Source organism: Paenarthrobacter sp. NEAU-H11, assembly GCF_050573415.1.
Taxonomy (GTDB): domain Bacteria; phylum Actinomycetota; class Actinomycetes; order Actinomycetales; family Micrococcaceae; genus Arthrobacter.
Genome location: NZ_JBNZGA010000018.1, coordinates 1 through 57,671, shown reverse-complemented (window position 1 = coordinate 57,671; position 57,671 = coordinate 1). Strand labels below are relative to the sequence as shown.

Below are 57,671 nucleotides of genomic sequence, written 5' to 3'. Positions count from 1 at the left end.
CCTGCCCGCTAAGGGTTTTGTTTTTATCCCCAGCTGTTGGGAAAGTTATCCACAATGGGGATAAACGGCCGCATTGCCGACGCATGTACGTGCGTGGCCGCCTTTCACACGGCGGCCACGGCCGATCCCCACTGCACATGCGTTTATTAACAGTGTGGAATACCTGTGGATAATCCCAAGGACAAGGCGGTGCCCTACCGCTTACGCCGGACCGGGTGGTGGCTGGTGATGGAAACCCGGTTGAAGGCGTTCATCGTGATGGCCAGCCAGCTCACCACGGAGAACTCTTCCTCGGTGAGGTGCTCCCGGGCGTAAGACTCCTCGTGCTCCTGTGGACCGTGACCAGGCAATTCCGTGATGCTCTCGGTCAACGCCAGTGCAGCACGTTCCTTCTCCGTGAAAAGTGCTGTGTCGCGCCATGCAGGAAGTACCGCCAGCCTCTGCGGGGTCTCGCCCGCCTCGACAGCTTCTCTGACGTGGAGGTCCAGGCAGAAGGCGCAGCCGTTCAGCTGCGAAATGCGTACATTAAGCAGCTCCATGGTCCGGACCTCGATGCCGGCTTCCTGGGCCGCCTCCTTGACCTTGAGCCCCAATCCGTTCAGGGCCCGCCACAATGCAGGATGCTGCTTGTCCAGGAAAACGTGCTGGGCAGTGGCGGTCATAAATTCTCCTGTCGGGAAGGGGCTCAGGCGCAAAGGTAGGCACCTGAAGCTTATCCACTTACCAACATCGGGATACCCACAAGTTATCCACAGGTGTGGAAACAGGCCGGGACTCATGGGAAGGTCAGTGGCCCGCACATTGCGATGCAGCGGCGCAAACAGCCAAAAACTACACCGCTGTTCTTTATTAACAATGTGCATAACCCTGTTGATGGGACGTCCCTGACCCGGGGAGAACCAGTGGTGCCAGGGGGTTTTCACCGCGTTATCCACAGAACGGCTTTTTACGGGCTGTTTGTCCACTTAAGCACACCCCTATCCCCAACAGTTATCCACAGATGTGGAGAAGAATGGAACCTGCACCGCAAAATCCCTGCTACTCCGCGGTAGCTGAAGGGCCGAACGGAGAACTACAGGGATGTAAGTTACCAACAATGTGGATAACTGCTGTGGATAAGCAGAAACCCTGGCGTCCTTTCGGAGGCCAGGGTTTTTCTGCTCGGGCCGGCTTGGCAGCCGTGGCGGGGACTAGACGGAAATCCTCACCCAGCTGACGGCTATCAGCAGGGCCAGCACGGCCATCAGTCCGGCGGCCTGGAGGAAGCCCTGCCGGGGCCCGCGGGGAGTGTAGGCAAGGACTGCTGCGCACAGCGCGCCCGTAATGAGCCCGCCCAAATGGGCTTGCCAGGCAATCTGGGGAATCAGGAAACCTATGACTCCATTAATAGCTATGAGGACCCACAGCTGCCGGGTGTCCCCGCCACGCTGGCGCTGGACCAACAGCATGGCGCCGAACAGGCCGAAGATCGCGCCGGATGCGCCCACTACTCCCACCAGCCCCTGGCCGGGCACGAGGACAGGGTTCAGGAGCAGGTAGCCGACGCTACCCCCCACGGCCGACAACAGGTAGAGGGCCAGGAAACGCACGCGGCCAAGGAGCGGTTCCAGGACCTGGCCGAAGATCCACAGCGTGTACATGTTCAGCAGGATGTGCAGCAGTGAATCGGGTGAGTGCAGGAAAGCCGCCGTCAACATGCGCCACGGCTCGAACGCCCCGTACTGGGGGGTGGCAAAGACATTGTTGTAGGCAAACTGTTCGTACACAGCCTGGCCCGGGATGAGCCACTGCAGCGCGTACACCACAGCACATACGGCGATTATTCCGAACGTCACCAAAGGCTTGCCAGCAGCGGCGACGCCGCCATAGACCGTCCGGACCTCCGGCGTCGAACGTTTTGTTTCGTTGACGCAGTCAATGCATTGGAATCCGACGGCGGCCGCCCGCTGGCAGTCAGGGCATGCGGGGCGACCGCAACGCTGGCAGCGCACATAGGAGGGCCGGTCCGGGTGCCGCGGGCATACCGGAACCTGCGCGGACGGCTCAGCCGACGGAATTCCGTAACTCATGGTTCGGTGTTACAGCTGTTCGATGTCGATGCTGTTGATGGTGACGTCCTCTACGGGACGGTCACCCATGCCGGTACGGACGCCTTCGATTGCGTCAACAACCTTCTTGGATTCTTCGTCAGCCACTTCACCGAAGATCGTGTGCTTCCCCTGGAGCCAGTCCGTGGGGATGGTGGTGATGAAGAACTGCGAACCGTTGGTTCCCTTGCCCATGCGGATGCCTGCGTTGGCCATGGCCAGCTTGTAAGGCTGGTTGAAGCTCAGTTCGGGGTGGATCTCGTCATCGAACTGGTAGCCCGGGCCGCCCACACCACGGCCCAGCGGATCGCCGGCCTGGATCATGAAGTCCTTGATGATGCGGTGGAAGATGGTCCCGTTGTAGAGCGGGGTGCCGGTCTTGTCCTCACCCGTCTCCGGGTGGGTCCACGCCTGCTCGCCGGTGGCAAGGCCGACGAAGTTCTTGACGGTCTTGGGAGCGTGGTTGCCGAAGAGGTTCACGGCGATGTCGCCGAGGCTCGTGTGGATGGTTGCTTTTGCGGTTGCGATGGCAGTCATAGCCTCCATTCTTCCATGGCCCATCCGGGCCGTTGCGGCTGCGGCGGCAGTTCCGCGCTGGGTGAAATCCGCCTAAAATCCGCAGTGGGAATAGCCGGTGAACACCAAGCAACGTAGGCTAACCACAGAACCGTCACCTAACCGGGAGGTAGTTGTGAAGAAGTCGGACCGTATTGCCCGTGACCTTGAGCTGCAAGTCGCCAGCGCCGTAGAGAACGCCAAGGATTGGGCAGCCCCCCGTGTGGAAGCAGCTGTTGACCGTCTCCAGCACGGCCTGGACACTGCGTCGCCAAAGATCCAGGAAGGCTTGAAATCCGCTGCCCACAACCTGGCGGACGGCGTGGCCACCGTGACCCCACGCATCCAGGACGGCCTGGCGCAGCTCGCGCCCAAGATCAACGAAGCTGTGGAAGGCGCCTCTCCCCGTCTTCATGAGGCCCTGGACAAGGCCACCCCGGTGATCCTCAACGCCCGTGACCGGGTTGTCGTTGAATACCTGCCGCGCCTGTCAGACCAGATCGGCCACGCCTCGGAGGCCGTGCACCGCACCCTGGAGAACACTCCCGCGCACGTTGACGCCGTTGCGCAGAAACTTGGGGATGTGGGAATCATCCACGCCATCCAGGAGCAGGCCCAGGCCACCGGCACACAGCTCAAGGCAGCAGCAACGGAGGCGGGCCGGACCGTAGGGATCCAGCTTGCCGAGCCGGAGAAGCCGAAGAAGCGCGGCTGGCTCGTTTTCGGCGTCATTGCGGCGGCGGTTGCGGCTGCAGTAGCTGCCTGGAAGGCATCCAAGCCGGTTGAGGATCCGTGGAAGACCCCTTCCCCGGTGACACCCACGCCCGCACCGGTTCCGGCCACCACAGTGAACGAGGTCAAGGAAAAGGCAGCCGACGCCGCTGAACCTGCGGCAGCGCCGGTTTCCCCTTCGACCGACGCCGCCACGGCGGACAAGGCCGAGGACGCCGGGGAAAAGGCAAAGCACGTGGCTGAAGACGCCTCGGAAAGCGCGGCTCCAGCTACCGATGCCAAGACTGCCACCAAGAACATCGCGGCCAACATCAGCAACGGGAACAAGGGCACTACCCAGTCCTGATCAGCTGTCAGCTGTGTCGTCCGGCCAAGGCCGGAGAGCTTAGCCGGAAAGGGCTCCGCCGCAGGCGGGGCCCTTTTCCTGTCTCCCATGGTTTCCGCCATCCGGGAGCGGCTGCGGTTGGATGCTAGATTTGAACTGATGCCAGCCCAACAACCCTCTGGGGATGCCTTGAACGACGCAGCAAACCTGCCCCGCGTATCCATTGTCATCCCGGCCTACAACGAGGAGGGCGTTATCAGGCAGTGCCTGATAGCTGCCATCTACCAGTCGGTCCCGGCCCACGAGATCGTGGTGGTGGACAACCTTTCCAAGGACCGGACCGCTGACATCGTGCGCCAAATGCAGCTCGAATACCCGGAAAGCCCGCTGGTGCTGTTGAGCCAGGATCAGCAGCAGGGCCTTATTCCCACCCGGAACTTCGGGCTGGACAACGCCACGGGAGATGTCCTGGGCCGGATCGACGCCGATTCGGTAGTGGAGCCCGACTGGGTGGAGCAGGTGCAGAGGGCGTTCGTGGACCATTCAGTCCAGGCGGCCACGGGTCCGGTGGTCTATTACGACATGCCCATGCGCCGGTTCGGGCTCAAAGCCGATGACAAAATGCGCCAGCTGATGCTGAAGCTGGCTAAACACCAGTACCATTTCCTGTTCGGCTCCAACATGGCCCTCCGCTCCTCCGCCTGGGACGCCATCCGGGCAGAGACCTGCCTTGATGAAAAGGACGAGATGCATGAGGACATCGATCTGTCCCTGCACCTCGCCGAACACGACCTGAAAATCCAGTACTGCCCGCAGATGGTCTCCGGCATGTCCGCCCGGCGGCTGGAGGACTCACCGCGGGACTACCGCTATTACGTCACGCGGTTCGACCGCACCTACAAGGCCCACAACGTAAAGAAGATGGCGCTAAAGGCTCCCATGGTGGTGTTCTTTTCGGTGTACTTCCCCGCAAAGCTCCTCCGGGCCATCCACACGGTCAACACGGCCCAGCCTGTGCGCCGCGGCGGCCAGTAGGCCGCCGGACAGGGCGCCCTCAGTCCGTTCCCAGCTCTGCAAGCGGGCGGTCCGACGGCGGTTCCTCCTGCCCGTTCCGCGCTGGCCTTCCCCGGCGCCCGGACCTGCCCGACCTTTGGCCCGTCACGACGACGGCGAGTCCGGCCAGAATCAGGCCCAGCCCGGCATAGGTTCCGGCCGGGAGCGTCTCCTTGAGGAAGACCGCGGCGAGCAGCGCAGCCCCCGGAATTTCCAGAAGGATGATCATGGACACCAGCAGCGGGCTCATAGTGGCCAGCAGGTGATTGAACGCTGTGTGGCCCACAAGCTGCGCGCAGACTGTGATCGCCAGGATCCCCAGCCAGCCCGCCGCTTCGAAGCCCGCCAGCGGTTGCCCGGCCAGAAGAGCCATGACGGCCACGACTGCTGCACACATCCCGTAGCAGAGGGTGGTGTAGGTGCCCGTCGTCATGCTTTGCCGGGCCTTCCCGCCTGCCAGCGTGTAAAGGCCGGCCAGCGCGCCGCCGGCCACGGCCAGGAGGTCACCCAGCAGGGCCTGCGGGGAGGACCCCATGTCAAACCCGGTGATGGCTACAACACCGCCGAAAGCAATGCCCAGCCCGGCCAGCACCTGCCAACGGTGGCGGGTCCCGCGGAAGAGTTGAAACACCGCAATCCACGCCGACTGCAGGCACACCAGCGCAGTAGCTGCCGCGACAGAGGTGAGCTGCAGCGAGGTGATGAAGCAGGCAAAGTGGAATGCCAGGGCAATGGCGGCCAGCAGGCACCAGCGAAACTCGCGTTTGGTGATCCTGCCGAATTGCCGGGGCTCCCGGACGAGAGTGGGGGAGGCCATCACGGCCGCGCCGATCGCATTGCGCCAAAAGGCAATGGCGAGTGCACTCACAGTGGTGGCGCCCAGGGTGGCAGCAATCAGCGGACCGGATGACGCGACGCCCAGGACGCCGAGGGCTGCAAGAAAGAAGTTCACTGACCAACCCTAATGCGCAGTTCGACTGCTGTTTGAGCTCATGCCGCGGACAAAGCAAAAGTCCCGGCCGGCGTTTCCGCTGACCGGGACTTTCTTATGGTGGAGGCACGGGGACTCGAACCCCGAACCCCCTGCTTGCAAAGCAGGTGCGCTACCAATTGCGCCATGCCCCCATAAGAAGCAACCCGTCAATCATACCCTAGAACCTGGAGGCCTTTGACCAGCTCCAGTCCGGGTCCCGGCGCTAGTCCACCGAGTCGGTTGACTTGCTCCAGGCATCTTTCCGGGCTTCGGATTCCTGTGCTTTCCGGTAGAGCAGGACGCCTGCGATCGCCGCTGCCAGTACAAGCAACTTCTTCACATGCTCCCCGTTCCGGTCCGGCTGCGGGTTACGCGAACCAGACCTGCTTGAACCTGCACAGGTTCCGTGGGCGTACCAGGACTTGAACCTGGGACCTCTTCGTTATCAGCGAAGCGCTCTAACCACCTGAGCTATACGCCCCGATGCCTCATCGGGCCGAGACATGACTTTACAGCACATCCCGGCCCGATCTCAAATCGGGCGTTTTCGCCGGTATCTGGCCGGCGAAAACAGGGAACTAGTCGTCCGTGAGGGTGACGCCAATACCGCCCACAAGGGTGGCAGAGATGTTGTAGAGCACGGCGGAAAGCATGGAGAGAGCGGTCAGCAGGACCACGTTCACCACCGCGATGATGGTGGCGAAGGATGCCACCTGGCCCAGGGAAGCCACCTTCTTCAGCTCAAAGCCGCCGCCTTCGGAGCCGGCCAGGGTACCCAACAGGCTGTCCACCTGATCGAAGATTCCGGTGAGGTCAAGAACAGTCCACAGCACAATGGCGGCCACCACGGTGACAATTCCCAGTGCCACGGACAGCAGGAAAGCCATCTTGAGGACGGACCACGGGTCCACCTTGCTGATCAGCAGCCGTGCACGCCGGACCTTCGCTTTCGGAGCAGGCTTGACGAGGCCCGGGGTGCCTTGCCCTGTACCGGCCGACGGCGGACGCTGGCCGGGTGCCGGGCGCTGGCCGGGCTGTCCCACGGGACGCTGGGCCGGCGGTCCCGCCGGCCGGTCGCCCTGGGCCGGACGCTGGCCGGGGACTGCCGGGCGCTGCCCCTGGGCGGCGGCAGGGGCGGCAGGGCGCTGTTGCGGACGAACGGGGGCGTTTACCCGTGGAGCGGCTGAGGGCCGGCTGCCGTCGGGAACGGTACTGTTCGACTTGGGAAATGAGTCGGGATTACTCACTCGTTACCTCCGTGTAGTCTTCGTTCTGCTCAGCGTTGCCCGAGGCGTCCTCTGACTCAACGGCCGGTGGTTCTTCTGCCAATGCTGGGCTGGCTGATTCCTCGAGGGATCCGCCGTCTTCAGCCAACGTTACGTCATCCTCCGGTGATTCCTCGCCCTCGAGGCCGCGTTCGCTGTTGCGTGCCACCTCGATAATCCGGTCGTTTTTGTCCGGCTTGGCAAAGATCACGCCCATGGTGTCACGACCCTTGGCGGGGACACCGGCAACGGAGGACCGGACCACTTTGCCGCCCTCCATGACCACCAGCACCTCATCCTCTTCCTGGACGATCAGCGCGCCCACGAGGTCGCCGCGTTCTTCGGCAAGCTTGGCTACCTTGATGCCCAGCCCGCCGCGTCCCTGGAGCCGGTATTCCTCCACCGCTGTCCGTTTGGCGTACCCGCCCTCGGTCACGATGAAGACGTAGGAGCCGTCAGTCACCACATTGGCGGCCAGCAGCTCATCCTCCTCGCGGAACTTCATTCCGGTGACTCCGGAGGTTGCCCGGCCCATGGGCCGGAGGGCATCCTCGGTGGCGGTGAAACGGATGGACTGGCCCTTGCGGGACACCAGCAGGAGGTCGTCGGTTTCCGAAACCAGCTGCGCGGACACCAGCTCGTCGCCGTCGCGCAGGTTGATGGCAATCACGCCGGCGGAACGGTTGGTGTCGTAATCCTCGAGCCGGGTCTTCTTGACCAGCCCTCGCTTGGTGGCCAGGACCAGGTACGGCGCCTGCTGGTAGTCCTTCAGGTCCAGGACCTGGGCGATGTGTTCGTCCGGCTGGAACGCCATGAGGTTGGCCACGTGCTGGCCCTTGGCATCGCGGCCCGCCTCCATCAGCTCATAGGCCTTGGCGCGGTAGACGCGGCCCAGGTTGGTGAAGAAGAGCAGCCAGTGGTGGGTGGTGGTGACGAAGAAGTGCTCCACCACGTCGTCGCCGCGGAGCTGGGCACCCTTGATGCCCTTGCCGCCGCGCTGCTGCGAACGGTAGTTGTCGCTGCGGGTGCGCTTGACGTAGCCGCCGCGCGTAATGGTGACCACCATCTCCTCTTCGGGAATGAGGTCCTCCATGGACATGTCGCCGTCGAATCCCATGAGGATCCGGGTACGGCGATCGTCCCCGTGCTTGTCCACGATCTCGCCGAGCTCGGTGCTGATGATCTCGCGCTGGCGCTGCTCCGAGCCAAGGATTTCGTTGTACTCGGCGATCAACGCTTCAAGCTCGGCGTGCCGGTCCTGGATCTTTTGCCGTTCCAGGGCGGCGAGGCGGCGCAGCTGCATGTCAAGGATGGCGCGGGCCTGGAGCTCGTCGATGTCGAGCAGTTCCATCAGTCCGTCGCGTGCCGCTTCGGTGGTGTTGGACGCGCGGATGAGGGCGATCACCTCGTCCAGCATGTCCAGTGCCTTCAGGAGCGCCCGCAGGATGTGGGCCTCTTCCTCGGCCTTGCGCAGCCGGTACCGCGTGCGGCGGGCAATGACATCCATCTGGTGGGTCACCCAGTGCCGGATGAAGGCGTCCAGGCTCAGGGTGCGGGGGACGCCGTCAACAATGGCCAGCATGTTGGCGGAGAAGTTGCTTTGCAGTTCGGTGTGCTTGTAAAGGTTGTTCAGCACCACCTTGGCCACGGCATCGCGCTTGAGCACGATGACCAGGCGCTGGCCCGTGCGTCCGGAGGTCTCGTCGCGGAGGTCCGCAATGCCCTGGATCTTGCCGTCCTTGACCAGTTCGGCGATCTTGATGGCCAGGTTGTCCGGGTTTGCCTGGTACGGCAGCTCGGTGACCACCAGGCAGGTGCGTCCCTGCAGCTCTTCGACATTTACCACCGCGCGCATGGTGACGGAGCCGCGGCCGGTCCGGTAGGCATCCTCGATGCCCTTGTGGCCCAGGATGGTGGCGCCGGTGGGGAAATCGGGACCCTTGATCCGCAGCAGGAGTTCTTCCAGCAGTTCTTCGCGGCTGGCGCCGGGGTTCGCCAGATACCACTGCACGCCGTCCGCCACTTCGCGCAGGTTGTGCGGCGGAATGTTGGTGGCCATGCCGACGGCGATGCCGGAAGACCCGTTCACCAGCAGGTTGGGGAACCTGGCAGGCAGGATGGTGGGTTCCTGGTTCTTGCCGTCGTAGTTGTCCTGGAAATCGACGGTTTCCTCGTCGATGTCCCTGACCATTTCCATGGCAAGCGGAGCCATCTTCGTTTCGGTGTACCGGGGTGCCGCAGCGCCATCATTGCCCGGGGAGCCGAAGTTGCCCTGGCCGAGGGCCAGGGGGTAGCGCATGGTCCAGTCCTGGATGAGGCGGACCAAAGCGTCGTAGATCGCCGTATCGCCGTGCGGGTGGTACTGGCCCATGACCTCGCCCACCACACGGGCACACTTGTTGAAGGAACGGTCAGGCCGGTAGCCGCCGTCGAACATCGCGTAAAGGACCCGGCGGTGGACCGGCTTCAGGCCGTCCCGGACGTCCGGGAGGGCACGGCCAACAATGACAGCCATGGCGTAGTCCAGGTAGGACCGCTGCATTTCTGTCTGGAGGTCCACCTGCTCCACGCGGTCGATCAGCACGTCGCCTTCAAGAACGGTGTCCGGAGTGCCGGCGTCGGAGGCCGGGTTCTCGGGTGTTTCGTCGCTCATTAATTAATTTCCGTTTCAGGTATATGTGAGATTCCGAATATTAGGACAGCGTGCTTCCTAGATATCGAGGAACCTGACGTCCTTGGCGTTCTGCTGAATGAAGTTGCGGCGTGATTCAACGTCCTCGCCCATCAGGACCGAGAAGATCTGGTCCGCCGCGAGGGCGTCGTCCATCGTCACCTGCAGCAGGGTGCGGTGGTCCGGATCCATGGTGGTGTCCCACAGTTCGGTGTAGTCCATTTCGCCGAGGCCCTTGTAGCGCTGGATTCCGTTGTCCTTGGGGATCCGGCGTCCGGCCGCCTGGCCGGCCACGAGTTTCGCGTCGCGTTCGCGGTCGCTGTAGACGTAATCATGGGCTGCGTTGGACCACTTGATGCGGTACAGCGGCGGCTGGGCAAGGTAGACATAGCCGTTCTCAATGAGGGGGCGCATGTAGCGGAACAGCAGCGTCATCAGCAGGGTGGTGATGTGCTGTCCGTCCACGTCGGCATCCGCCATCAGGACGATCTTGTGGTAGCGGAGCTTGGAGAGGTCGAAATCCTCTCCAATACCGGTTCCGAAGGCGGTGATCATGGACTGGACTTCGGCATTGCCCAACGCTTTGTCCAGGCGTGCGCGCTCCACGTTCAGGATCTTTCCGCGCAAGGGCAGGATGGCCTGGGTCTCCGGATTGCGGCCGCGTTTTGCGGAGCCGCCGGCGGAGTCACCCTCGACGATGTAGACCTCGCACTTTTCCGGGTTCTTCGAGGAGCAGTCAGAGAGCTTGCCCGGCATGCCGAAGGATTCCAGCGGGCTCTTCCGGCGGGCGTTGTCCCGTGCCTTGCGTGCGGCCATTCGGGCCTGCGCTGCGGATATCGCCTTCCGGATGACGTCCCGGGCGGGCCCGGGGTTGCGTTCCAGCCAGTCACCCAGTCCGTCAGTTACCACGCGCTGGACGAAGCCCTTGACCTCGGAGTTGCCGAGTTTGGTCTTGGTCTGGCCTTCGAACTGGGGTTCGGCAAGCTTGACGGAAATGACGGCGGTAAGGCCTTCGCGGATGTCGTCACCGGTGAGGTTGTCGTCTTTTTCCTTGATGATTCCCTTCTCACGCGCGTAGCGGTTGATCAGGGACGTCATGGCAGCGCGGAAGCCTTCTTCGTGGGTTCCGCCTTCATGGGTGTTGATGGTGTTGGCGTACGTGTGCACGCTCTCCGAGTAGGCGTTGGTCCACTGCATCGCCATTTCGAGGGCTATCTTGCGTTCTTTGTCCTCGGTTTCGAAGGCGATGACGTCTTCGTGGACCACATCCACCTTTTTGCCGGAGTTCAGGTGCTTGACGTAGTCCAGCAGGCCTTCGTCGTACTGGTACACCACGGTGCGGTGCTCTGCGCTGACTTCGCCCTCGGTAATGACGGCGTCCAGGTCCAGGTCGGCGTCGGCATCCGCCTCAGCAGCGGTGCGCTCGTCCGTCAGCGTGATGCGAAGGCCCTTGTTGAGGAAGGCCATCTGCTGGAAGCGGGCGCGCAGTGTCTCAAAGTCGAATTCGGTGCTTTCGAAGATCGCGGGATCCGGGTAGAAGGTCTGGGTGGTACCGGTGAGGTCCGTTTCCTCGCCCTTGACCAGGCTGCCCTGCGGCTTGCCGCCGTCCGCGAAGGACATCCGCCAGACATGGCCCTGGCGCCGCACTTCAGTATCCACGCGGCTGGAGAGGGCATTGACCACGGAGATGCCGACGCCGTGGAGGCCGCCGGACACGGCATAACCGCCGCCGCCGAACTTTCCGCCGGCGTGCAGGATGGTCATGACCACTTCAACCGTGGGCTTGTGCTCCGTAGGGTGCATGTCCACGGGAATGCCGCGGCCGTCGTCCACCACTTTCACGCCGCCGTCGGCCTGCAGGACAACCTCGATGTGGGTGCAGTAGCCTGCAAGGGCCTCATCCACCGAGTTATCAACAACTTCGTAGACGAGGTGGTGGAGTCCGCGCGGTCCTGTAGAACCGATGTACATGCCCGGGCGCTTCCGTACCGCCTCCAGGCCTTCAAGGACAGTGATGTCGCTGGCACCGTATTCACGCGGCGTCGCCGATGCGGCCGGGGTGTCAGGCGTACGGGCATCCTCGACTGCGGGTTCAGCTGCCAGAATATCTGTATTGTCGTTAGCCACAGGCGCTGTCGACTCCTCTGTTCTCGATGATGGCCGGCCGAGTCCCCTCCTGGATCAGGAAAGTCATCCGCCAACAGGCACAAACTTATAGCGCCGGTGGCCTGCTGACGGTGGGGATCCGCACTCCGCGTGCTGTGAGCGCGCGAAAACGGACTCAGTCAACGTTTCACCCGCGCCCAGTTATCTACACCGATTCTACCGCGCGACAGCCCATTTCCCCGCATTCCAGGGCCGTCGGCGGACAGTGGTGTGCCCATGCGAGGGCATTGGCCGCGCCTAGGGCGCGCTGGAAGTACGGCCTCCGGGTGCCTATACGCCCGGCGTCCCTTACAGCGCTCTACACGCCGTTGGGCGGATTTTCAAGAGTCCGGTGCCGGCACTACCCGTAAGTGTCCCGGGGGCCCCGGCCGTTTACCGAGCGGCCGCCCTTGCGCCAGCTCGGTGCCGCAGGGCCGAGCACCTTGATGCTGGTTACCACTCCGTCGCCCAGCTCCACCCGGAACTTCTCCAGGAGGCTGGTGCTTAGCAGGCGCAGCTGGGTGGCCCAGGCGGTTGAGTCGCACCGGACGTGCAGGGTGGTGTCGGTGAAACTTTCCGGGACGCAGTGGGCCGAGATTTCAGGACCAACCAGGGTTGCCCATTCAGCCATCACGGACCCCACCGCCACCGGGGAGGTCCAGCCGCGTTCCGCCACCAGGCGTCCCACCACCTTGCCCAGGCCAAGGGGGTCGCGGCCCGTGGCGTGGAACTGGCTGAAGCCTCGGGTGTCGCGGGTGCCCTTTTTCGCCTTTGAGGTGCCCGGGCGGTGCGCTGCCCTGCGGATTTCGCCGCGCGCTGCGGCTGCTTCCCGCATCCGGTTCAGGGCAACCTGCGGGGCATCGATGTTGTCGGGATCGCGGCCGGGCTGGAGCCCGCCGCCCTTTTCATTGTCCCTGCTCATCAATACCTCCCGGGATGACCTTCACCCGCCGTCCGGACAGCTCTTCCGGGATGTCGGCGTCGACGGCGGCGGTCACCAGGACCTGCTCCGCGCCGGAGACTATTGCGGCCAGTTTACGCCGCCGCTGGACGTCCAGCTCGGCAAAAACGTCGTCGAGGATCAGGATGGGAGCAGACCCTCCGGTACGGGCGTCGTCCAGCATCACATAGTAGGAGGCGAGCCGCAGCGAGAGGCACATGGACCATGTTTCGCCATGCGAGGCATAACCCTTGGCCGGCGCCTGGCCCAGGATGAGTTCCAGCTCGTCGCGGTGCGGTCCCACGAGCGAAATGCCCCGTTCGATTTCCTTCCGGCGGGATTCGGCGAAGGCGCGGACGTACCGCTCCGCCAACTCGTCCACAGAGAACCGGCGCAGGTCTTCCACGTCCGGCGAAGTACCTCCGGCCGCGGTGCCCGCGGCGGGAGGGAGCGCTGCGCCGTCGTCGTCCATCTGGCTCTGGAGGGTGGAGCGGTAGACGGCGTCTGCCGGTTTTGACGCGTCGGTGAGGTCCGCATATGCCCGCGCCAGATGCGGGCGCAGCCGCTCCACCAGTTCAAGCCTGGCGTGGAGCAGTTCGGCGCCGGCCTTCGCCATGTGCTGGTCCCACACGTCGAGGGTTGCCTCATGGGCAGGAGTGAATTTGCCCGCCCGGGCAGACTTCAGCAGCGCATTGCGCTGCTTCAACACGCGGTCGTAGTCGCTGCGGGTCGCGGCATGATGCGGAATAAGGCTCGCGAGCAGCTCGTCCAGGAAGCGGCGCCGGTTCGAGGGATCCCCCTTGACCAAGGCCAGGTCCTCCGGAGCGAAGAGGACCGTTTGGCATATGCCGAGCAGGTCACGGGCGCGCACCGGATTACTGCGGTTGATCCGGCCGCGGTTTGCCCGCCCTGCGTTGATTTCAAGTTCCAGGACCGTAGTCTGCCCGCCCCGGACCAGGCGGGCCCGCACCAACGCCCGGTCCGTTCCAAACCGCAGGAGGGGTGCATCCGAGCTGACGCGGTGGGAGCTGAGGGTGGCCAGGTAGCCGATGGCCTCCATCAGGTTGGTCTTGCCGATGCCGTTGTATCCCACCAGGACTGTGACTCCCGGAGCCAGGGCAAGGTCAACCTGGGCGTAGCTGCGGAAGTCGGTCAGGGAGAGGTGTTCGAGGTACACGCGGTTTTCGGCAATTCTGGGAACCTCGCGGGTTCCCGGCTGGATGCTACTTGGCGGGGCGGGTGGCGTGGCCGCCGAACTGGTGGCGCAGTGCGGATACCATCTTCATGGCCGGTGAGCTGTCCTCACGCGATTCGAAGCGGGCGAACAGTGCCGCAGTGATGGCCGGGGCGGGAATTGCGTTGGCAATGGCCTCTTCCACCGTCCACCTGCCCTCGCCCGAATCCTCGACGTAGTCGTCGATGTTCTGCAATCCCGGGTCTTCATCCAGCGCCTTGACCAACAGGTCCAGCAGCCAGGACCGGACCACCGTGCCTTTTTGCCAGGCGCGGAAGGTTCCGGGAAGGTCGTTGATGATGTCTTTGGAAGCCAGCAGCTGGTATCCCTCGGCGTATGCCTGCATCAGGCCGTATTCGATCCCGTTGTGGACCATCTTGGCGTAATGCCCTGCGCCGATCCCGCCCACGTGCACAAAGCTGTCCTCACGTTCGCCCTCCGGGCGCAGGGCATCAAACACCGGAAGGGCGCGTTCGATATCCGCAGCATCTCCGCCCGCCATCAGGCCGTAACCGTTCTGCAGGCCCCAGACTCCGCCGGAGACGCCACAGTCCGCAAAGCGGATGCCCTTGGCGGCGAGGAGTTCGCCGTGTTTCTGGTCCTCCGTGAACCGCGAGTTTCCGCCGTCGATCACCAGGTCGCCCTCGGCGAGTTTGTCGCCAAGTTCCTTGATGACGGCGTCCGTGATCTCACCGGCGGGAACCATGACCCAGATCAACCGCGGCACCGGGACTGCGGCAAGGAGTTCATCAAGGGTGGCGACGTCGGTGATGTCCGGGTTCCGGTCGAAACCGGTGACCTCCACGCCGCCCTTGCGCAGGCGTTCGCGCATGTTGAATCCCATTTTGCCAAGGCCGATCAGTCCAATGTGCATTCTGGAACTCGTTTTCTGCGCTAGAGGTGTGGCTGCGGGACCGTGTTCCCAACTAGGTAGCGCTAAGTGTCGTTTTGAACCTCCAAAACGACACTTGGCGCTACCTAGTTGGAGGGGGGCTAGTTGGGCAGGCGGACCGGCATCACCAGGTAGCGGTAGTCATCCTGGTCCTCGCCGTCGGCGTCCGCCTGCGCTGTGATCATGGCCGGCTTGGGCGCAGTGGTGAACGAGAACCGGACGAACTTGGTCTCGATCACGCTGAGGCCTTCCACCAGGTAGTGGGGGTTGAAGGCCACGGTGATGTCGTCACCGGAAAGCTGGGCCTCAAGTTCCTCGGAAGCCTGGGCGTCCTCGCCGGTACCGGCGTCCAGGTTCAGGAGCCCCTGGGTGAAGGCGAGCCGAACGGGGGTGTTGCGTTCAGCTACCAGTGAGACACGGCGCACCGCTTCAACAAGCTCCTGGGTCTGAACCGTGGCATGGATGGGAGTCGAGTCCGGGAACAGCGAGCGGATCTTGGGGTAGTCCCCGTCCACCAGCAATGAGGTGGTGGTTCGTCCGCCGCTTTCGAAACCGATCAGCCTGCTGTCGTCGTCGGCGAGGGCAAGGTTGATGTCACCGCTGTTGCCGAGGGTCTTGGCAACTTCGTTCAGGGTTTTTGCCTTGACCAGGGCGCTGGTGGAGATGCCCGGGGTGACCGGCTTCCACGGCACTTCACGCATGGCAAGGCGGTACCGGTCAGTGGCGAGCAGCGTGATGAGGTCGTCCTCGATTTCCATCCGCACGCCGGTGAGGATGGGCAGCGTGTCATCCTTGCTGGCGGCAATGATGACCTGTGAAACCGCCTGGGCGAAGGAATCACCGGGGACAGTTCCGCTGATGGGCGGGAGTGCGGGAAGCGGCGGGTACTCGGCCTCGGGCATCGTGGCGAGATGGAAGCTGCTTCGGCGGCAGGTCAGCGTGACTTTGTTGCCGTCCGTTTCGACGTCGACCGGTGCCGAGGGGAGGCTGCGGCAGATATCGGCCAGGAGCCGGCCGGATACCAGGATGGTGCCTTCGTCCCGGATGTCCGCTGTGATTTCCAGCCGGGCGGAGGTCTCGTAGTCAAAGCTGGAGAGGCTCACGGTGCCCGCTTCGGCCTTCAACAGCAGGCCGGACAGGACGGGCACCGGCGGCCGCGGAGACAACGACCGGGCTGTCCAGGTGACGGCTTCTGCCAGGACGTCCCGATCGACTCTGAACTTCACGGAAGGGTGCCGCCTTTCATTGCTGCTGCCATAAGACCTGGAACTTCCCGCAGGCAGTTCCAAAAAAGTGGGGTGCCCCACCACCTGAACCTGCATGGTCCGTGCTGCAGGAACCACACGAAAACCCAAGGATGGGAGCGCTGCTGACAGCTTAGCCGGAAGATCGGGGATTAACCCATCCCCGGTGGTCCCGACTGCCCGGAGGGCCGCCCGGCCCGGTGTGGTCTGGACGAGCGCACAGGTCTTGTTGTTTGAGGGATTTCAATTTTTTGGGATTAGTAGTGTTAATAACTGCTGTGGAAACTGTGGATAACCTTCCCCTGCCGCGGGTTCCAGCGGTTAAGCCCTGTTCATCCACTGTGGGCGGCGCAGGTTTTAAACAGGGTGTGGATGGGGACAAGATTTTTTGCGATTTTGCGAATCCACAGGCGCCTTAAGGGTTTTAAGCCCATTAACCGCGGTTGTCCCCTTAAGTATCCACAGGCTTATCCACATGCACCTGTTAATAAGGTATAGGTGCGGCCGGCTAGGAGTCGCGCTGCTGCTGCTTGATCCGGTTGGTCAGCTCAGTTACCTGGTTGTAGATCACACGCCGCTCGGCCATCAGTTCGCGGATCTTCCTGTCAGCGTGGATCACAGTGGTGTGGTCGCGGCCGCCAAGTTCCTGGCCGATCTTCGGCAGCGACATGTCCGTGAGCTCGCGGCAGAGGTACATGGCAATCTGGCGCGCCGTCACCAGGGTCCTGGTCCGCGACTTGCTGCACAGCTCTTCCATGCTCAGCTTGAAGTACTCGGCCGTCTGCTGGAGGATCTGGCCGGACGTGATCTCCTGGGCGCCGTCGTCGGTAATGAGGTCCTTGAGGACCATCTCCGCAAGTGCCACATCCACGGGCTGCCGGTTGAGGCTTGCAAAGGCAGTGACGCGGATCAGTGCACCTTCAAGTTCACGGATGTTGCTGGAAATCTTGGATGCGATGTATTCCAGTGCGTCATCGGGAGCAGAGAGACCTTCGCTCAGGGCCTTCTTGCGGAGGATGGCGATGCGGGTTTCGAGTTCCGGCGGCTGGATGTCCGTGAGGAGGCCCCACTCGAAGCGGGACTTCATGCGGTCCTCGAATCCTGCCAGCAGCTTGGGCGGCTGGTCCGAAGTGATGACCACCTGCTTGTTGTTGTTGTGCAGGGAATTGAAAGTGTGGAAGAACTCCTCCAACGTCCGGTCCTTGCCCGCGAGGAACTGGATGTCATCGATGAGCAGTACATCCACGTTGCGGTAGGTGGTCTTGAAGCTGGCGCCCTCATCGTCACGGATGGAGTTGATGAAGTCGTTGGTGAACTCTTCCGAGTTGACGTAGCGGACGCGAATGCCGCTGTAGAGCCGGCGGGCATAGTGGCCGATGGCGTGCAGCAGGTGCGTCTTGCCCAGCCCCGAATCACCGTAAATGAACAGCGGGTTGTAGGCCTTTGCCGGCGCTTCAGCGACGGCGACGGCCGCAGCGTGGGCGAAGCGGTTGGAGGAACCAATGACGAAGGTGTCGAAGACGTACTTCGGGTTCAGGCGGCCGAACTCGTGCGAAGTGCTGGGCAGCATGGGCTGCGGCTTCTGTTCGATGAGCTGGTCCGGGGAGAAGGACGGCTCGACGACGACGGGCTCGGGTTCTTTGTGGATGGGAACCAGGTCCGTGTCCACGTCGATGGCGCACCGGATGTCCTCGGAGAAAACGTTGTGCAGTGCGTCATCCAGGGCGTCCTTGACCTGCGTCTGGAGCACTTCGCGGGTGAGTTCGTTGGGAACTGCCACCAGGAGCGTGGACCCGATCAGGCCCTGCGCCTGGGCAAGGATGACAAAGCCACGCTGCCGCGGTGAGACACGGTGGTCCTGTTCCAGCAGGCTGACAACGCGCCGCCAGGAACTTCCGACAGTATTGGCGTGGTTGGCTTCGTCTACTGTCATCAATCGGTTCCCTCAAAACTTGCTTTGCCTGCATTGCCTGCAGCCGCGAGTCTTGAACCAGGATGGGTTCAGCTTCATCCACAGGGTTATGCACAGCACGTGGATAATCGGCTACTGGGCCACTCTAGGGGATGAAAAGCCTAGAAGATAGCTGGCAAGGAGCTTGTGGATAATTACATGGATGTGGTTTCCAAAACGGCCCTGTGAGCCACTTCATCCACAGCCTCGGAGGGCAGGTTAAGCACAGTTGGGGATAGCCCGCACGTGGAGCCTCAGTTTGACTCAGGGGTTCAGGTTGCCCTAACGTTGTGAAGTCCTTTGTGTCCGCTTTTTGGCCCCATCTGAATCTCTTAGGCGCAGTGCGCTTGAGCAGCCGGGGGAAGCGTGCATATACAAAACTTAGCGTCGGCCAGTTCTTCCCCATACGGTGGGCGCACCTTTGATCCACTGGAGTAACTAACGTGAGCAAGCGGACTTTTCAGCCGAATAACCGCCGTCGAGCCAAGAAGCACGGCTTCCGCCTTCGTATGCGTACCCGTGCCGGCCGCGCCATCCTGGCGGCCCGTCGTGGCAAGGGCCGTACCGAGCTGTCGGCGTAAATAACTGACTTGTCGGTAGACATTTCTTTGCGAGTTTAAGGTGCTGGCCACCCGTAACCGTTTGAGGACTGCAGCCGATTTTTCAACAACTGTACGTTCCGGTGTCCGCAATGGACGCCGGAACGTAGTGTTATATACGGCAGCTATTGCTGCCGACGAACCCAGCCGGATCGGGTTCATCGTTTCCAAGAGTGTAGGGAACGCTGTGGCCAGGAACCTCGTTAAGAGGAGACTGAGAGAAGCAGGTGCTGCCTCGCTGCGCGAGTACGGCACCGGGTTTGCCATAGTGGTCCGGGCGCTTCCTGCGTCCGCAACTGCCAGCTGGGACCAGCTGCTGTCGGATTACAATGCCGCATTGGAATCAACGATGACCCGGCTGGCCGGCCGCCCTGCAAGGGCTGCCGCCAACAGTTCGGCCGGTACTACACAGGAGGGGACACTGCGTGCGTAACGCCACCGCCGTCGTCGTTACCTGTCTCCGACGTAGTGCCGCAGCAGTTGCGCTGTTCCTCTGGAACCTGCCCCGCAGCATACTCATTCTTTTATTGATGGCCTACCGCAAGGTGATTTCACCCTTGTACGGCCAGGTCTGCCGCTTCTTTCCTTCGTGCTCGGCCTATGCCCTCGAGGCGATTACGGTGCACGGCGCCGTCAAGGGCAGCTGGCTGGCAGCCCGGCGCCTGGCGCGCTGCCATCCCTGGAACGCCGGCGGTGTGGACCACGTCCCCGCCGGCCACCGCCACTGGCCTGAAAACCAGACCCCCACAATTGTTGTACTGAACAACCCGGACAAATACCTGGCTGCGCAGTCTGATGGAGAAGGCCGCACTGCGGCCTGACGAATAGGGATATCGTATGGACTTCTTTGAAACAATCATGTTTCCGTTCAAGTGGCTTGTTTCCATCATCATGGTGGGCTTCCACGAAGGGCTGAGCAGCATCGGCCTGCCGGAAGCCTCCGGCTGGACGTGGACGCTGTCCATCATCGGGCTGGTACTGGTGATCCGTGCCGCCTTGATTCCCGTGTTCGTCAAGCAGATCAAGGCCCAGCGCGGAATGCAGCTGCTGCAGCCTGACCTGAAGAAGCTCCAGGACAAGTACAAGGGCAAGACCGACCAGCTGTCCCGCCAGGCCATGGCCCAGGAACAGATGGCCATGTATAAGAAGCACGGCACCAACCCGTTCTCTGCCTGCCTCCCCATGCTGATCCAGATGCCGTTCTTCTTCGCACTGTTCACCGTGCTCTCCGGCATCAGCGCCGCCCGTGACAAGGGCGTCGGTATCGGGGCCATGAGCCACGACCAGGTGGTCCAGTTTGACGAGTCCACCATCTTCGGGGCCACGCTGTCCGCCTCGCTCCTGCACGGTGGCGAGGGCAACCTCACTTCAGTGTGGATCCTCTCCATCCTCATGATCCTTGCCATGACGGCCTCGCAGTTCATTACGCAGAAGCAGATCATGGCCAAGAACATGTCCGAAGAGGCCATGGCCAGCCCGTTCATGCGCCAGCAGAAAATGATGCTCTACATCCTGCCCATCGTCTTTGGCGTCGGCGGCATCAACTTCCCCATCGGTGTCCTGATCTACTGGACCACCACCAACCTTTGGACCATGGCACAGCAGTTCTTCGTCATCCGCCGCATGCCGACGCCGGGATCCCCCGCCGCCAAGGCCCTCGCCGAGCGCCGTGCCGCCAAGGGCCTTCCGGCCTTGCCCATCCTGGGCGGTAAGAAGGACGAGGCGGCAGCCGAGGCTGCCGCCGCCGCGGCCGTGGCGCAGGCCAAAGCCCAGCGCATCCAGCCACAACGCAAGAACAGGAAGAAGAAGTAATGTCTGCCGAGAGCACCGAACACGCCCTTTCCGAGGACATCATGGAGAGCCAGGACGCGTCCGCGAATGGGGAATCCACGGGAACTGACGTACCCAAGGGATCGTCAGCCAGCCGCCTGGAGGAAGAGGGCGACGTGGCAGCGGACTACCTGGAGGAGCTGCTGGACATTGCCGACATCGACGGCGATATCGACATTGAAGTCCGCAACGGGCGCACCTACATCTCCATCGTGACAGAGGAAGAGTCCGATGCCCTGGACAATCTGGTGGGTGAAGACGGAGAAGTCCTTGAGGCACTCCAGGAGCTCACCAGGCTCTCCGTTCTCTCGGCGACTGACAACCGGTCCAGGCTGGTCCTGGATATCAACGGCTACCGCCAGGAGCGTACCGGCCACCTGCAGAAGATCGCGGAAGATGCGGCAGCTTCAGTGAGGGAAAACGGCGAGCCGGTGGCACTGGAACCGATGAGCGCCTATGAGCGCAAGATTGTTCATGACGCTGTTGCAGACCTGGGACTGGTCAGTGAGTCCGAGGGCGAAGGCGCCGGACGCCACATTGTTGTGTCCGCAGACTAGAGAATTGCTGATCCGCTAATCATGGTTGACATCACGGCAGCTGAACTCGTGGCCGCTGAGAAAATATTCGGCGACCGGTTGGACCTGGCTAAGCGCTATGTGGAGCACTTGGCTACCTCCGGAACGGAGCGCGGCCTTATTGGGCCGCGGGAGATTCCCCGGCTCTGGAGCCGTCATGTCCTCAATTGCGCTGTCATTGAGAGCGAGATTCCCGAGGGCAGCCATGTGGCCGACGTCGGCAGTGGTGCAGGCCTGCCGGGCCTCTGCCTCGCGATTGCCCGTCCGGACCTGGAACTGACCTTGATCGAGCCACTGGAGCGCAGGGTTATCTGGCTTCAGGAAGTGGTTGACGATCTTGGCCTGGACAACGTGACCGTAATGCGGACCCGGGCCGAGTTGGCAGTGGGACATGTGGAGGCTGACGTGGTGACAGCCCGGGCGGTCTCTGCCCTCAGCAACCTCGCCGGCCTCACGATTCCGCTCCTCGCCGGCAAGGGCGAGGTGGTGGCCATCAAGGGGCGCAGTGCGGCTGAGGAAATCGAAAAGGCCGCCAAGACCATCCGCAAACTGGGTGGCATTGAAACGTCTGTTCTGACTGTGGGCGAGAGCCTGCTGGAGGAACCTACTACTGTGGTGCGCATCGTTGTAAACAAGTCCCAAAAGAAAGCCTAGTTCAGGCCCGGTGACCCAACTCTGCCGGGTCCAGCGGTTAGGCTAGACAACGGCAGCAAATTTGGCCGAACGAGAGTGAGTGTGCCCCAGTGACCAGTAGCGAAGCCTCCACGCAACGGATACCGCCGTTCGTGTCCTTGGGGTCAGCACGTTCCGTCGCTGGTCCCATTGTGCCCCCGGCCAGGGGTGGAATTCATCCGGAAAGGGTTGCGGCAGGCGCCAACGCCATGGCCGTTTCACGTGAAACAACCGTCTCCGGTAGATCCAACATCATCGACGCCATTGATGATTCCAGCCCGATCGCCCGCGAATTGGCACATGAGACCAAACGCCGTGAACGGCTGGTGGGCCGGAAGCTTCCCCGTCCGGAGAACACGCGCGTTTTTACTGTCTCGAACCAGAAGGGTGGGGTAGGAAAGACCACCACCACCGTCAATATTGCTGCCGCCCTTGCCGCGGCAGGATTGAATGTCCTGGTCATTGATATCGACCCTCAGGGAAACGCGTCCACCGCCCTGGGAATCGAGCACCATGCCGACGTGGACAGCATCTACGATGTCCTGATAAACGACGTCCCGCTCGCGGACGTAGTGGCGCCCTGCCCGGACATCAACAATCTGATCTGTGCACCCGCCACCATCCACCTTGCCGGCGCGGAGATTGAACTCGTTTCGCTGGTGGCCCGTGAGCAGCGACTGCGCCGGGCAATTGACGTCTATGCAAAGGCGCGGGAAAAGAACGGCGAGCAGCGGCTCGACTACATCTTTATCGATTGCCCGCCAAGCCTTGGACTGCTGACGGTCAATGCCTTCTGTGCAGCCAACGAGGTGCTGATCCCCATACAGTGCGAGTACTACGCACTTGAAGGACTGAGCCAGCTTCTCAAGAACATTGAGATGATCCAGAAGCACCTCAACGCGGACCTTGTGGTTTCCACCATCCTTTTGACGATGTACGACGGGCGGACGAATCTTGCCGCCCAGGTCGCGGCCGAGGTCCGCCAGCATTTTCCGGACCAGGTGCTGTCTGCTGTTGTTCCGCGTTCCGTGCGGATATCAGAGGCACCGAGCTACCAGCAGACTGTCATGACGTACGACCCTTCCTCCAGTGGAGCCCTGTCCTATCTGGAAGCCGCTGCTGAAATAGCAGAGCGCTGAATCTTCAAACTGCAACGACCGGAGCACGGCATGGCCGGGATCTACCACTGGAGGGATTACCAATGAGCGAGAAGCGACGTGGCCTGGGCCGCGGTCTTGGCGCGCTGATTCCAAGTTCCGCCGCCGCCAACGGTTCGGGCAACGGTACAGCCGCCTCCCGTCCGGTAGACCTCTTCTTCCCTGAGGGACGAAGGAAGACGGAACCAGCCGAAGAGGCCGCGGCCAACCAGTCCTCGAACAAGGCAGCGAGCGAAGGGACCGCTGCTCCGTCCACTAAGCAGCCGTCCACCGCATCTCCCGCAGGCAAGAGCACTGCCGGAAGAAGCGCCGCCGCAAAGCCCCGTTCTTCCGGCAGTGTTTCCGCCAAAACGGAAGAGGGCAGTGAATCCCCTGCCAAGGGTAAGGCCGCTCCCGAGCTGCAGGAGGAGCAGCCAGGGGTGGCTACTACGGCGTCGGCATCTGGTGATTCCGCTGAACGGGACGACGAGCCCACCTGGACTGACTCAGGCGTGGAGCTGGTAGAGGTGCCGGGCGTTCGCTTCGCAGAAATCTTAGTCACGGACATCCACCCCAACCGCAAACAGCCGCGATCGGTCTTCGATGAAGACGATATGGCTGAGCTCGTTCACTCCGTTCGCGAAATAGGCGTCCTCCAGCCAATTGTTGTCCGCAAATCAACCGAACCCGGTGGTGAACCCTTTGAGCTCGTCATGGGTGAGCGTCGATGGCGGGCGGTTCAGGCTGCCGGCCTTGAGACCATCCCTGCAATCGTCAGGGACACCACCGACGACGATCTTCTGCGGGACGCCCTGCTGGAGAACCTGCACCGGAGCCAGCTAAACCCCCTCGAAGAGGCGGCGGCCTACCAGCAGCTCCTCGAAGACTTCGGAACCACCCATGAGCAGCTGGCGGATCGTATCGGGCGTTCGCGTCCCCAGGTGTCGAACACCCTTCGGCTGCTCAAACTGCCCCCGTTGGTACAGCGCCGGGTCGCGGCAGGTGTATTGTCCGCAGGCCACGCCCGTGCACTGTTGGCCCTGCCCGACGCTGCAGCAATGGAGCGACTGGCCCAGAAGATCGTGGCTGAGGGGATGTCAGTGCGAGCCACTGAAGAGGCCGTAACGATGTACCAGGATCCCGCCAAGCCGGCGAAGAACAATATCCCCCGTCCTGGTGCCCGCCACGAGCGGCTCGATTACTTGGCGTCCTCCCTTTCTGACCGGCTTGATACCAACGTCAAGATTTCCCTTGGTGTCCGCAAGGGCAAGGTGAGTATCGAATTCGCAAGCGTCGAGGATCTCAACCGGATTATGGATGTCCTCGCACCTGGTTCGAACAACTAAAGCGCATCGTTCCGCAGAAGGAAGGCCTGATTCCGTGTGAATCAGGCCTTCTTCTTTGAGCTGGGGCTACTTCCGCTTAGCGGTCATTGTCTGGGTATTGGGGTGCCAGGATGCTGGATCTCTTCGTGTCCTGACCATCTTGTCTGTTAAGACTTTCACGCGAAGGCTGAGTGGAGTTGCTGCGTGTTAGGCAGATCGGGCTTCTATTCCGGCTGCCCAGGCAGTCCAGGTCTCCGGCACTGATGATCCCCCGCTCGCTATCGTCACTCCCATGGAGCTGCGGTCTCGGACTTTCCCTATACCCGCCCGAGAGCCGAATAATTGAGGTGCTGGAACGGAATCGGTGCTCTTCCATGGTGGGACTCTCTGTATTTAGTCCCTTATGTGCCGCCATCCGCAGCGTTCCCAAATGTGTTTCACGTGAAACCCCCTATTAACAGGCTCTGTTGCCGCTCATCCGTGTCCCCGCCTGCCTTCGGCGGGCACACTAGAGTAGCCCAGAGGATGTCTGTCGCGGGACCGCGGCGTCCACTCACCTTGTCCCGCTGCCCACTCGGCGCTGATAGATACTCGAACCATTTCCGATCGTGGTCGGGGATGGGGTTGGGTTGTATGTCGGCGGCCGATTGTTGTCCTGTCGTCCAAGGCAAGTTGCCCGAGAACTCGAATGCCACCTTCTAAGTTTTTGGTGGCAGTGCCTACGTGATAACAACTACCAAGCAAGTAGCACTCGGGGCTTTCCCTATACCCGCGTAGATCCGAACAATTGAGGTTCTGGAACGAAGTGGGCGTTTCTCCTGGTGGGACTTCCCGCATCTGACCCTGTCTGAGCCACAATCCTCAGTGATTCCACGTGTGTTTCACGTGAAACCCCTGGTAACAGGCAATGTTGCCGCTCATCCACGTCTCCTTCGGGCCGGATAGAGGGGTTAGCCCAACGGACCCAGCGGTTGCCCAAGGTGTCACGGGCCGCGGTGCCCACTCGCTGCTGATAGTTAGTCGGAGTCTTTCCGATCGTCATTGGTTCGGCGTTGGTATGTCGGCGGCCGTCTGTTGTCCCGTCCTGCACGGCAAGCTTCCCGTGGGGTCGCATGGTCACGTTCTTAGTCCTATCGGAGGCCCCTACCCGTAACGACTACAGTGCCGGTAGCACGAGTGTCAGGCGCACTGTTTCACGTGGAACAGGTGCCCTTGAAGCAAAGAGCTGGTAATTCGGGTTAAAGCCGTCCACTTAGGCTTCACAGTTCGCGGGTCGTATATCCCGATCCGGCGCACATACATGCACTCTTCGCAGCCGCCACTCCCGGGGCGTGCGAACCAAGGCGCACGCACGCCCAAGCACATCGTTCCTGGTTCTGGATGCAACTCGGCCCAGGAGCTTCTGCGCGACGGGCGTGAGTGGTGGCCTGCATTGCAGATACACTCAGGCAGGTTTTGACTGAACGTACGGCATCGTACGGCAGTGTCCGTGGGGCACATTGCCGGACGGACCCCTGCTTGTTTCACGTGAAACGAGTGCTAACCCCTAGCGCTCTTGGTTTCCGCAAAGGCACAGCACGAGCAGTCGTCGAGTTTGCGCCTGCAGTAGCTCGATGAGTGGCTTCGGGGGGTATGGATGAGCGGGCTACTGACAGGTGTAGGCTCATGACCGGCGAGTGAGCGATGAAGCACCAGACCCATAATCGGGTTCAATCGGGTGCACGCCCCTGACGGCTCAAAAGGGGCAACGCGGAGGACGGATGCTCGGAAGGATAACCACCAGCGGTCAAGCTCTGGGATCCAATCTTGCGTTCCGGAATAGTGAGGCGGATCCCCGCGCGAGCAGACCTGTGGTGGGCGGGTTGTTGTCATCACTCCCCTGGACCGTCATAGCTCCGGGCCGGAGAACTCCACAACGGCTGGTTAGGGGTCGTGTAGTCCGCACGGGTTCAGTCAAGGAGATACGGGCGGCTGGACGTGCCTGCAGTCTCTCACTTGGACTAACGCGGGCTGTCGCGTCCTGCTACTACGGGATGCCATCCCGGCTAGCAAACAGATCGTGCTGCGGTCCAGCACGAGAGGCGCACTCGAACCGCGGTGCAACGCGCGATGCGCAGAGGCCGTCCGCTGGCCGTTAACTATGGTGTCACCACCCTCTGCGCGCGGTAAGGTCGTTGCTGTTCTCTGCCGGCGCCCCACCCGCCTTCCTGTTCCTCATATCCCCGGGGTGCCCAACATAGCGGTTCTGGGGGCCGGCCGCCTTGCCATCTGAGGTGTCCCTGCCGTCAGTGGTCTTCCACACACCCTTCGGGTGTAGTGGACATGGCTGTGGATTGCGCTGTGGATAACTTTGTGGACAGTGGGCCTCACGGAACGGGAGGTTGAACCGGTACATCACCATAGGGCAGTTCCTCTGGGGCATCCCCAGCCCTACGGTGCGGATTGATTCACTGCCTCGTTTCACGTGAAACAAACCAGGAGTGCAGAACGATGCTGTTTCTGCGCCTGTATCTACTAACTATGGTTTATTCAGGGACTGGGAAGGGCTTGGAATCTTGAGAGCAGGCTCGCCGGGAGACCGCAGACCGACCATAGCTTGCCACACTCGGCTGCAACTGGGGGTTGGGGCTGTCGTGGCGGATCAGCAAGCGGCGCGGGCTGTTGGCTAGATGGCTGTGGATAAGGCTGTGGATAGGAGCGATCTGCTGGTGTGGATAACTTGTGGATAGACTAGCGGGCTGCTTGGGATCATGAGGCCCAGGTGTGGCCCATGGATGGGGTGCACATTGAGGACCTGGGTGGATTTATGGCGTGAGGGTCCACCGGGCAGACAGCGGATTGGTTAACTGCGGCCGGCTGGTTGGATGGTCCTGACGTGACGGTTGTGAGAAGGGGCCGCCGGTACGCACGCATTGAAAGAGTAGGAGGCAAGTAGTTCGCCCCCTAGATTACGTGCACCCTGCTCCCGACTCTGTTTTAGTGAAGAACCAAGGGGTGCTGCTAAGTGCAGGGCCCAAGACAGAATCGGCTGGCTATAGACTCGTGGATTATCGAGTCCGGCTCCTGCCGAGAGGTTCATACGCGGCGGTGTGCGCGCCGGGTGGTCACACCGATGTGGAGCTGTAGGCGCCAGGTACAGCAAGCTACCCCAAAAATCCACATCGCAAGGCACATGCAAGACGCCAGAGGATGGTGGGAACGTCCTAGCCAATGAGAGGAGAGGTCCCAGCCATCATGCGGTGCCTGCGCTCTGGGGCCACCACGTAGGGGGCTGCAGCTTCACCAGGAGGTTTGCAGTCGCACCGCAACCCCGCCCATGCGGCGACATCGGTGTTTCACGTGAAACGGTTCTGTACAAAGGTCGGTTCTAGGCGCGCGCTCCCCCGGGCTGAAACGGCAGGGGTCGTGCCCCCAAACTCGACCGGGGCCCCGGCGAACTGCCGGGGTGTGCTGTCAGCGTTCATTCCCCCTGGGAGTCCGAGCCTCCAGAACCCAGGCCAAATGGAATCCCGGGAGGAGCAGATTCACCAGCCATCACCGACGGTCTCATTAAGCGGGCGGTCTCGTAGTCGCCGTGTCATGAGTATGAGTATGGGGAACGACCAACCTGCCCAGGCAGGAGAGGGACGCAGACCGGTTGGACAGGCTCCGTCGGATCTAGCCGCCGCAGCCAAGTTGAGCACCCCGGTTGAACTTCACTGACCACCAGATGACAGCAGAACAGGGTGAAGTCCGTACAGGAGACCAGGTGGCTCCCCCGGAAAAATTCATGGCTATGAGCTCCAATGTCCCTTGGCCGCCTGTCGGGCCAAGTCTGCGGGGTGCGATTGGGGCGCACGGCTTTTGGTTGCCTCGCCAGTGTCGCGCACCGCCGGCGTGCAGTGATTGTCCGCAGGTCGTGGGAAGGCACTTAGAGACGAGGTGCACTGCAGTTAGAGCGAGCCTTCGGAAGAAGGACTGCGCGTTGACCTTGAGCCCGGCATCGCGCCGCCAGCAGTGCGGCTGTCCCTGGCTGCGCTCACCCCAACTTAGCTGTGTGTTGTGGAAAGGCCGGTGAAGCATCAGTTGTCTTATGCTTCACCAAATGGTCTAAGTCGACTTGAATCTGGCCGCCGCGCTGGCGGCGTGTTTCACGTGAAACACGCCAGCCCCGCACCGCAGCAGCCAGTCACGATGTGCACCCACTCACCACGTACGGATAGAAGCAATTCCCGTCGGGGCGCGAGTGGAGTACGGTTCCTGTGCGATTGCCTACCGGAGCGGGAGGAATCCGCAGGGCGGGGCCGCATGGTGGCGCCTTCTCAGCACGAGATTAACCTAACCAAATAGGGCGGAGCTACATGGATTGCAGTGCGTCATCCCTAATACGGCACTCCCCCTAGTAGCGCGGGTGGCCCCGGCCCTTTACAGGGGGTGTACGGCATCTGCCGGACGGCTACGTTTCACGTGAAACAGCGGACCTGCAGGGACTGACTGTGCTCACGAGCGAATGCGCACACAGCCCCCGGAGTCCCACGAACCGCACAGTTGCATGTGCCCAGCCCTGAAACAAAAAGTGGCCACCGCCGGAAGGCGGTGGCCACTCGAGAAACTGCAGAAACCGCAGAACCTAGGACAGGACGTCAGCGAATTCCTTTTCGAAGAACTGCTTCGGCTTAGCGCCAATAACCGTGCTCTTCACTTCACCACCCTGGAACAGGTAGACAGCCGGGATGGAGGTGATGCCGTATTCGGCTGCGATGGATGGGTTGTCGTCCACGTTTACCTTGACGACATCAACCTTCTCGCTGTATTCCACCGAAATCTCGTCCAGGATCGGACCGAGCTTGCGGCAGGGCCCGCACCATTCGGCCCAGAAATCCACAATAACCGGCTTGTCGGAGGACAGAACGTCCGTGCTGAAGCTAGCGTCTGTTACGTCTTTGGCGTTACTCATAACCCTTGTCTCTCTCTTCGGATATTGGTTGCGGTGATTATGCGGGCAAGTCAGCGAGGTAATGCTCTACATCGATTGCGGCTACACAACCCGAACCGGATGCCGTAATGGCTTGGCGGTACGTGGGGTCCACAACGTCGCCGGCGGCGAAGACGCCGGAGATGCTTGTCTTCGAGCTGCGGCCTTCGACGGCAATGGTCCCTTCGGGTGTCAGGTCAAGGACATCCTTGACCAGGTCAGTCCTGGGATCGTTGCCGATGGCCACGAACACGCCGGTCACCGAAAGATCGGAAACTGTTCCGTCAACGAGGTTCTTCAGCTTCAGGCCGCTGACTTTGTCCTCGCCTACAACATCGTCCACGGTGCTGTTCCAGATGAAGTTGATCTTTTCGTGGGCCAAAGCGCGGTCGGCCATGATCTTGGATGCCTTCAAGGTGTCGCGCCGATGAACAACTGTCACGGATTTCGCGAACTTGGTGAGGAAGAGTGCTTCCTCCATAGCGGAGTCTCCCCCGCCGATCACCGCAATGTCCTGGTCCTTGAAAAAGAAACCGTCACAGGTTGCACACCAGCTAACGCCGTGGCCGGACAGGCGCTTTTCGTTCGGCAGCCCGAGCTCCCGGTAGGCGGACCCTGTAGAAAGAATGATTGCCTTCGCACGGAAGCTCTCGCCCGTGGCAATGGTCACCGTCTTTACAGGACCTTCGAGGTCAAGGGAGGTCACATCCTCGAACTGGATCTCCGTGCCAAAGCGGGAGGCCTGCTTTTCGAAGTTCTCCATCAGGTCCGGGCCCATGATCCCTTCCGGGAAACCGGGATAGTTCTCGACGTCGGTGGTGTTCATCAGCTCACCGCCGGCGGTAACGGAGCCCGCAAGCAAAAGCGGCTTGAGGTTGGCACGGGCGGTGTATACAGCTGCCGTGTAACCAGCCGGGCCAGAGCCCACAATGATGACATCACGTACGTCGGACGCGGTGTTTTCTGCGATGGTCACTGAACGGTGAACCTCTTCCTTATTTGACGCGCCTCCCCGTGGAGGCCGGCCACATGGCACAACTGTTACTTGATCCTGAATATTCCGGCGCCTGGACGTGCTGAAACACAGGTAGACAGCAGACAACCGTCACCGCAGGCGCTCTTCCAAGGTTACAGTCCCACCAGGCAGGCGCTGCGCCTCCCCCGGCCACCGGCAGCGGCAACCGCCCGACAGCCCACATCACGGCGGCAGCCGCGCTTCAAGTAGCGGGAGGTTACTGCACCTTGATCTCGGCGAGCCGGACGCCGTAACCATAGCGCGTCTTAGGAGCGGCAAGCCGTGGCAGAGAGTTGATGGAGACAATCACGTACTGGGCCTGGACCGGCTCGGCCAAGGGCATTGTCAGGTCGGTTGACGTGAAACTGTTGGTCCCTACGGCTTTGGCACCATCCAGTGCAGGCCGGTCGTTGGTGTACACCGTGATGTTGCCACCGGATCCCCCCAACTGCGAAAGCGTGATGGATGAAACCTTGGCAGGGTTCTTGAGCTTTACCACCAGCGGGACGCCCTGGGGTGCCAGGCCGCCCCAGTTTTCGGTTGCGAACTCCATGTCCGACCAGTAGCTGGCAGCGTTGCCGTCATAGGCCTTCACCAAGTCACCATCGAAGGTGGCAGCGAAATCGAAGGTCCCCTGCCTGCTGATATTTTCAATTGCCGGCGGGGCGGCGGGAGCAGCGGAGGTCGGCGCCTGCGTTCCGGGTGCCGTGGTCTCCGGGGCACCACCATTGGTGGCAGGGGCGGTGGGAACCGCCTGCGGCTGCGGGGAGAAAAGGCTGCCCAGGTTTGTTACGGCGAAAACAAGCCCGGCAATGAGGACTACAGCGAGCAACCCGCCAACGAGCCATCGCATGGACCTGGGCTCGCGGCCGCCCTCGTCACGGTCGTCGTCATACCCGCTTTGGCTGTCAAATGAAGCACCTGCAGCGGCAGGCGCGGCAGAGCGCGCAAACAAGGAGGACTCATTGTTCTCCGTTTGAGGTTCGTCTTCAACCGGCGCGCCGGAAGGCTGGTCCTCGGCATAGGCGTAATCGGCGTCGGACCACAGGGACACTTTCGGCTTTCCGCCCGGGGTACCCTCCCCGCTTCCGGGAGCCGGTACCGGCTGGTGGTCCCGTCCCTCGCCAGCGCTCAGCGGAGTGGCGCGGGTTTCTGCTTCGCTGCCGCTACGGGTTCCGGAGCCGGCTTCGGCAGCAGCCGCAGCACCTGCCGCACCGCCCACGGCTGCTGCCCCGCCAATTGCGGAGGCACCGGTGGAGTTGCGGGCGGAGGACGGCGACGCCGCCGGCCGGGCAGGCGGTTTCGGCGGCACAACCGGTGCCTGCCGGTAGGGATCCACCTGGCTTGGGTGTGCATCGGAGTACTTGATGTAGCCCGCTTCAATGTGGTCTTCGTCGTCGTAGGGTTCGGGCTCGTTCGACCTTGGCTGGCCAAAGATCTCGCTGCCCAGGGTGTCGGTGAAGAAGGGTTCCACATAGGGCGGATTCGACGCGACCACCAGGTCCAGCAGATCCGCAGCCGACGTGTGGTTGGTGATGAGGTAGGTGGCAGCCTCGGTCATGCCAAGGTCCAGGACCTGGACGGTGCCGGGCCGCTCACCGGTGGCCACTTCCCGGGCGCTCTGGGCAACCTGCTCGGTGTTGCCGGGGCCGGCAACCAGGATGCTGACGGGACGGTTCAGGACCTGGTCCACACCGTCCAGCACCAGATCGTGGTCGTGCGAGGCCAATACAGTGGCGGTGACCTTGTAACGGCCGCCCAGTACTGATCCGACATCGATCGGGTTGGACACGTGTTCCTCCTAGACTGTCCGGGAGTGCCGGCTTGAATGATGCAACCGCCATCCAGGAGCCGCCGGGCGGCTGGCCCTGGATGCAACTACCCCTGTACCTTCTCGATCCTAGCCGATTGCGTCCCTTGCGCCCTGGATAAAGGCGGCGGCGGCCGGCTCTAAAGTCACTTTTTTCGGGGGCGCCGTGGCTTGAAGTAGGGGTTCTCGCCGGGCTTCCCCTGGAAGGTACGGCGTCCTGGCAGCGGAATCTGTTCCCGCAGCAAACCTCCCCGGGCCGTACTGGGCTGGTCCTCCGCGGGAAGGTAGTCCTCGTCGGACGAAGCCGGGCCGTCGCCGTCGCGCGCCTGCCTCCGCCGTGTCCCGTGTTCCGCGTCCTCTTGTTCCGGAGCCGGCCCGGCCCTGAAGGAAACAGCGTCGAACTCGCCGGAAATCCGGGGAATGAGCCCGGTGTCCACGGAGGTGGTGGCACGCTCCGGCGCGGGCCGCCGTGGTCCACCGGAGGCTCCGCCGGGGGGAGAGTCCGACGGCGGGGTCCCGGCTTCCGCGGAAGGTGCGGGCGGTGCGCCGCGGCCCAGCCGTCCCAAGAGGGGGCGGAGCAGGTCGCGCAGTTCGGCAACGCGGAACAGCTTGAGCAGGAAGAAGTAGGCCACCAGCATGACCGGGCCCACCACGACGAGCGTTATGAGGGCTGTAATCCGGTCGCGCCAGGCGAAACCGTCCGGGCTGTAGCTGCCCATCAGCCAGAGCGCACCTGCACCTGCAATGGCCGAACCAAGCGCTGCATACCCCATGCGGATGTAGGAGTTGGCGATCCTTGGCCCGTCCAGGTGACCCAACAGGCGCCGCAGGAAGTACGCACTGATGACCACCGACAGGATGTTGCCCACCATATAGAGGACGGCGATGGCGTAGATGATCTGGGTGACCGGCAGGAACTGGATGGCGAACGCGCCGGCCACGTAGACAACGGCCAGGAGCAGCTGGATGAAGAACGGCGTCCGGGCGTCCTCATTCGCGTAAAACACCCGGGACATCATGAAGTTGGCGCTCATGAACGGCGTGCTCAGCGCCAGGATGGTGAGCGTCTGGGCCAGCATCACGCCGTCCTGGCGAAGCCCTCCGGAGAAGAACATGCCCAGGGGACCGGCGAGGGCAAAGAGGGCCAGGGCACCAAACACAGTGGCAACCGCCATGGTCCGCAGGCCGTGGGAGAGTGCATCGCGCAGCTCGTCATGGTTCCCGTCCTGCGAAGCCCGGGTCATCCGGTTGAACAGCACCGTGGCCAGTGACAGCGCGATGATGGAGTGCGGCAGCAGGTAGAGCTGGCTGGCAACCTCGAGCACGGCGTTGCCGGGCAGCATGTTCGCTGCAGGGTCTCCCGCCTGCTGCAGCCGGATGCGTTCCGCCCCGGGGATGGTGGCGATGCGCATGACGTACAGGAAGGCGAGCTGCCCGACGGCGGCAGTCAGCAAGGTCCAGACGCTCAGCCTGGCTGCCTGGCCCAGTCCTACTCCCCGCCAGCCGAATCGGGGCCGGAGGCCCAGCCGCAGCCGGATCACCGGAATCATCAGGATGGCGGTCTGGGATATCACGCCGATGGTGGAAAAGCCCGCCACCAGCAGGGTTTGGGTGCTGCCCCAGTTGTCCAGGGTGTGCGGATTCAGCTCGTTCGCACCGAAGATCCAGATGAACATGCCGAGGCCGGCGATGGCCACCACGTTATTAAGGATGGGCGCCCACATGGCAGGGCCGAATGCGCCGTTTGCGTTCAGTACCTGGGTGAGGAGGGCGTAAAGGCCGTAGAAGAAGATTTGGGGCAGGCACCAGAACGCGAAGGTGACGGCCAGGGCCTTCTGCTGGGGACTGTATCCCTGGGTGGTGAGCTCAATGACCCCCGGGGCCGCCAGCGTTACCAGGGCTGTCAGCCCCAGCAGGAGGAGCACAGCCAGCGTCAGCAGCCGGCTGATGTAGTCCGCTCCCCTGTCCGGAGCCTTGCTTGCCTTGATGATCTGCGGCACCAGGACCGCGTTGAACACGCCCCCGGCAACCAGCAGGAAGATCAGGTTGGGCAGGTTGTTGGCGTTGATGAAGGTGTCATTGACGGTGGAGCCAAGACCCAGGGCAGTGCCCAGCATCCAGGTCTTTCCAAAACCCAGGAACCGCGAAACGAGCGTCCCGGCAGCCATGATGGCGCTGGACCTGGTTTCGCTGGCAACCGTGCCGCCAGGGGAACTGTCCGCGCCGGCCGGCGCGGGGGGAACGCCGTCAGGGGCGGCGTCACCGGGCGGGCCGGCTTTATCGGAAGGAAAGTTGGTAGCTGACATCGAGTTCATCGTCTCACCCGAAGGCAGTTAAAGCCGCAATGCAGGCACCGGCTGCCCGGGGCGGCTGCAGCCCTAAAGGTGCCCGGGAAGGACTTCCCGGGCCAGATCGGCGATCCGGCGCTCGTTGGGGAAGGACAGCTTGCGCGCCAGTTCCTGGATGGGGACCCAGGCCACGTCCACGGCTTCCTGGTCCGGATCGTTCTCGATGGTGAGCTCGCCGCCCGTGGCCCGCAGGAGGTAGTGATGGACCGTTTTGTGGACCCGATGGCCGCTGACGGTAAACCAGTAGTCGATGCTTCCCAGCGGTGCGAGGATGTCGCCTTCAATGCCGGTTTCCTCGGCAATTTCTCGGACGGCGGCCTGCTCGTTGTTTTCTTTTCCCTCCGGGTGGCCTTTGGGAAGGCACCACTCCAGGCGTCCGCCGCGATTAAGGCGGGCGATAATCGCAACCCTCAACTCGGCGTCGGACGTGTCCACCACGACGCCGCCGGCGGAGACCTCCTCCACCGTGGGCAGCGATGCCGGTGCCGAATGCTGGGCAGGCGCAACGTGCGCACCAATTGCCGATGGCAATGGCGCGTTCGTCCTCCTGCCGGGAGCGCTCGGTACTGGATGGGCCATGGAGTCCACTCTAACGACTGTTGCCCGTTCGTGATGACCGGAACATGACACCAACATGGACGGCATATGACGCACTTTGCCGTGCACTGAGCGATTCCGCGCGATCTTGACCCTAATTTGGCCTGCCGACACGCTGGTTTCTGCCAAGCTTAAGTAACTATGGCGCACGCACATCACAAGACTGATTCCCAGACCGTTGATTTCCAGGTGGACCCGGTGGTCCTGGAGCTCGGCCGGCGCTTCGTGGACGCCGGCCACGAACTGTCCCTGGTGGGCGGACCGGTGCGTGACCTTTTCCTGGGCCGGACGTCCCCCGACCTGGACTTCACCACCGACGCCACCCCGGACCAGACCGTGGCACTCATCAAGAAGTGGGCGGACAACTACTGGGAGATCGGCCGCGCCTTTGGCACGATCGGCATGCGCAAGGCCGGCTTCCAGATCGAAATCACCACCTACCGGGCAGAGGCCTACGATCCTGATTCCCGGAAGCCGGTGGTGGCGTTCGGTTCGTCCTTGACCGATGACCTGCTTCGGCGGGACTTCACCATCAACGCCATGGCCCTGAAGCTGCCCTCGCTGGAACTGGTGGATCCCTTCGGCGGGGTCCGTGACCTTCATGCTTCCGTCCTGGCCACGCCGGGGGCACCCGAGCTGTCTTTCTCCGACGATCCGCTGAGGATGATGCGGGCGGCACGGTTCGCTGCCCAGCTGGGTGTATCCGTGCACGAAGACGTCCGCCGGGCCATGACGGAGATGGCCGAGCGGATCACCATCATTTCCGCGGAACGCGTGCGGGACGAACTGGTCAAGCTCATCTGCGGTGCCCGCCCGCGCGTCGGCGTGGACCTGCTGGTGGATACCGGCCTCGCCGAGTTCGTGCTGCCTGAGGTTTCCGCGCTCCGCCTGGAATCGGACGAGCACCACCGGCACAAGGACGTCTACCAGCACTCCCTGCAGGTCCTTGAGCAGGCAGCGGAGCTGGAGACGGATGGTGAAGGCTCCGTGCCGGGGCCGGACTTCGTGCTGCGCTTCGCAGCATTAATGCACGACGTCGGCAAGCCGGCTACGCGCCGCTTTGAACCGGGCGGCGCGGTGAGCTTCCGCCACCACGACATGGTGGGAGCCAAACTCACCTCCAAGCGGATGAAGGCGTTGCGCTTCGACAACGACACCACCAAGGCTGTTGCCCGCCTCGTGGAACTCCACATGCGCTTCTACGGCTACGGGGACGCCGGCTGGAGCGATTCTGCAGTCCGCCGCTACGTGACCGATGCCGGGCCACTGCTGGAACGGCTGCACCGGCTTACGCGCTCGGACGTCACCACCCGCAATCAGCGGAAGGCCGAACGGCTCGCTTTCGCCTATGACGACCTGGAAGCCCGCATCGCCGCACTGCGCGAACAGGAGTCGCTGGACGCTGTGCGCCCCGACCTTGACGGGGCCCGGATCATGGCCCTGCTGGGGCTCAAACCAGGGCCCGTGGTGGGCCGCGCCTACAAGTTCCTGCTGAATGAGCGGATGGAGAGCGGGCCCCTGCCTACGGACGAAGCGGAAGCACGGCTGCTCCGCTGGTGGGCGGAACAGCCGGAATCCGCCCCGGATGAAGCTGGACGCCCGCCTGTTGAAGCCGATCCCGCACCCGCACCTGCCGCACCCGCACCTGCCGCGGCCGAGGCCGGAACGCCTCCCGCCGCCGTCGAGCCTTCCCCTTCTGAGGAGTCCAAGTGACCATTCCCGCCCTTGCCCCGCGCCCCCAGCTGTGGATCCTCCGCCACGGCGAGACCGAATGGTCCAAAAGCGGCCAGTACACCGGGCTGACGGATCTGCCGTTGACGGTCGAGGGAGAACAGCAGGCCGTGGAGGCCCGCAAGGTGCTGGATCCCGTCGACTTCGACCTGGTGCTTACGTCTCCCCTGCGGCGGGCACGGCGGACAGCAGAGCTGGCCGGCTTCCCTGACGCCCAGCATGAACCCCTGGCCGTCGAATGGAACTACGGCGACTACGAAGGCATCAGCTCTGACCTGATCCGCAAGGACAACCCCGAATACCTGATCTGGACGCACGGGGTTCCCAACGGCGAAACGCTGGACGAGGTCGCGGCCAGGGCGGACAAAATCATTGGCCGGGTGCTGGAATCCGGCATGGACAATGTGCTGATTGTGGCCCACGGCCACTTCTCGAGGATCCTCACGGCACGCTGGCTGGAATTGCCGCCCATGGAAGGCCGCCATTTCATTCTGGGCACTGCCAAGGTCTGCACGCTGGGCTGGGACAAAAGAACACCCGCTATTGTCCGCTGGGGCCTTTAAAGGCTTTCCGGGATTTGTTTGATTTATTTTTGCTTTCTTACTGGCGGATATCCTTCGCCGTAGTGTAGTTTTATTCCTGACCCCAGAGCGTCTGCCGGGGTATCGGCGCATGTTGCACGGCCCTTGGCCTGAGCAATGGCAGAGCAGAAAAGGAGGTTGGGAAAATGATTACTTTGACTAGCGGACGGAAGATGAACGTCACCGCAGCCCCGGCCTCTGATGCCTTTGCGCGCCCGTTTTGGGGACACGCCGGCTCCTAGCCTTGCTCCGCTTGGGTGGAACGCAGCCTCCCACGTGCAACGCCATAGCCAGGACCCCTGAGTAGACCCGTAAGCCGGAGCCACGCTCTTTCCTTGGGGGCCTTCCCCTGCCGTGCCAATCACTGTTTGTCCTGGCAATTCTAACAAATCCCGGTTATTCCTGCGTGCGCTTTCCTGCGCCCTAATTCCAGTCCCGATTGCATTTCGCAAAAAGAGACTAATTGCCGCGCCCGGTTTGCGGGCCAGCCAGTACAAAAGGAGGTGATACCCATGAGAAAGTTCCGGAAACTCCTGCTGCCGGCACAAGGCCGGCGCAGCGGCAGGAGGCTGATCAACGAACCCCTGCTGGAGAAGCAGCGCGAAGACGTCTTCGTCCTGATGCACCAGCAGATCGGCGGTACGCGGTAGGCGGAGCAGCAGGCACGTGGACCGCAGCCCGTCCGCGGGAAGGGTGCCGGCCATCAGCGAGGAGGCCGAATGGACGTGAGCCACCTTCTGGCTGGAGCCCACGCGGCGACGCGTGGGCTCCAGCTCGCGGGTGGCCCCGGTACCCGGCCGCTGCGGCGGTAAGCTCAAGCCATGCAGGAGTCCCAGCCGCCGGAGCACCAAGAAAGGTTGCGCCTGGTGGTTCCCAGCCGGAGCGATGTCCTGCTGAGGAACTTCACGGAAGTGGTGGGCGGCCCCCTTGGAGTCCGGGCCGCTCCGGGCGTTGTCTCCCCCGGCATCTTCACTGTGGAGCGGGTACTGATCCTGCTGACGGTGCTGGCGGCACTCGCAGGCACCTTGCTCAAGGGCTACTGCCGAGCCAACGGTTGGGAATCCCCCACCCAGTTTTACGCCACCTGCTACTCCGACTTCCCGGAACTCTTCCGGAACCGCGGGCTCGCGGAGGGACAGTTTCCCATTGTGGCCAGTGGAAGCCAGTTTGAGTACCCGGTCCTCACCGCCCTGATCGCGGGGGTAACGGCGTGGCTGGTTCCCGGTACCGGAGTGACGAACGCCCGGATCCTCGCCTATTTCGACATCAATGTTGCGCTTCTGGCCGCAGCCACGGTGGTTGCCGTCCTGGCTACGGCCCGGATGACCAGCCGCCGCCCTTGGGATGCGGCCATGGTGGCGCTGGCGCCGGGCATCGTCCTGGCCGGCACCATTAATTGGGATCTCTGGGCGGTGGCACTGCTTGCCGTGGGAATGTATTTTTTTTCGCGGGAACGCCTGGTGCTTGCCGGAGTCTTCGTCGGGTTGGCCACGGCTGTGAAGCTGTATCCGCTGCTCATCCTGGGCGCAATGCTCCTCCTCGCCCTGCGGACCGGCCGCTTCCGGCCCCTGCTCACGACGGCGGGGGCCGCCGGGGCCGCGTGGTTGGCAGTCAACCTGCCGTTCGCCGTCGCAAATCCCTCCGGGTGGGCCTACTTCTTCCAGTACTCAGCCGACCGCGGCGCCGGGTACGGCTCACCGTGGTTTGCCTACAACCTGCTGCTGAACAGGTTGAGGGGCCAGGAGCTGGGCGCCGACGCGGTGAACCTCCTGTCCTTCGGCCTGTTTGCTGCGGCCTGCGCCCTGATCGCACTCATTGCCTTCACGGCGCCACGCCGCCCGCGCCTGGCCCAACTGGCGTTCCTGATAGTGGCGGCGTTCATCCTCACCAGTAAGGTCTACTCACCGCAGTATGTTGTCTGGCTGATTCCGCTGCTCGCGCTGGCCAGGCCGCGGTGGCGGGACTTCCTGGTCTGGCAGGGCATCGAGGGCCTGCATTGGGCCGCTGTGTGGATGTACCTTGGACAGGTGACCAGCGCGGGATCCTCCCAGCACAACTTGGATATGCCCTACTACGTCCTGGCCGTGGCGGCGCACATGGTGTCCGTCGCCTACCTGATGGCCCGGGTGACGTGGGACATCTACGACCCCACCTACGATCCCGTCCGGCGGCACCATCTGGACGATCCCCACGGCGGACCCTTCACCGGCGCCCCGGACCGGTTCCGTCTGAACCTGCGCACCCCGGCGGACCCGGGCGCCCGGCGGAAGGCCGCATCCGATGCCTGATGTTGCGGTAGTGGGCGCCGGACCCAACGGACTGGCGGCCGCAGCGGTGATGGCGCGGGCAGGGCTCTCCGTCGAGGTTTTCGAGGCTGCGGCCGAAATCGGCGGCGGGACGCGCACTGCGGAACTCATGCAGCCGGGACACTTCCACGATGTCTGTTCGGCCGTCCATCCCATGGCCCTGGCATCGCCCTTCTTCCGCGCCTTCGAGCTGTCCCGGCGGGTGCAACTCGTGACTCCCGTGCTGTCCTACGGCTCTCCCCTGGACGGCGGCCGGTCCGCCCTTGCCTACCGGTCCCTAGACCGGACGGCAGCGGGACTCGGGCGGGACGGTGCCGCCTACCGGCGCCTCATGGGACCCTTGGTCCGCACCGTCGACGACGTCATGGACTTCACGCAGAACCAGCTCTTCCGTGTCCCCCGGAATCCCGTCGCTGCGGGCATCTTCGGCCTGCGGACCCTGGAACAGGGCTCGGGATTGTGGAACACCCGGTTCCGCGAAGAACTTGCCCCTGCCCTCCTCAGCGGCGTCGCCGCCCACGCCGTGTCCCACCTGCCGTCACTGGCCGCGTCCGGGGCGGGACTGATGCTGGGGGCGCTGGGCCATGCTGAAGGGTGGCCCATTCCCCTGGGTGGTTCCGCCGCCATTGCCGCCGCCCTGGCGGAGGACATCAGGGCACACGGCGGGGTCCTCCACACGAACGCCCCGATAAACCGGCTGCAGGACCTCCCGGCCGCCCGGGCCACCCTGCTTGATGTAGCGCCGCGGGGACTGGCAGACATGGCCGGGGATTCCCTTCCCCACCGGTACCGCAAAGCGCTGGAGTCCTTCCGCTACGGGAATGGCTCGTGCAAGGTGGACTTCATTCTTTCCGGCCCCGTGCCGTGGACAGCTGCGGAACTGGCAGACGCCGGAACAGTCCACGTGGGCGGTACCAGGGCCGAACTCGCGCATGCGGAAAACGAGGTCAGCGCGGGCCGACACCCCGAGCGGCCGTATGTGCTGGTGGCCCAGCCTTCGCGCTTCGATCCCGGCCGGGCTCCCGCCGGACGCCACACGCTGTGGACCTATTGCCACGTTCCTGCCGGTTCAACCAAGGGCATGGCCGGGGCCATCACCGCCCAGCTGGAACGGTTTGCCCCCGGATTCCGGGACCTGGTGCTGGACACGAACGTGGTTACCGCGGCGCAGCTGGCAGAGTACAACCGGAATTACATCGGCGGGGACTTCAGTGCCGGGACCATGGACCTCCGCGGGCTGGTCCAGCGGCCGGTGGTGTCGCGGCATCCGTGGCGAACCCCGCTCCGGGGCGTCTACCTTTGCTCCTCCTCCACGCCGCCCGGCCCTGGGGTTACGGGCATGCCCGGCCTCCACGCGGCAACGCATGCGCTAAAGGACATATTCCAACTGCCCGTTCCAGCGCTGGGCCTGAACACGCCCTAGGACGCGGACCGCCTGCGAAGGGCCGCTGAATGGCCAATTGCCCCGGGCACAACGGGTGATAATGGCCGGATGGGGAAATCAACAAAACTTTCTGTGGCCGTCGCTGTGCTGATTCTGGGAACGTCGCTGGCGGCCTGCGACGACGGCAGGAGCGGGGCCGAAACGGCAGTACAACAGTTCGCCGCAGGCCTTTCGTCACTGGACGTGGGGACCGTGGCCTTTGAGGGCAAAGACGCGGCAGCTGCCAATGACCAGCTGAGAAGCGTGTTTGCGGCACTGGACCCACAGAAGCCGGCGGTTGAACCGGGTGAAGTAACCCTTGACGGTGACAATGCCTCCGCGCCCCTGGACTACACGTGGAAATTCGGTGAGGCGGAGTGGAAGTACACAGTCCAGGCAAAGTTCAGGAAGTCCGGGGACAAGTGGCTGGCGGTCTGGGACCCCGCCACGCTGGCACCCGGCCTCGCCGACAGCGAGATCCTGTCCAAGGGCTCCCAGTCCCCGCAGCGTGCGGACATCCTCGGAGCCGGTGATGTCCCGCTGGTCACGTACAGGCCGGTGGTGAACGTCGGTATCGACAAGCCCCAGCTGGTGGGTGCCGATCCCGCAGACTCGGCCGCCAGGCTCGCCGCCCTCGTCGGCGTTGACGCCGCCGGCTATGTCCAGCAGGTGCAGGCCTCCGGCGCCGAAGCCTTCGTTTCCGCGATCACCCTGCGGGAAGAGGGCCGGACCATCACCGACGAGCAGATTGCCGCCATTCCCGGTGCCCGCGCCATTCCCGCCTCGGTGCCCCTGGCGCCCAGCCGGACCTTCGCGCGTGCCGTCCTCGGTACGGTCGGCGAGGCCACCGCCGAGCAGATTGACGCCTCTGGCGGCGCGCTGACCGCGGGGGACACGACCGGCATCGGCGGGCTGCAGCAGCAGTACGACGAACAGCTCCGGGGGACGGACGCCGTCGTGATCCGTGCCCAGCGCGCGGACCTGACCCGCGAACAGATCCAATCGGCGGCAACAGACCCCCGGCGGGTGCTCTTCGAAGTGGCGCCCACGCCGGGAACGCCGCTGAAGACAACGATCGACCCGAGGCTGCAGTCGCTGGCCGAAAGCACCCTGCAAGGCGTCGCTCCGGCCTCCGCCATCGTGGCGCTGCGCCCTTCCAGCGGCGCCGTCCTGGCCGTGGCATCGGGCCCGGGAAGCAACGGCTACAACACCGCCATGCTGGGCCAGTACGCGCCCGGATCGATCTTCAAGATGGTGGACTCCCTGGCGATGTTCCGCAACGGCTTGACCCCTGACTCCAAGGTTGAATGCACACCCACGCTGACAGTGGACGGGCGGACCTTCAAGAACGCCGAAGGCTACCCGGAGGGCTCCCTCGGCTCCGTTAGCCTGCGCGACGCTTTCGCGCACTCGTGCAACACGGCGTTCATCGCCGCCAGGGACACCGTGTCGCAGGGACAGCTCGAGGCAGCCGCCCTGGCCATGGGCATCGCCGTCGAAGCACCTTCACTGGGGGCCGGAGCGTTCCTCGGTTCCGTTCCGGGCGAGGCGGCCGGGACGGAACACGCCGCCTCCATGATTGGCCAGGGAAAGGTGCTGCTCTCGCCGTTGGCAGCGGCCATGATGGCCGGCTCCGTGGCTAAGGGTGCCCCCGTCTCGCCCCAGCTGGTGGTGAATCCCGACGGCGGCGCCCCATCGGCCGGGACAACGAGCGGTTCCACGGCACCCGCCGCCCAGCCTTCGGCCACTGCAACGGCTGAGGCTCCTGTGACGGCCTCAGGCGAGCCGATCACGGCAGCGGAGGCCGCCTCCTTGGCGGACATGATGCGTGCCGTGGTCACCTCCGGGCATGCCGGCTTCCTTTCGAGCGTTCCCGGCGCTCCGGTAGGGGCCAAGACCGGCACGGCGGAATTCGGCAACGAGAATCCCCCGAAGACGCATGCCTGGATCGTGGCTGTCCACGGCGACCTGGCCGTGGCCGTCTTCGTGGAGGATGGCGGGTTGGGCGCGACCACCTCGGGACCGCTGCTGAAGGAGTTCCTCACCGCCGCCGGGTGACGCGGGGAAAGAACCCGCCGGGCCTGCCGTGGGAGGATGGAACACGTGGCCCATATTGACGTTTCCGGTATCGATTACTTCCTCTCCGATGGCACGCAGCTGCTCAACGGAGTGACCTTCAAGGTTCCGGACGGCACCAAGACTGCCCTGATCGGCCCCAACGGCACCGGCAAGACCACCCTTTTCCGGATTATTGCCGGGGATTTGCTGCCGGATGAAGGCGTGATCGGCCGCTCCGGATCCATGGGCATCATGCGCCAGTTCGTGGGCCAGGTCCGGGACGGCTCCACGGTCCGCGACCTCCTGGTGTCCGCAGCTCCGCCGGCCCTGGCCGCAGCGGCGCGCGAGGTGGACGATGCGGAGCTCGCCATGGTGGAGAACGACGACGAGCCCAGCCAGATGCGCTACGCCCAGGCCATTGTCGATTGGGGTGACGCGGGCGGGTATGACGTTGAGACAGTCTGGGACGAGGTCTGCATGGCCGCGCTGGGACTTCCCTTTGACCGCGCGCAGCACCGCCCGGCGTCGAGCCTTTCCGGCGGCGAGCAGAAGCGCCTGGTGCTTGAAGCCCTCTTTGCCGGCCCCGACGACCTGCTGCTGCTCGACGAACCGGACAACTACCTGGACGTTCCCGGCAAGCGCTGGCTCGAGGACAAACTGAACGAATCCAAAAAGACGGTCTTCTTCATCAGCCACGACCGTGAACTGCTGAACAACGCCGCGGGACGCATCGTGACGCTGGAACCCGGCATCAACGGCGCCGGCGCCTGGATCCACGGCGGCGGTTTCGGCTCGTACGTGGAGGCACGGGCGGACCGGAATGCCCGTTTCGAGGAACTGCGCAAGCGCTGGGACGAGGAGCACATCAAGCTCAAGGAACTCGTCAACATGTACAAGAACAAGGCAGCCTTCCGCTCCGACATGGCCAACCGGTACCACGCAGCACAGACCCGCCTGGCAAAGTTCCTGGAGATCGGCCCGCCCGAGGCACTGCCGATCGAGCAGAACGTCCAGATGCGGCTCAAGGGCGGACGAACCGCCAAGCGTGCCATCGTTGCCGAGACACTGGAACTGACAGGCTTAATGAAGCCGTTCTCCACCGAAGTGTGGTTCGGTGACCGGGTGGGCGTCCTCGGATCCAACGGTTCAGGAAAATCGCACTTCCTACGGCTGCTCGCCACCGGCGGCACCGATCCGGAGCGCGAGCACCTGCCCGTCTCCGACGTGGAAATCGCCGAAGTGCCGCACGAGGGCACGGTCAAACTTGGAGCCCGCATCCGCCCCGGGTTCTTTGCCCAGACCCATGTCCGGCCGGACCTCCTGGGCAAGACGCTACTGGAAATCCTGCACCGCGGAGACGAGCACCGCTCCGGCCTGGGCCGCGAGGCAGCGGCCGGGGCGCTGGACGGCTACGGCCTGGCAGGACAGTCGGAACAGAAGTACGAGTCACTCTCCGGCGGCCAGCAGGCGCGGTTCCAGATCCTCCTGCTGCAGTTGAGCGGTGCGACTCTGCTGCTCCTGGACGAACCCACGGACAACCTGGACCTGCACTCCGCGGAGGCACTGGAGCGGGCCATCGACCACTTCGAAGGCACCGTCCTCGCCGTGACGCACGACCGCTGGTTTGCCCGGACCTTCGACAGGTTCCTGGTGTTCGGCTCCGACGGCAAGGTGTACGAGTCGGCAGAACCGGTGTGGGACGAGAAACGCGTGGAGCGTGCCCGCTGACCCCGACGCTCTCTCACTTTCTGCGGCTTTTTTGCCATCGCTCTCTCACCGGTGAGAGAGCGATGGGAAATTTCCCGCATTAAGTGAGAGAGCGTCTGATGATCAAATGATCAGAAGTTGCTATCATTTGATCATGAAGACGGATGATCGGCATCGCACCATTGCCGAAATGCTCAGGCGGCGCCACGAGGTAACAGTGGAGGAGCTGACGGTTGCCTGCGACGCATCGGGGGCGACGATCCGGCGTGACCTTGAGATCCTGGCAGCGAACGGCGTTCTCCGCCGGGTCCACGGCGGAGCGCGCAGCCTCATTGTGCGCGGCGAAAATCCAGGTTACGGCCAGCGCGAGCTGGAGGACCGGGACTCCAAGAAGCGCATCGCAGCCGCCGTGGCGGGCCTGCTGGTTGACCGTGAACATGTCTGGCTGGACAGCGGCAGCACCGCCACGGAGGTTGCCCGCGCCTTGTCCGCGAGGGAGCTGACCATCATGCCGATGTCACTCCGGTCCCTCAACGTCCTCGCCGGTGCCGACGCCGCAGGTACCTGCCCTGCCTTGCTGCTGCCCGGCGGCAGCCTGGTCCCGGGCGAGCTGAGCTTCCGCGGCCCCATGGCTGAATCCAATATCCGCTCCCTGCGCTTTGACACGGCCGTCATAACACCCTGCGCGGTGGACCTCAAGGACGGCCTCCTGGCCCACGACATCGATGACGCAGCCGTGAAACGCGCTGGCCTGGAATCCGCCGGACGCGTGGTGGTGGCCGCCTCCGCATCCAAATGGGATGCGCAGGCGAGGGCGCTGGTCTCCGGACTGGAACGGGTGGACGTCCTGGTGACAGACAAGAAATTCAGCGCCGACGAGCGCGCACAACTCGACCAAGGTTCCCTGGAAGTAGTGACTGTATGAGCATCAATATCCGTACCTCGGAGGACTCCGGACTAAAGGCTGCCGCGGCCGCCACCTTCGTGGTCTTTGGCATCAACGGCCTTGTCTTCGCCAGCTGGGCCGCCAGGATCCCTGCCGTCACGGAGATCCTGGCCATCACCTCCGGGCAGATGGGCACGCTGCTGCTGTGCACCGCCGTGGGATCACTGCTGGCACTGCCCGCCGCGGGACTGGTGGTGGGCAAGATCGGAACCGCCAACACGGTACGGTTTGGCGGGCTCCTGGCCGCCCTCGCGGGGGTGGGCATCGCCTTGTCGCTCTCCGTGGCATCGCTCCCCGGCACGGCAATCGCGCTGTTCTTCTTCGGCATAGCCATCGGCCTGTGGGACGTGTCCCAGAACATTGAAGGTGCCGACGTCGAGCATAAACTGCGGCGCACCATCATGCCCCAGTTCCACGCGGCATTCAGCGGCGGCGCCTTTGTGGGCGCCCTGATCGGCGCCGGCCTTTCCAACCTCGGCATCGGCCTTCCCCTGCACCTGCTGGTCATCGCCGGCATCGTGGTTCTGGTGACGCTGACCGCGCCCCGCTACTTCCTTCCGCACATCTCAACGTCCACCCCGGACGGTGAACCGAAGCCCGCAAAGGGCCCGTCAGCATGGCGTGACAGCCGGACCCTGCTCATCGGCGTGGTGGTCCTGGGAGCCACGCTGACGGAGGGCGCGGGCAATGACTGGATTGCGAAAGCCTCCGTGGACGGGCTGGGCACCTCCGAGTCCACCGGTGCCTTGATGTTTGCCCTCTTCGTCCTGGCGATGACGGCCATGCGGTTCCTCGGCGGCCGGGTCATCGACAAGTACGGGCGGACTGCCGTGCTGCGGGCCAGCATGGGTGCTGCAGCATTGGGGCTGTGCCTCTTTGTGCTCGCCGGAAACGTTTGGCTTGCGGCCGTGGGGGCGGCATTGTGGGGTGTTGGGGCCGCGCTGGCCTTCCCCATGGGGATGTCGGCGGCGGCGGATGATCCGAGACATGCTGCAGCCAGGGTGTCCGTCGTATCAACCCTTGGCTATATCTCGTTCCTGGCAGGACCTCCCCTGCTGGGGTACCTCGGCGACCTCACCGGCATCCACCTCGCGCTCCTGGCCATCCTTGCGCCGATCCTCCTGGCCCTGCTCCTTGCGGGGGCAGCCAAACCCCTCAAGGCGGAGTAGTAAACTTCCAGCGCGTGCCGCGGACCCGCGTGCAGCAGCGCGATAGGGTGAATGGATGCAGAGCAACTGGCGCCGAAGCCATCGTTGGATCAGTCGGCTTGATAGATACCTGCTGAGGCATATTTCGGACCTCCCTGGCGGAAACCACGACGACTTCTTCCGGCGCCTCTCCGCCTCCGCCAACCACGGCAAGCTCTGGATGGGCGCCGCGGCGGTGATGGCGGCCTTCCCGGGGCGGACGCGCCGGGCGGCACTGCATGGACTCATAGCCCAGGCTGTGGCATCCGCCGTCACGAACGGCATCTTCAAGACCTTGCTCCCCCGAACCCGGCCGCTGCCGGAGCACCTTCCGGTGTTCCGGTTCGTCCACCCCCAGCCCACGAGCTCGTCCATGCCGTCCGGACACTCGGCGTCGGCGGTCGCGTTTGCCGTAGGGGCAGGACTGGTCCGGCCCGCCGTTGGCGCAGTGCTGGCTCCCGTAGCTGCAGGGGTGGCGTACTCACGCATACACACCGGAGCCCACTGGCCCTCCGATGTCCTTTTCGGCTCTGCGCTTGGCGCCGGGGCTGCACTCGTGACCCGACACTGGTGGCCGGTGCGGCCGCCCTTTCCCCAGGTTGGACGTACCTGGACTGAGGCGCCGGAACTGCCGGGCGGCCAAGGGCTGAGCATCGTAGTGAACACCCTGGGCGGATCCTTCACCGAGGAGACAGCCGCGGCGCTGCAGGAAGTATTCCCTGAAGCGCATATAAACACCGTCCATCCGGAGGAGAACCTGGTCGAGGAGATCCGGAAAACAGCGGAGTACCCCGGCACCCGGGCGCTCGGTGTGTGGGGCGGGGACGGCACGGTTGGAGCGGCCGCCGCTGCCGCCGTCGAAAGATCCCTCCCCCTGCTTGTCCTCCCTGGCGGGACGCTGAACCACTTCGCCCGGGACGCCGGAACCGGGAGCCTCAAGGAGGCCGTCGCCGCGGCGTCGAGGGGCGAGGCCGCCATGGCCGACGTCGGGATCGTCACCGTTGAAAGAGGCCTCGCCGGCAATCCGGAAACGGCGCAGCTGACCATGCTGAACACGTCCAGCGTGGGCCTGTACCCGAACTTTGTCCGGCGCCGAGAGCAGCTGCAGCCCGCCCTTGGAAAACCGCTGGCCGGCGTGGTGGCAATGTTCCGCACGTTCGCCGCCGGCACTCCCACCACCCTGACTGTCGACGGGAGGCGGCATAAAGTGTGGATCGCCTATGTGGGGCGGGGCCGATACTATCCGCGGGACCACGCGCCCCTGCTCCGGCCCGTGATGGATGACGGCGTCCTGGACGTCCGCATGATCACGGCGGACGAGTCCTTCGCCCGGCTGCGGCTGCTGTGGGCAGTGCTGACCGGTACCGTCGCAACCTCGCGCATCACCCACCTGTCGGAAGGCACACGGTTGCGAATCGACGCAGGCGGGTCACCCATGGCCCTGGCAGTGGACGGCGAAGCGCTGGCCGGCGTGCGCAGCGCGGAGTACACCGTCCGGCCCCAGGCGCTTGCCTACTACTCTCCCCACCCCTAGTCATTCCTGGGCCGGTCATCCAACGGGACTACCCTGATCTGCCCCTGAATCATCCCTGAGACGGGCGAAATCCAGCCGTGCCGTGGGTAGCGTGGTGCCTACCAGTCTTCTGAAGCGCATCCCGCAGTGCACAGCTGCCGTCCTAAGGAACATCCATGATTGAGGCAACAGGGCTGACCAAGGTCTACGGCGACAAAACCGCCGTCGACAGGGTCAGCTTCACAGTCCAGGCAGGCCGCGTTACCGGCTTCCTGGGCCCCAACGGAGCCGGGAAGTCGACCACCATGAGAATGATCATGGGGCTTGACCGGCCGACGTCGGGATCGGTCACCGTGAACGGCCTGCCCTACGTCCAGCACAAGGCACCCCTCCGTGAAGTGGGGGCGCTGCTCGATGCCAAGGCGGTCCACACCAGCCGCAGCGCCTACAACCACCTGCTGGCCATGGCAGCGACGCACAGCATTCCCAAAACCCGGGTACACGAGGTTATTGAGATGACGGGACTGGACGCCGTGGCACGGAAGAAGGCCGGTGGCTTCTCCTTGGGGATGGGCCAGCGGCTGGGCATAGCGGCAGCCTTGCTGGGGGATCCGCAGACCCTCATCCTGGACGAACCTGTCAACGGCCTGGACCCGGAGGGCGTGGTCTGGGTGCGGAACCTGGTCCGCTACCTCGCAGGGCAGGGACGCACGGTGTTCCTTTCGAGCCACCTGATGAGTGAGATGGCGCAGACCGCCGACCACCTGATTGTCATTGGGCGCGGCCGCGTGATTGCCGACGCACCCATCCGTGACATCATCACCGGCAAGGGGCAGGCGCGGGTCCGGGTGCGCACCGATGAACCCGACCGTCTCTCCCAGCTGCTCGCCGGCCGGGGCGCGTCCATCGACGTCCCGGAGCGGGAACTGCTCGAAGTAACGGGCCTCGAGCCCAGGACCATCGCGGCCGCCGCCCTGGAAAACCAGGTCATGGTCTACGAACTCACGCCGCTCGTCGCCAGCCTCGAGGAGGCGTACATGGAACTGACCAAGGACGACGTCGAATACCACTCCCTGCCCGCCGCGGAGGTAAGCAAGTAATGAGCGTAACCACCACTGAACCAACGTCTTCGCCTGACCCCTCATCGCCCGCCGGAGGCCGCAACGTCCGCGCCGGCGGACGGTCCCTGCCCGGCCCCACGTTCTTCCGGGTGCTCAACTCGGAAGTCATCAAGTTCCGCAGCCTCCTTTCCACGCTGATCCTGCTCGCTTCCACCGCGGTGGTCATGGTCGGGTTCGGCGCGCTGTCCGCATGGGGGACGGGCCAGTTCGCTGACGCGGCCACAAGGGATCCGCAGGCTGCGGCGCGGATGGCATCCCAGGGCGGCGACCTGGCGGTCAGCGTGCCAACCTCCGGCATCGCCTTCGCCCAGCTGATCCTTGGTTCCCTCGGTGTGCTCCTGATGAGCTCGGAATTCACCACCGGAATGGCGCGGTCCACCTTCGCGGCCGTGCCCAGGCGGCTTCCCGCGTTCGCTGCAAAGCTCGTGGTGGTCATGGTGACGTCGTTCGTGGTTACCGCCGTATCCACCTGGGTGGCAGGGCTGGTGGCTGTGCCCATCCTGGACAACTACGCCCTCACGCTGGACCTTGGCAGTTCCCAGTCGGTGAAGCTCCTGCTGGTCAACAGCATCTATGTGGCCGCCGTGGCCGCCATCGGCACGGCCCTGGGCACGCTGATCAGGAATTCCGCCGGCGGCATCATGAGCCTGGTGGGCATCTTCTTCGTGGCACCCATTGCCTTCCAGCTCATTCCCGGGGACTTCTTCAAGGAGGCCCGCAAGTACCTGCCTGGCAACACCGTTGAGCCCCTGACGGCCGCCCAGCATGTTCCCGACACCCTGGAAGCCTGGCAGGCGGCACTGGTCCTTGGCGCGTGGGTTGTCATCCCCGTCCTGCTCGCTGCAGTCCTGCTGAAGCGGCGGGACGTGTAGCGGCCAACCAATGCTCACCCCGAAGACAGGGACAGCGCGTGGTTTCCGGCACATTACAAAAGTGCATGGCAGGAAACTTTGTTTGCCCCTGATGGTTCCTGCTTGGAGGCACGTCCTGTTGGAAGCAATAAGATCTGTTGGAGTGCACAAAGCAAGGTGCACAATGGCCGACCTAGGGTGAAACGACGATGTGGTGCATCACACGGTCCCCCGGTGGACCACCAAGGCGTATCGCTCAACCCATGCTATTTCCCAACAGGACGGCACTTCCATGCATGCTGACCAGCAACTGTCAAAGTCCCTGAAACCCAGGCACCTGTCCATGATCGCCATCGCCGGCGTCATTGGTGCAGGCCTCTTCGTCGGCTCGGGTGCCGCCATCCAACAGGCCGGCCCCGGTATCCTCGTCGCGTATGCTGCCGCGGGCCTGGTGGTCATCCTGGTAATGCGCATGCTGGGGGAGATGGCCGCGGCAAACCCGGAAACGGGCTCATTCTCCACCTATGCGGACAAGGCACTGGGCCGGTGGGCAGGTTTCAGCATCGGCTGGCTCTACGCGTGGTTCTGGATCATCGTCCTGGGCATCGAAGCCACCGCAGGCGCAGCCATCATGCACCGCTGGGTGCCGGGCATTGACCAGTGGGTTTGGGCCCTGGTCCTCATGGTGCTGCTGACGCTCACCAACCTGGGCTCGGTGAAGTCCTTCGGCGAGTTCGAGTTCTGGTTCGCGTCCATCAAGGTGGCGGCGATCGTCCTCTTCCTGGTCTTCGGCGCCGCCGCCATCCTGGGGCTCATCCCCGGTGTCCCGGCTCCCGGCCTGAGCAACCTGATCAACAACGGCGGCTTCATGCCCAACGGTCCGGGTGCTGTCCTGGCTGGAATCCTCGTGGTGGTCTTTTCCTTCTTCGGCGCCGAGATCGCCACCATTGCCGCCGGTGAATCCGAAAACCCCGTGGACGCCGTGAAGAAGGCCGTGAAGTCCACCGTATGGCGCATCCTGGTCTTCTACATCGGCTCCATCGCCGTGGTGGTCACCCTGCTTCCATGGAACTCCGCCTCCGTGGCCAAGAGCCCCTACGTGGCGGTCATTGAACTGTTCGGCATCCCGGGCGCCGGAACCATCATGGACGTCGTGGTGCTGACCTCTGTGCTGTCCTGCCTGAATTCCGGGCTCTACACCGCCAGCCGCATGCTGTTCTCACTCTCCACCCGCGGTGACGCACCCCGGGCATGGACCCGCATCTCCCGCCGGGGCGTTCCCGCTGCCGCGGTCCTCGCCTCCACCGTGGTCGGCTTCATCACGGTGGGCCTGAACTACATTGCCCCGGACACGGTGTTCCTCTTCCTGGTCAACACCTCCGGAGCCATCGCGCTGTTCGTCTGGCTGGTCATCTCCGCCTCGCAGCTGGTCCTCCGCAGGCGCATGGGAGCCGCAGCAAAGGACCTGCAGCTGAAGATGTGGCTTTTCCCCTACCTCACGTGGGCAGCGATCATCAGCATCGTGGCCCTGCTGATCGGCATGGTGATCGTGGAGTCCACCCGGGAATCCCTGCTGCTTTCGATTGCGCTGGCCGCCGTTGTGGTGGCGGTGGGCGTGCTGCGCTACCGTCGGAAGGGCCTGGCCACCGCGGGCCAGCCGGACGTGGCAACCGAGGCTGAGCCGGCACCTGTCGAGGAGGCCCGGCGCTAGACTCGGGACCATGCCTTTGCCTCCCTCTGCTGCAGACCACATCCAGGACCTTGGCGCCTACGTCAGCGCATCGCCGTCGAGCTTCCATGCTGCGCATGAGGGCGGCCGGCGACTGGAGGAAGCCGGGTTCACCCGCCTGGATGAGCTGCAGCCGTGGGAGGCCGGGCCCGGTTCCTTCTTCATCATCCGCGACGGCGCCCTGATCGCGTGGGTGGTCCCCGAAGACGCCGGACCGGCCACCGGGTTCAATATCCTGGGCGCACACACCGATTCGCCCACCTTCAAGCTCAAGCCCAAGGCCACCACCGGCGCCCACGGCTGGCTCCAGGCCGGTGTGGAGATCTACGGCGGGCCGCTGCTGAACTCGTGGCTTGACCGTGAGCTGCAGCTGGCCGGCCGCCTGGTGATGCTGGACGGGACCGAGCATTTGGCAGCCACCGGGCCCATGCTCCGGTTCCCGCAGTTGGCCATCCACCTGGACCGGGCAGTCAACGACGGGTTCACCCTGGACAAGCAGCGGCACATGAATCCCGTGTGGGGGCTGGGAAATCCTTCAGACTCCGACCTGCTGGGCGTGCTGGCGGCGTCGGTTGCCGGCGCATCCGTCGATCCGGGGCAGATAGGCGGGTACGACGTCGTCATTGCGGACACGCAGGCCCCCTCTCTTTTCGGGGGCAACAGTGAGTTCTTCGCCTCCGGGCGGCTCGACAACCTTTCGTCAACGCACGCGGGGCTCGCCGCGCTGATCGCGCATGCCTCCGCGCCCGCCGGCGACGGCGCTGGCGCGCCCATCGCTGTCCTGGCGGCGTTCGACCACGAGGAGATCGGCTCCAACTCCCGCTCGGGTGCCTGCGGACCCGTCCTTGAAGACGTCCTGGTGCGGATCTCTGACGGCCTCGGCGCCACGGTGAGCCAGCGGCGGCAGGCGCTGGCGTCGTCGTCCTGTGTGTCCGCCGATGCCGGTCACGCCGTGCACCCCAACTATCCGGAGCGGCACGACCCCGCCAACCACCCCGTGCTCAACGGCGGCCCGCTGCTGAAGATCAATGCCAACCAGCGCTACGCCACGGATGCGCCCGGCGCGGCTTTGTGGGCCCGGCTCTGCGCGGAGGCCGGGGTGCCGTACCAGGAATTCGTATCCAACAACGCGATCCCCTGCGGCTCCACCATCGGGCCGTTGACGGCTACCCGGCTGGGCATCCGGACCGTCGACGTGGGCGTGCCGTTGCTTTCCATGCACTCCGCGCGCGAGATGTGCGGCGTGGAGGACCCCAGGCGGCTGGCCGCGGTGACGGAAGTGTTCTTCAGAACGGCTCTTTAACCAACCCCCTACCTATTAACATTCACGGGATGGACAACCCCTATACCTAACGAATTCACCATTCGTTAACCCCGTTACTTACTGATCGGCCGAAAGATGGCCACACAAAAGCGAGTACTCACTACTGGTGATACCCGGGTGGACCAAAAGTAGGCTCTTCGTCACGGGCAGAGTCCTTGGCTAATGAGTTGCTGGGGCCAGAGACAAGACCTTGACCGGATAAAGCGCTAGTGGCGCACTTGCTTCAAGCTGAGTGCGGCATTGTCCAGTTTCCGTCGATGTCATGAAGTGGTGAGGCATTTGTCCATTTCCACCCAGCTTCCGTACACGCTATCCGAGCCAACGTTGTCGATAGCGAGAGCGTCAGTAAGCGTAGTAATCCCGACACTGAATGAGGCGAAGAACCTGCCTTGGGTGCTTCGTCGAATGCCCTCGTACGTGGACGAGGTAGTGATCGTGGACGGCCGATCCCAGGACAACACAGTGGGGGTTGCTCGGGCCCTCCGCGAGGATGTCGTGATCGTGGAGGAAAAACGCAAGGGAAAGGGCGTAGCCCTCCGGTCAGGATTCGCCGCAGCCGCCGGCGACATCATCGTCATGCTCGATGCCGACGGCAGCATGGACCCCCAGGAAATCGGCTGGTTCGTTGCCCCCCTCCAGCACGACTATGACTTTGTCAAAGGTTCCCGGCACGTAACCGGAGGCGGGTCCGAGGACCTCACCTGGCTGCGGCGCACGGGCAACCGGGCACTGACGGCCTTGGCGAATGCGGTGCTGCACAGCAATTATTCGGATCTCTGCTACGGCTACATTGCCTTCAGGCGTGAATGCCTGGAAGTCCTCCAGCTTGAATCCGACGGGTTTGAGATTGAGACGGAGTTGATCGTCAGGGCAGCCAAAGCGGGGCTTCGGATCGCAGAAGTGCCGAGTATCGAACTGGAGCGCATCTCGGGGGCTTCGAACCTGCAGACGTTCCGGGACGGCTGGCGTGTGCTGGGGACAATGGCCCGAGAGTGTGCCTTGTGGGAGGCGCCCACGGCCGGCGCCCGTCCTGAGGCTCTGCGACGCGTCAAATACGCATATGCAAACGTTAGTTTCCCCCGGACCCCCACCGACCCCCAGAGCCTCCTTTCTTTACGGGAAGCAGCCTGAGATGACGACTTTTCGCAGGCCCACCGTCACTGTCGTCATCTGCACTTACACCGAGGACCGCTGGGCGAACCTGCTGGATGTCATCGAATCCGTCAGGGCACAGACCGTCAGTCCGCAGGAGGTGCTCCTGGTAATCGACCACAACATTGATCTTTATGAACGCCTTCTTTCGGTGGTTGATGACGTCACGGTCGTCCAGAACACGGGGCCGCAGGGTCTGTCCGGGGCACGCAACACCGGCGTAGGCCTGGCTGATACGGACATCGTCGCCTTCCTGGATGATGACGCCGAAGCGGCACCGAACTGGCTTGAGCTTTTGCTGGCCATGTACGACGATCCTGACGTCCTTGCCGTCGGTGGCCGGGTGGAGCCTATTTGGGAAACCGGCCGCCCCGGCTATTTCGGCGAGGAGCTGGACTGGATCGTTGGATGCAGCCACCTGGGGATGCCACGGGTTGCCTGCGAGGTCAGGAACGTTATTGGCGCAAACATGTCATTCCGGCTTGAGGTACTCCGCCAGGTGGGGGGTTTTAACCTTGCTTTAGGCCGCCAGGGTGCCATTCCCCTGGGATGCGAGGAAACAGAGATCTGCATTCGCTCAAAGATGGGCTCGCCTGGTTCCCGAATTGTGTACGAACCGGCCGCAGTGGTGCGCCACCATGTCCCGGCCAACAGGGGCACGTTCCGCTACATGCTGTCCCGGTCATGGTCTGAAGGCCTGTCAAAGGCCCAGGTGAGCCAGGTGGTCGGCCACAAAAGGGCGCTCGGACCCGAAAGGCGGTATGTGCGTAGGGTCCTGCCACGCGCCGTTGTTTCCGGGCTTTATGACTGGGGCAGAAACGGGGATCCGGGAGGACTCGGACGGGCCGGTGCCGTGCTTTCGGTTCTGGCCTTCACCGCCGCAGGCTACCTGCGCGGCCGGCGCTTGGCCCACGTTACGCCCCGCGTGGGAAGCACGGCTGGCATAGAGGCAGCCTGGAGGGACGTCCAGTGAGTGAAAGCGTGAAAGCGGAACCGTCAGAATTTCACAGCGCGAATGAGTCGGAGGGATGAAGAAATGAACCACTGTTTTGCGCGCGGAGGCGCGGTCGTGCACGATTCCTCCGATGTAGCTGGCTTCGGTCCACCCGCTTCGCGGAATCTGCGGCTCTTTGCACTGCTGACAGCACTGCTGGTTGCGGTGGGTGCCCTGGTAGCCCCGGTTGCGGCGTCGGCTGCTGCGGGTGATGTCGGGGTAGAGGGTCCGTCACATTCGGGGACGGGCACGCCGACGGGCACGAAGCGGGCGGAGAGTGCATTGTGGTTCAACGACGGGCTCTGGTGGGGAAACCTGTGGGACACCGCCAGCTCGGATTTCCATATCTTCAGGCTCAATGCCGCGACGGGCTCGTGGGTCAATACGGGCGTGGCGACGGAGACGCGGGCGAACACCCATCATGACGTGTTGTGGGACGGGACGACGTTGTATGTGGCGAGCCACATGTTCGTCAACGACGGTCTGCCTGCTGAGGCCAACTTCCCGACTTTGATGCGGCGTTACAGCTACAACTCAAGTACGAAGACTTACTCGCTGCTGAGTTCCACACAGATCAACAACTACAAAGTTGAGGTCCTGACCATCGATAAGGACTCGACTGGTCGGGTGTGGGCCACGTGGCAGCAGGGGAACAAGATCTATCTGAACGCCACTGGCACAGATGGCAAGACCTGGGGAACGCCGTTCCAGCATCCTGCGTCTCTAAGCAATGTGTCTGTGGACGACACATCGGCTCTGATCGCATTCGGACCCGGCAAGATGGGGCTGATGTGGAGCCGGCAGGTCGGTGACGCCACAGACGGCATGTACTGGAGCTACCGTGCTGACAGTGCAAGCGGAGCCCCGAACACCGGATGGAGCACTCCTGTGGCGGCGGTTTCGGGGCAGCGCAGCGCTGATGACCATATGAACTTGAAGTGGCTGGACTCCTCGGGCGACCGGGTTTTCGCCGCCGTCAAGACGTCGTTCACGTCGGCGCCCCAGCCGTTGATCCAGCTCCTGGAATTGAGCGGTACGACGTGGTCGCACCACACGATCGCGCCGGTGTCAGAGTGCCCGAACCGGGTGATCGTCCTGATTGACGAGAGCACGCAGATGCTGCGCACCTTCGCCACGTATCCGAAGCCGAACGGCACGACGAACGCGGGCGTCTGCACCACCTCCGGGGGCGCGATCTACGAGAAGTCAACGCCGCTAAACAAGATCGACTTCACAGCAGCGAAGACAGCCCGCATCGTGGACGCCGACCAGTATGTCCACAACGTGACGTCAACGAAACAGAACCTCAACAGTGCGGCGCGGGGCACGGCGAAAAGCGGTCTGCTGGTGCTCGCCGACGTCAACGCAACAAGCCGGTACTGGCACTTCTACGATCCCAGCAGTGGCGCTGATACGACGGCTCCGACGGTGACGGGTACGTCTCCGGCCGCTGGTGCGACCGGTGTGGCGGTGACGGCGAACGCGACGGGGACGTTCTCGGAGGCGATGGATGCCTCGACGGTCACGTCGAGCACGTTCGAGTTGTACGAGGGGACGGCGCCGGTTCCGCCAAATGCGACGCCTGTGTCCGCGGTTGTGTCGTATACGGGCAACGTTGCGACGTTGAACCCGAACGCTGACCTGAAGGCGGGTACGACGTACACGGCGACGATCAAGGGCGGCTCCGGTGGCGTGAAGGATGTTGCCGGTAACGCGTTGGCGCAGGACAAGACCTGGTCCTTCACCACGGCTGCCGCGGGCGGCGGCGATACGACGGCTCCGACGGTGACGGGTACGTCTCCGGCTGATGGTGCGACCGGTGTGGCAGTGACGGCGAACGCGACGGGGACGTTCTCGGAGGCGATGGATGCCTCGACGGTCACGTCGAGCACGTTCGAGTTGTACGAGGGGACGGCGCCGGTTCCGCCAAATGCGACGCCTGTGTCCGCGGTTGTGTCGTATACGGGCAACGTTGCGACGTTGAACCCGAACGCTGACCTGAAGGCGGGTACGACGTACACGGCGACGATCAAGGGCGGCTCCGGTGGCGTGAAGGATGTTGCCGGTAACGCGTTGGCGCAGGACAAGACCTGGTCCTTCACCACGGCTGCCGCGGGCGG

General features: G+C 63.6%; 46 protein-coding genes and 2 tRNA genes (1 of these 48 running past the window's edge). 28 read left to right on the top strand and 20 right to left on the bottom strand.

The features are described 5' to 3' along the window. A protein-coding gene (locus ACQ3DC_RS18310) for a DNA-3-methyladenine glycosylase I (RefSeq protein WP_323058119.1) crosses the window boundary here: on the top strand, positions 1 to 12 show its end. Its footprint begins 603 nt before the window's first position; only the last 12 of its 615 coding nucleotides appear in the window; its start codon lies off the left edge, out of view; it ends in the stop codon at positions 10 to 12. A 182-nt stretch (positions 13 to 194) separates the two neighbouring features. Here the strand turns inward: ACQ3DC_RS18310 and ACQ3DC_RS18305 are convergent, their stop codons facing one another. The 3 genes from ACQ3DC_RS18305 to ACQ3DC_RS18295 all read right to left on the bottom strand — a co-directional run bounded on the left by ACQ3DC_RS18305 (position 195) and on the right by ACQ3DC_RS18295 (position 2,624). After that, complete coding sequence (locus ACQ3DC_RS18305) at positions 195 to 662, bottom strand: carboxymuconolactone decarboxylase family protein (protein ID WP_157240140.1); 468 nt, start codon at positions 660 to 662, stop codon at positions 195 to 197. 528 nt (positions 663 to 1,190) lie between these two features. Continuing rightward, on the bottom strand, positions 1,191 to 2,069 hold the full coding sequence (locus ACQ3DC_RS18300) for a rhomboid family intramembrane serine protease (protein WP_157240142.1): 879 nt from the start codon (positions 2,067 to 2,069) through the stop codon (positions 1,191 to 1,193). 9 nt (positions 2,070 to 2,078) lie between these two features. Further along, positions 2,079 to 2,624 carry a peptidylprolyl isomerase gene (locus ACQ3DC_RS18295; protein WP_139027259.1) on the bottom strand — a complete coding sequence of 182 codons (546 nt, stop codon included), beginning with the start codon at positions 2,622 to 2,624 and terminating at the stop codon, positions 2,079 to 2,081. A gap of 154 nt (positions 2,625 to 2,778) precedes the next feature. On the opposite strand from ACQ3DC_RS18295, the gene ACQ3DC_RS18290 reads away from it, so the two are divergent. Both ACQ3DC_RS18290 and ACQ3DC_RS18285 read left to right on the top strand, forming a co-directional pair. Continuing rightward, on the top strand, positions 2,779 to 3,720 hold the full coding sequence (locus ACQ3DC_RS18290) for a hypothetical protein (RefSeq protein ID WP_321214853.1): 942 nt from the start codon (positions 2,779 to 2,781) through the stop codon (positions 3,718 to 3,720). 138 nt (positions 3,721 to 3,858) lie between these two features. Continuing rightward, positions 3,859 to 4,734 carry a glycosyltransferase gene (locus tag ACQ3DC_RS18285; protein ID WP_321214852.1) on the top strand — a complete coding sequence of 292 codons (876 nt, stop codon included), beginning with the start codon at positions 3,859 to 3,861 and terminating at the stop codon, positions 4,732 to 4,734. A 19-nt stretch (positions 4,735 to 4,753) separates the two neighbouring features. Here the strand turns inward: ACQ3DC_RS18285 and ACQ3DC_RS18280 are convergent, their stop codons facing one another. The 12 genes from ACQ3DC_RS18280 to dnaA all read right to left on the bottom strand — a co-directional run bounded on the left by ACQ3DC_RS18280 (position 4,754) and on the right by dnaA (position 18,049). Then, on the bottom strand, positions 4,754 to 5,704 hold the full coding sequence (locus tag ACQ3DC_RS18280) for a DMT family transporter (protein WP_321214851.1): 951 nt from the start codon (positions 5,702 to 5,704) through the stop codon (positions 4,754 to 4,756). A 97-nt stretch (positions 5,705 to 5,801) separates the two neighbouring features. Next, positions 5,802 to 5,877: transfer RNA gene (locus ACQ3DC_RS18275), tRNA-Ala, on the bottom strand. Between the two features lie 71 nt (positions 5,878 to 5,948). Continuing rightward, positions 5,949 to 6,065 (bottom strand): DLW-39 family protein, encoded by a 117-nt coding sequence (locus ACQ3DC_RS18270; protein WP_234005471.1) that lies wholly within the window; start codon positions 6,063 to 6,065, stop codon positions 5,949 to 5,951. Between the two features lie 67 nt (positions 6,066 to 6,132). After that, positions 6,133 to 6,206: transfer RNA gene (locus ACQ3DC_RS18265), tRNA-Ile, on the bottom strand. Positions 6,207 to 6,303: 97 nt separating this feature from the next. Further along, the gene (locus ACQ3DC_RS18260; protein WP_321214850.1) at positions 6,304 to 6,972 is read right to left on the bottom strand and encodes a DUF3566 domain-containing protein; all 669 of its coding nucleotides are present in this window, start codon (positions 6,970 to 6,972) and stop codon (positions 6,304 to 6,306) included. Continuing rightward, a complete protein-coding gene (gene gyrA / locus ACQ3DC_RS18255) occupies positions 6,965 to 9,643 on the bottom strand; it encodes a DNA gyrase subunit A (protein WP_323058120.1) in 2,679 nt (892 codons plus the stop codon). The genes ACQ3DC_RS18260 and gyrA overlap by 8 nt, the downstream gene beginning before the upstream one ends. Before the next feature lie 57 nt (positions 9,644 to 9,700). Then, positions 9,701 to 11,788: a DNA topoisomerase (ATP-hydrolyzing) subunit B gene (gyrB, locus tag ACQ3DC_RS18250; protein ID WP_430752882.1), complete on the bottom strand. Its 2,088-nt coding sequence runs from the start codon at positions 11,786 to 11,788 to the stop codon at positions 9,701 to 9,703. A 379-nt stretch (positions 11,789 to 12,167) separates the two neighbouring features. Continuing rightward, on the bottom strand, positions 12,168 to 12,728 hold the full coding sequence (locus ACQ3DC_RS18245) for a DUF721 domain-containing protein (protein WP_157240147.1): 561 nt from the start codon (positions 12,726 to 12,728) through the stop codon (positions 12,168 to 12,170). Continuing rightward, positions 12,712 to 13,923 (bottom strand): DNA replication/repair protein RecF, encoded by a 1,212-nt coding sequence (recF, locus tag ACQ3DC_RS18240; protein WP_370460517.1) that lies wholly within the window; start codon positions 13,921 to 13,923, stop codon positions 12,712 to 12,714. The genes ACQ3DC_RS18245 and recF overlap by 17 nt, the downstream gene beginning before the upstream one ends. Positions 13,924 to 13,969: 46 nt before the next feature. After that, positions 13,970 to 14,854, bottom strand: a complete 885-nt coding sequence (gene gnd / locus ACQ3DC_RS18235) for a phosphogluconate dehydrogenase (NAD(+)-dependent, decarboxylating) (protein ID WP_421092594.1) — start codon at positions 14,852 to 14,854, stop codon at positions 13,970 to 13,972. A 119-nt stretch (positions 14,855 to 14,973) separates the two neighbouring features. Continuing rightward, positions 14,974 to 16,098 (bottom strand): DNA polymerase III subunit beta, encoded by a 1,125-nt coding sequence (dnaN, locus tag ACQ3DC_RS18230; RefSeq protein ID WP_321214845.1) that lies wholly within the window; start codon positions 16,096 to 16,098, stop codon positions 14,974 to 14,976. 526 nt (positions 16,099 to 16,624) lie between these two features. Next, a complete protein-coding gene (gene dnaA, locus ACQ3DC_RS18225; RefSeq protein ID WP_157240151.1) occupies positions 16,625 to 18,049 on the bottom strand; it encodes a chromosomal replication initiator protein DnaA in 1,425 nt (474 codons plus the stop codon). Between the two features lie 461 nt (positions 18,050 to 18,510). On the opposite strand from dnaA, the gene rpmH reads away from it, so the two are divergent. The 8 genes from rpmH to ACQ3DC_RS18185 all read left to right on the top strand — a co-directional run bounded on the left by rpmH (position 18,511) and on the right by ACQ3DC_RS18185 (position 24,225). Continuing rightward, complete coding sequence (rpmH, locus tag ACQ3DC_RS18220; protein WP_003800212.1) at positions 18,511 to 18,648, top strand: 50S ribosomal protein L34; 138 nt, start codon at positions 18,511 to 18,513, stop codon at positions 18,646 to 18,648. A gap of 40 nt (positions 18,649 to 18,688) precedes the next feature. After that, positions 18,689 to 19,099 carry a ribonuclease P protein component gene (rnpA, locus tag ACQ3DC_RS18215; RefSeq protein WP_321214844.1) on the top strand — a complete coding sequence of 137 codons (411 nt, stop codon included), beginning with the start codon at positions 18,689 to 18,691 and terminating at the stop codon, positions 19,097 to 19,099. Next, a complete protein-coding gene (gene yidD, locus ACQ3DC_RS18210; RefSeq protein WP_321214843.1) occupies positions 19,092 to 19,487 on the top strand; it encodes a membrane protein insertion efficiency factor YidD in 396 nt (131 codons plus the stop codon). Before rnpA ends, yidD begins: the two co-directional genes overlap by 8 nt. A gap of 16 nt (positions 19,488 to 19,503) precedes the next feature. Continuing rightward, positions 19,504 to 20,478, top strand: a complete 975-nt coding sequence (yidC, locus tag ACQ3DC_RS18205; RefSeq protein ID WP_321214842.1) for a membrane protein insertase YidC — start codon at positions 19,504 to 19,506, stop codon at positions 20,476 to 20,478. Continuing rightward, positions 20,478 to 21,053 carry a protein jag gene (locus tag ACQ3DC_RS18200; RefSeq protein WP_430752881.1) on the top strand — a complete coding sequence of 192 codons (576 nt, stop codon included), beginning with the start codon at positions 20,478 to 20,480 and terminating at the stop codon, positions 21,051 to 21,053. Before yidC ends, ACQ3DC_RS18200 begins: the two co-directional genes overlap by 1 nt. 21 nt (positions 21,054 to 21,074) lie before the next feature. Continuing rightward, the gene (gene rsmG, locus ACQ3DC_RS18195) at positions 21,075 to 21,725 is read left to right on the top strand and encodes a 16S rRNA (guanine(527)-N(7))-methyltransferase RsmG (protein ID WP_157240159.1); all 651 of its coding nucleotides are present in this window, start codon (positions 21,075 to 21,077) and stop codon (positions 21,723 to 21,725) included. Positions 21,726 to 21,814: 89 nt separating this feature from the next. Continuing rightward, positions 21,815 to 22,882 carry a ParA family protein gene (locus ACQ3DC_RS18190; RefSeq protein ID WP_321214841.1) on the top strand — a complete coding sequence of 356 codons (1,068 nt, stop codon included), beginning with the start codon at positions 21,815 to 21,817 and terminating at the stop codon, positions 22,880 to 22,882. 62 nt (positions 22,883 to 22,944) lie between these two features. Next, on the top strand, positions 22,945 to 24,225 hold the full coding sequence (locus ACQ3DC_RS18185; protein WP_430752880.1) for a ParB/RepB/Spo0J family partition protein: 1,281 nt from the start codon (positions 22,945 to 22,947) through the stop codon (positions 24,223 to 24,225). A gap of 4,588 nt (positions 24,226 to 28,813) precedes the next feature. On the opposite strand, the gene trxA is transcribed toward ACQ3DC_RS18185, so the two are convergent. From trxA to ACQ3DC_RS18160, 5 genes are all read right to left on the bottom strand, one after another. Then, positions 28,814 to 29,140 carry a thioredoxin gene (gene trxA, locus ACQ3DC_RS18180; RefSeq protein WP_139027242.1) on the bottom strand — a complete coding sequence of 109 codons (327 nt, stop codon included), beginning with the start codon at positions 29,138 to 29,140 and terminating at the stop codon, positions 28,814 to 28,816. A gap of 37 nt (positions 29,141 to 29,177) precedes the next feature. Next, positions 29,178 to 30,134 (bottom strand): thioredoxin-disulfide reductase, encoded by a 957-nt coding sequence (trxB, locus tag ACQ3DC_RS18175; RefSeq protein ID WP_430752879.1) that lies wholly within the window; start codon positions 30,132 to 30,134, stop codon positions 29,178 to 29,180. 256 nt (positions 30,135 to 30,390) lie between these two features. Next, on the bottom strand, positions 30,391 to 31,965 hold the full coding sequence (locus tag ACQ3DC_RS18170) for an ABC transporter substrate-binding protein (protein ID WP_430752878.1): 1,575 nt from the start codon (positions 31,963 to 31,965) through the stop codon (positions 30,391 to 30,393). A gap of 164 nt (positions 31,966 to 32,129) precedes the next feature. Then, complete coding sequence (murJ, locus tag ACQ3DC_RS18165; protein WP_321214837.1) at positions 32,130 to 34,289, bottom strand: murein biosynthesis integral membrane protein MurJ; 2,160 nt, start codon at positions 34,287 to 34,289, stop codon at positions 32,130 to 32,132. 72 nt (positions 34,290 to 34,361) lie between these two features. Beyond that, entirely contained in the window at positions 34,362 to 34,862 is a 501-nt protein-coding gene (locus ACQ3DC_RS18160) for an NUDIX hydrolase (RefSeq protein WP_157242834.1), read from the bottom strand. 207 nt (positions 34,863 to 35,069) lie between these two features. On the opposite strand from ACQ3DC_RS18160, the gene ACQ3DC_RS18155 reads away from it, so the two are divergent. The 17 genes from ACQ3DC_RS18155 to ACQ3DC_RS18075 all read left to right on the top strand — a co-directional run. Further along, positions 35,070 to 36,641, top strand: a complete 1,572-nt coding sequence (locus ACQ3DC_RS18155) for a CCA tRNA nucleotidyltransferase (RefSeq protein WP_430752877.1) — start codon at positions 35,070 to 35,072, stop codon at positions 36,639 to 36,641. Further along, positions 36,638 to 37,222, top strand: coding sequence for a histidine phosphatase family protein (locus ACQ3DC_RS18150; RefSeq protein ID WP_321214835.1), 585 nt, complete (start codon positions 36,638 to 36,640; stop codon positions 37,220 to 37,222). The genes ACQ3DC_RS18155 and ACQ3DC_RS18150 overlap by 4 nt, the downstream gene beginning before the upstream one ends. A 530-nt stretch (positions 37,223 to 37,752) precedes the next feature. Further along, positions 37,753 to 37,890, top strand: a complete 138-nt coding sequence (locus ACQ3DC_RS18145) for a hypothetical protein (RefSeq protein WP_199775297.1) — start codon at positions 37,753 to 37,755, stop codon at positions 37,888 to 37,890. Positions 37,891 to 38,061: 171 nt separating this feature from the next. Then, positions 38,062 to 39,528: a glycosyltransferase family 87 protein gene (locus tag ACQ3DC_RS18140; protein WP_430752876.1), complete on the top strand. Its 1,467-nt coding sequence runs from the start codon at positions 38,062 to 38,064 to the stop codon at positions 39,526 to 39,528. Further along, complete coding sequence (locus tag ACQ3DC_RS18135; RefSeq protein WP_430752875.1) at positions 39,521 to 40,969, top strand: phytoene desaturase family protein; 1,449 nt, start codon at positions 39,521 to 39,523, stop codon at positions 40,967 to 40,969. Before ACQ3DC_RS18140 ends, ACQ3DC_RS18135 begins: the two co-directional genes overlap by 8 nt. A gap of 69 nt (positions 40,970 to 41,038) precedes the next feature. After that, positions 41,039 to 43,027 carry a penicillin-binding transpeptidase domain-containing protein gene (locus ACQ3DC_RS18130; RefSeq protein WP_430752874.1) on the top strand — a complete coding sequence of 663 codons (1,989 nt, stop codon included), beginning with the start codon at positions 41,039 to 41,041 and terminating at the stop codon, positions 43,025 to 43,027. A 45-nt stretch (positions 43,028 to 43,072) separates the two neighbouring features. Then, entirely contained in the window at positions 43,073 to 44,755 is a 1,683-nt protein-coding gene (locus ACQ3DC_RS18125; RefSeq protein ID WP_430752873.1) for an ATP-binding cassette domain-containing protein, read from the top strand. 133 nt (positions 44,756 to 44,888) lie between these two features. Then, the gene (locus tag ACQ3DC_RS18120) at positions 44,889 to 45,659 is read left to right on the top strand and encodes a DeoR/GlpR family DNA-binding transcription regulator (RefSeq protein WP_430752872.1); all 771 of its coding nucleotides are present in this window, start codon (positions 44,889 to 44,891) and stop codon (positions 45,657 to 45,659) included. Continuing rightward, positions 45,656 to 46,849 (top strand): MFS transporter, encoded by a 1,194-nt coding sequence (locus tag ACQ3DC_RS18115; protein ID WP_430752871.1) that lies wholly within the window; start codon positions 45,656 to 45,658, stop codon positions 46,847 to 46,849. Before ACQ3DC_RS18120 ends, ACQ3DC_RS18115 begins: the two co-directional genes overlap by 4 nt. Before the next feature lie 55 nt (positions 46,850 to 46,904). Next, entirely contained in the window at positions 46,905 to 48,401 is a 1,497-nt protein-coding gene (locus ACQ3DC_RS18110; protein WP_321214821.1) for a bifunctional phosphatase PAP2/diacylglycerol kinase family protein, read from the top strand. A gap of 155 nt (positions 48,402 to 48,556) precedes the next feature. Beyond that, positions 48,557 to 49,480 (top strand): ABC transporter ATP-binding protein, encoded by a 924-nt coding sequence (locus ACQ3DC_RS18105; RefSeq protein WP_157240182.1) that lies wholly within the window; start codon positions 48,557 to 48,559, stop codon positions 49,478 to 49,480. Next, positions 49,480 to 50,373: an ABC transporter permease gene (locus tag ACQ3DC_RS18100; RefSeq protein WP_323058134.1), complete on the top strand. Its 894-nt coding sequence runs from the start codon at positions 49,480 to 49,482 to the stop codon at positions 50,371 to 50,373. The genes ACQ3DC_RS18105 and ACQ3DC_RS18100 overlap by 1 nt, the downstream gene beginning before the upstream one ends. Positions 50,374 to 50,644: 271 nt before the next feature. Further along, positions 50,645 to 52,063 (top strand): amino acid permease, encoded by a 1,419-nt coding sequence (locus ACQ3DC_RS18095; RefSeq protein WP_421092601.1) that lies wholly within the window; start codon positions 50,645 to 50,647, stop codon positions 52,061 to 52,063. A 10-nt stretch (positions 52,064 to 52,073) separates the two neighbouring features. After that, positions 52,074 to 53,384 carry a M18 family aminopeptidase gene (locus tag ACQ3DC_RS18090; protein ID WP_430752870.1) on the top strand — a complete coding sequence of 437 codons (1,311 nt, stop codon included), beginning with the start codon at positions 52,074 to 52,076 and terminating at the stop codon, positions 53,382 to 53,384. A 288-nt stretch (positions 53,385 to 53,672) separates the two neighbouring features. Then, positions 53,673 to 54,536, top strand: coding sequence for a glycosyltransferase family 2 protein (locus tag ACQ3DC_RS18085; protein ID WP_430752869.1), 864 nt, complete (start codon positions 53,673 to 53,675; stop codon positions 54,534 to 54,536). 1 nt (position 54,537) lies between these two features. Further along, entirely contained in the window at positions 54,538 to 55,530 is a 993-nt protein-coding gene (locus ACQ3DC_RS18080) for a glycosyltransferase family 2 protein (protein WP_321214817.1), read from the top strand. A 63-nt stretch (positions 55,531 to 55,593) separates the two neighbouring features. Then, positions 55,594 to 57,671: Ig-like domain-containing protein (locus ACQ3DC_RS18075; protein WP_430752868.1), on the top strand; the 2,078-nt coding region annotated here is incomplete at its 3' end.

Bases quoted from the DNA above. Each gene is read 5' to 3' on its own strand.
- ACQ3DC_RS18305 (WP_157240140.1), bottom strand. From the start codon at position 662: ATGACCGCCACTGCCCAGCACGTTTTCCTGGACAAGCAGCATCCTGCA.
- ACQ3DC_RS18300 (WP_157240142.1), bottom strand. From the start codon at position 2,069: ATGAGTTACGGAATTCCGTCGGCTGAGCCGTCCGCGCAGGTTCCGGTA.
- ACQ3DC_RS18295 (WP_139027259.1), bottom strand. From the start codon at position 2,624: ATGACTGCCATCGCAACCGCAAAAGCAACCATCCACACGAGCCTCGGC.
- ACQ3DC_RS18285 (WP_321214852.1), top strand. From the start codon at position 3,859: ATGCCAGCCCAACAACCCTCTGGGGATGCCTTGAACGACGCAGCAAAC.
- gyrA (WP_323058120.1), bottom strand. From the start codon at position 9,643: ATGAGCGACGAAACACCCGAGAACCCGGCCTCCGACGCCGGCACTCCG.
- ACQ3DC_RS18245 (WP_157240147.1), bottom strand. From the start codon at position 12,728: ATGAGCAGGGACAATGAAAAGGGCGGCGGGCTCCAGCCCGGCCGCGAT.
- gnd (WP_421092594.1), bottom strand. From the start codon at position 14,854: ATGCACATTGGACTGATCGGCCTTGGCAAAATGGGATTCAACATGCGC.
- dnaA (WP_157240151.1), bottom strand. From the start codon at position 18,049: ATGACAGTAGACGAAGCCAACCACGCCAATACTGTCGGAAGTTCCTGG.
- yidC (WP_321214842.1), top strand. From the start codon at position 19,504: ATGGACTTCTTTGAAACAATCATGTTTCCGTTCAAGTGGCTTGTTTCC.
- ACQ3DC_RS18200 (WP_430752881.1), top strand. From the start codon at position 20,478: ATGTCTGCCGAGAGCACCGAACACGCCCTTTCCGAGGACATCATGGAG.
- rsmG (WP_157240159.1), top strand. From the start codon at position 21,075: ATGGTTGACATCACGGCAGCTGAACTCGTGGCCGCTGAGAAAATATTC.
- ACQ3DC_RS18185 (WP_430752880.1), top strand. From the start codon at position 22,945: ATGAGCGAGAAGCGACGTGGCCTGGGCCGCGGTCTTGGCGCGCTGATT.
- trxA (WP_139027242.1), bottom strand. From the start codon at position 29,140: ATGAGTAACGCCAAAGACGTAACAGACGCTAGCTTCAGCACGGACGTT.
- murJ (WP_321214837.1), bottom strand. From the start codon at position 34,289: ATGTCAGCTACCAACTTTCCTTCCGATAAAGCCGGCCCGCCCGGTGAC.
- ACQ3DC_RS18155 (WP_430752877.1), top strand. From the start codon at position 35,070: ATGGCGCACGCACATCACAAGACTGATTCCCAGACCGTTGATTTCCAG.
- ACQ3DC_RS18145 (WP_199775297.1), top strand. From the start codon at position 37,753: ATGAGAAAGTTCCGGAAACTCCTGCTGCCGGCACAAGGCCGGCGCAGC.
- ACQ3DC_RS18140 (WP_430752876.1), top strand. From the start codon at position 38,062: ATGCAGGAGTCCCAGCCGCCGGAGCACCAAGAAAGGTTGCGCCTGGTG.
- ACQ3DC_RS18135 (WP_430752875.1), top strand. From the start codon at position 39,521: ATGCCTGATGTTGCGGTAGTGGGCGCCGGACCCAACGGACTGGCGGCC.
- ACQ3DC_RS18130 (WP_430752874.1), top strand. From the start codon at position 41,039: ATGGGGAAATCAACAAAACTTTCTGTGGCCGTCGCTGTGCTGATTCTG.
- ACQ3DC_RS18120 (WP_430752872.1), top strand. From the start codon at position 44,889: ATGAAGACGGATGATCGGCATCGCACCATTGCCGAAATGCTCAGGCGG.
- ACQ3DC_RS18115 (WP_430752871.1), top strand. From the start codon at position 45,656: ATGAGCATCAATATCCGTACCTCGGAGGACTCCGGACTAAAGGCTGCC.
- ACQ3DC_RS18110 (WP_321214821.1), top strand. From the start codon at position 46,905: ATGCAGAGCAACTGGCGCCGAAGCCATCGTTGGATCAGTCGGCTTGAT.
- ACQ3DC_RS18105 (WP_157240182.1), top strand. From the start codon at position 48,557: ATGATTGAGGCAACAGGGCTGACCAAGGTCTACGGCGACAAAACCGCC.
- ACQ3DC_RS18100 (WP_323058134.1), top strand. From the start codon at position 49,480: ATGAGCGTAACCACCACTGAACCAACGTCTTCGCCTGACCCCTCATCG.
- ACQ3DC_RS18095 (WP_421092601.1), top strand. From the start codon at position 50,645: ATGCATGCTGACCAGCAACTGTCAAAGTCCCTGAAACCCAGGCACCTG.
- ACQ3DC_RS18090 (WP_430752870.1), top strand. From the start codon at position 52,074: ATGCCTTTGCCTCCCTCTGCTGCAGACCACATCCAGGACCTTGGCGCC.
- ACQ3DC_RS18080 (WP_321214817.1), top strand. From the start codon at position 54,538: ATGACGACTTTTCGCAGGCCCACCGTCACTGTCGTCATCTGCACTTAC.